At 35.0% G+C, this 48,314-nt stretch carries 48 protein-coding genes; 5 read left to right on the forward strand and 43 right to left on the reverse strand.

Annotation, left to right across the window (positions count from 1 at the left end; all coding sequences use genetic code 11):
* Positions 1–190: 190 nt before the first annotated feature.
* From D8M03_RS10890 to D8M03_RS10910, 5 genes are all read right to left on the reverse strand, one after another.
* Positions 191–898 (reverse strand): ABC transporter ATP-binding protein, encoded by a 708-nt coding sequence (locus tag D8M03_RS10890; protein ID WP_121214807.1) that lies wholly within the window; start codon positions 896–898, stop codon positions 191–193.
* Between the two features lie 17 nt (positions 899–915).
* Positions 916–1,686: an ABC transporter ATP-binding protein gene (locus tag D8M03_RS10895; RefSeq protein WP_121214808.1), complete on the reverse strand. Its 771-nt coding sequence runs from the start codon at positions 1,684–1,686 to the stop codon at positions 916–918.
* Between the two features lie 11 nt (positions 1,687–1,697).
* Entirely contained in the window at positions 1,698–2,993 is a 1,296-nt protein-coding gene (locus tag D8M03_RS10900; RefSeq protein WP_121214809.1) for a branched-chain amino acid ABC transporter permease, read from the reverse strand.
* A gap of 9 nt (positions 2,994–3,002) precedes the next feature.
* Positions 3,003–3,989, reverse strand: a complete 987-nt coding sequence (locus D8M03_RS10905; RefSeq protein WP_121214810.1) for a branched-chain amino acid ABC transporter permease — start codon at positions 3,987–3,989, stop codon at positions 3,003–3,005.
* Between the two features lie 81 nt (positions 3,990–4,070).
* Entirely contained in the window at positions 4,071–5,294 is a 1,224-nt protein-coding gene (locus tag D8M03_RS10910) for a branched-chain amino acid ABC transporter substrate-binding protein (RefSeq protein WP_121214811.1), read from the reverse strand.
* A gap of 285 nt (positions 5,295–5,579) precedes the next feature.
* Between D8M03_RS10910 and D8M03_RS10915 the strand changes: the two genes are divergently transcribed.
* A complete protein-coding gene (locus tag D8M03_RS10915) occupies positions 5,580–5,861 on the forward strand; it encodes a MerR family transcriptional regulator (protein ID WP_121214812.1) in 282 nt (93 codons plus the stop codon).
* A gap of 197 nt (positions 5,862–6,058) precedes the next feature.
* Here the strand turns inward: D8M03_RS10915 and lepB are convergent, their stop codons facing one another.
* The 4 genes from lepB to D8M03_RS10935 form a co-directional block, all read right to left on the reverse strand.
* Positions 6,059–6,628, reverse strand: coding sequence for a signal peptidase I (gene lepB / locus D8M03_RS10920; RefSeq protein ID WP_121214813.1), 570 nt, complete (start codon positions 6,626–6,628; stop codon positions 6,059–6,061).
* Positions 6,629–6,805: 177 nt separating this feature from the next.
* The gene (locus D8M03_RS10925) at positions 6,806–7,594 is read right to left on the reverse strand and encodes an ABC transporter ATP-binding protein (RefSeq protein ID WP_121214814.1); all 789 of its coding nucleotides are present in this window, start codon (positions 7,592–7,594) and stop codon (positions 6,806–6,808) included.
* A gap of 11 nt (positions 7,595–7,605) precedes the next feature.
* Positions 7,606–8,172 carry a GNAT family N-acetyltransferase gene (locus D8M03_RS10930; RefSeq protein ID WP_121214815.1) on the reverse strand — a complete coding sequence of 189 codons (567 nt, stop codon included), beginning with the start codon at positions 8,170–8,172 and terminating at the stop codon, positions 7,606–7,608.
* Between the two features lie 100 nt (positions 8,173–8,272).
* Positions 8,273–10,198 (reverse strand): FUSC family protein, encoded by a 1,926-nt coding sequence (locus D8M03_RS10935; RefSeq protein ID WP_121214816.1) that lies wholly within the window; start codon positions 10,196–10,198, stop codon positions 8,273–8,275.
* A 163-nt stretch (positions 10,199–10,361) separates the two neighbouring features.
* On the opposite strand from D8M03_RS10935, the gene D8M03_RS10940 reads away from it, so the two are divergent.
* Positions 10,362–10,880 (forward strand): methylated-DNA--[protein]-cysteine S-methyltransferase, encoded by a 519-nt coding sequence (locus D8M03_RS10940; RefSeq protein WP_121214817.1) that lies wholly within the window; start codon positions 10,362–10,364, stop codon positions 10,878–10,880.
* 229 nt (positions 10,881–11,109) lie between these two features.
* Here D8M03_RS10940 and D8M03_RS10945 read toward each other — a convergent pair whose 3' ends face one another.
* The 4 genes from D8M03_RS10945 to D8M03_RS10960 are packed head-to-tail and all read right to left on the reverse strand — an operon-like array spanning position 11,110 to position 12,817.
* Entirely contained in the window at positions 11,110–11,574 is a 465-nt protein-coding gene (locus D8M03_RS10945; RefSeq protein ID WP_121214818.1) for a DUF4064 domain-containing protein, read from the reverse strand.
* Positions 11,575–11,598: 24 nt separating this feature from the next.
* A complete protein-coding gene (crcB, locus tag D8M03_RS10950; RefSeq protein WP_121214819.1) occupies positions 11,599–11,943 on the reverse strand; it encodes a fluoride efflux transporter CrcB in 345 nt (114 codons plus the stop codon).
* The gene (locus D8M03_RS10955) at positions 11,940–12,290 is read right to left on the reverse strand and encodes a fluoride efflux transporter FluC (RefSeq protein WP_121214820.1); all 351 of its coding nucleotides are present in this window, start codon (positions 12,288–12,290) and stop codon (positions 11,940–11,942) included. The genes crcB and D8M03_RS10955 overlap by 4 nt, the downstream gene beginning before the upstream one ends.
* 17 nt (positions 12,291–12,307) lie before the next feature.
* Positions 12,308–12,817: a DUF1648 domain-containing protein gene (locus D8M03_RS10960; protein WP_245987552.1), complete on the reverse strand. Its 510-nt coding sequence runs from the start codon at positions 12,815–12,817 to the stop codon at positions 12,308–12,310.
* Between the two features lie 124 nt (positions 12,818–12,941).
* On the opposite strand from D8M03_RS10960, the gene D8M03_RS10965 reads away from it, so the two are divergent.
* Entirely contained in the window at positions 12,942–13,628 is a 687-nt protein-coding gene (locus tag D8M03_RS10965) for a DedA family protein (protein WP_121214822.1), read from the forward strand.
* Positions 13,629–13,659: 31 nt separating this feature from the next.
* Here the strand turns inward: D8M03_RS10965 and D8M03_RS10970 are convergent, their stop codons facing one another.
* The 5 genes from D8M03_RS10970 to mce form a co-directional block, all read right to left on the reverse strand.
* Entirely contained in the window at positions 13,660–14,145 is a 486-nt protein-coding gene (locus D8M03_RS10970; RefSeq protein ID WP_121214823.1) for a chemotaxis protein CheW, read from the reverse strand.
* Positions 14,146–14,167: 22 nt separating this feature from the next.
* On the reverse strand, positions 14,168–15,280 hold the full coding sequence (locus D8M03_RS10975; protein ID WP_121214824.1) for a M20/M25/M40 family metallo-hydrolase: 1,113 nt from the start codon (positions 15,278–15,280) through the stop codon (positions 14,168–14,170).
* A 68-nt stretch (positions 15,281–15,348) separates the two neighbouring features.
* A complete protein-coding gene (locus tag D8M03_RS10980; RefSeq protein ID WP_121214825.1) occupies positions 15,349–16,308 on the reverse strand; it encodes a hypothetical protein in 960 nt (319 codons plus the stop codon).
* 98 nt (positions 16,309–16,406) lie between these two features.
* Positions 16,407–17,954, reverse strand: a complete 1,548-nt coding sequence (locus tag D8M03_RS10985; protein ID WP_121214826.1) for an acyl-CoA carboxylase subunit beta — start codon at positions 17,952–17,954, stop codon at positions 16,407–16,409.
* A 2-nt stretch (positions 17,955–17,956) separates the two neighbouring features.
* Entirely contained in the window at positions 17,957–18,370 is a 414-nt protein-coding gene (mce, locus tag D8M03_RS10990; protein WP_121214827.1) for a methylmalonyl-CoA epimerase, read from the reverse strand.
* 124 nt (positions 18,371–18,494) lie between these two features.
* Here mce and prli42 point away from each other — a divergent pair, with 124 nt between their 5' ends.
* Entirely contained in the window at positions 18,495–18,587 is a 93-nt protein-coding gene (gene prli42, locus D8M03_RS17725) for a stressosome-associated protein Prli42 (protein WP_153062698.1), read from the forward strand.
* Positions 18,588–18,610: 23 nt separating this feature from the next.
* Here the strand turns inward: prli42 and D8M03_RS10995 are convergent, their stop codons facing one another.
* The 10 genes from D8M03_RS10995 to D8M03_RS11040 form a co-directional block, all read right to left on the reverse strand.
* The gene (locus D8M03_RS10995) at positions 18,611–19,588 is read right to left on the reverse strand and encodes an aromatic acid exporter family protein (protein ID WP_121214828.1); all 978 of its coding nucleotides are present in this window, start codon (positions 19,586–19,588) and stop codon (positions 18,611–18,613) included.
* Between the two features lie 92 nt (positions 19,589–19,680).
* Entirely contained in the window at positions 19,681–20,121 is a 441-nt protein-coding gene (locus D8M03_RS11000) for a BrxA/BrxB family bacilliredoxin (protein WP_121214829.1), read from the reverse strand.
* A gap of 75 nt (positions 20,122–20,196) precedes the next feature.
* Positions 20,197–21,276, reverse strand: a complete 1,080-nt coding sequence (meaB, locus tag D8M03_RS11005; RefSeq protein WP_121214830.1) for a methylmalonyl Co-A mutase-associated GTPase MeaB — start codon at positions 21,274–21,276, stop codon at positions 20,197–20,199.
* Positions 21,276–23,426: a methylmalonyl-CoA mutase gene (gene scpA / locus D8M03_RS11010; RefSeq protein WP_121214831.1), complete on the reverse strand. Its 2,151-nt coding sequence runs from the start codon at positions 23,424–23,426 to the stop codon at positions 21,276–21,278. Before scpA ends, meaB begins: the two co-directional genes overlap by 1 nt.
* Positions 23,423–25,117, reverse strand: a complete 1,695-nt coding sequence (locus D8M03_RS11015; protein WP_121214832.1) for a methylmalonyl-CoA mutase family protein — start codon at positions 25,115–25,117, stop codon at positions 23,423–23,425. Before D8M03_RS11015 ends, scpA begins: the two co-directional genes overlap by 4 nt.
* Before the next feature lie 116 nt (positions 25,118–25,233).
* Positions 25,234–26,505, reverse strand: coding sequence for a dihydrolipoamide acetyltransferase family protein (locus tag D8M03_RS11020; protein ID WP_414674157.1), 1,272 nt, complete (start codon positions 26,503–26,505; stop codon positions 25,234–25,236).
* Between the two features lie 42 nt (positions 26,506–26,547).
* On the reverse strand, positions 26,548–27,531 hold the full coding sequence (locus tag D8M03_RS11025; protein ID WP_121214834.1) for an alpha-ketoacid dehydrogenase subunit beta: 984 nt from the start codon (positions 27,529–27,531) through the stop codon (positions 26,548–26,550).
* A complete protein-coding gene (locus tag D8M03_RS11030; RefSeq protein WP_121214835.1) occupies positions 27,531–28,541 on the reverse strand; it encodes a thiamine pyrophosphate-dependent dehydrogenase E1 component subunit alpha in 1,011 nt (336 codons plus the stop codon). The genes D8M03_RS11025 and D8M03_RS11030 overlap by 1 nt, the downstream gene beginning before the upstream one ends.
* 158 nt (positions 28,542–28,699) lie before the next feature.
* The gene (gene lpdA, locus D8M03_RS11035; RefSeq protein WP_121214836.1) at positions 28,700–30,121 is read right to left on the reverse strand and encodes a dihydrolipoyl dehydrogenase; all 1,422 of its coding nucleotides are present in this window, start codon (positions 30,119–30,121) and stop codon (positions 28,700–28,702) included.
* 165 nt (positions 30,122–30,286) lie between these two features.
* Entirely contained in the window at positions 30,287–31,381 is a 1,095-nt protein-coding gene (locus tag D8M03_RS11040) for a Leu/Phe/Val dehydrogenase (protein WP_121214837.1), read from the reverse strand.
* A gap of 264 nt (positions 31,382–31,645) precedes the next feature.
* On the opposite strand from D8M03_RS11040, the gene D8M03_RS11045 reads away from it, so the two are divergent.
* The gene (locus tag D8M03_RS11045; protein ID WP_121214838.1) at positions 31,646–31,885 is read left to right on the forward strand and encodes a DUF2627 domain-containing protein; all 240 of its coding nucleotides are present in this window, start codon (positions 31,646–31,648) and stop codon (positions 31,883–31,885) included.
* Between the two features lie 53 nt (positions 31,886–31,938).
* On the opposite strand, the gene D8M03_RS11050 is transcribed toward D8M03_RS11045, so the two are convergent.
* The 15 genes from D8M03_RS11050 to glpK all read right to left on the reverse strand — a co-directional run bounded on the left by D8M03_RS11050 (position 31,939) and on the right by glpK (position 48,054).
* Positions 31,939–32,661 (reverse strand): glycerophosphodiester phosphodiesterase, encoded by a 723-nt coding sequence (locus D8M03_RS11050; protein WP_121214839.1) that lies wholly within the window; start codon positions 32,659–32,661, stop codon positions 31,939–31,941.
* Positions 32,661–34,229: a FapA family protein gene (locus D8M03_RS11055; RefSeq protein ID WP_121214840.1), complete on the reverse strand. Its 1,569-nt coding sequence runs from the start codon at positions 34,227–34,229 to the stop codon at positions 32,661–32,663. The genes D8M03_RS11050 and D8M03_RS11055 overlap by 1 nt, the downstream gene beginning before the upstream one ends.
* Before the next feature lie 197 nt (positions 34,230–34,426).
* Positions 34,427–34,690 (reverse strand): phage holin, encoded by a 264-nt coding sequence (locus tag D8M03_RS11060; protein ID WP_211330909.1) that lies wholly within the window; start codon positions 34,688–34,690, stop codon positions 34,427–34,429.
* Between the two features lie 403 nt (positions 34,691–35,093).
* Positions 35,094–35,885 (reverse strand): sporulation transcription factor Spo0A, encoded by a 792-nt coding sequence (spo0A, locus tag D8M03_RS11065; protein ID WP_121214841.1) that lies wholly within the window; start codon positions 35,883–35,885, stop codon positions 35,094–35,096.
* A 282-nt stretch (positions 35,886–36,167) separates the two neighbouring features.
* Positions 36,168–37,112, reverse strand: coding sequence for a SpoIVB peptidase S55 domain-containing protein (locus D8M03_RS11070; RefSeq protein ID WP_121214842.1), 945 nt, complete (start codon positions 37,110–37,112; stop codon positions 36,168–36,170).
* Positions 37,113–37,270: 158 nt separating this feature from the next.
* On the reverse strand, positions 37,271–38,971 hold the full coding sequence (gene recN / locus D8M03_RS11075; RefSeq protein WP_121214843.1) for a DNA repair protein RecN: 1,701 nt from the start codon (positions 38,969–38,971) through the stop codon (positions 37,271–37,273).
* 27 nt (positions 38,972–38,998) lie between these two features.
* Complete coding sequence (ahrC, locus tag D8M03_RS11080) at positions 38,999–39,445, reverse strand: transcriptional regulator AhrC/ArgR (protein ID WP_121214844.1); 447 nt, start codon at positions 39,443–39,445, stop codon at positions 38,999–39,001.
* Positions 39,446–39,576: 131 nt separating this feature from the next.
* Positions 39,577–40,395, reverse strand: a complete 819-nt coding sequence (locus D8M03_RS11085; RefSeq protein WP_121214845.1) for a TlyA family RNA methyltransferase — start codon at positions 40,393–40,395, stop codon at positions 39,577–39,579.
* On the reverse strand, positions 40,392–42,296 hold the full coding sequence (gene dxs / locus D8M03_RS11090) for a 1-deoxy-D-xylulose-5-phosphate synthase (protein ID WP_121214846.1): 1,905 nt from the start codon (positions 42,294–42,296) through the stop codon (positions 40,392–40,394). The genes D8M03_RS11085 and dxs overlap by 4 nt, the downstream gene beginning before the upstream one ends.
* 185 nt (positions 42,297–42,481) lie before the next feature.
* Positions 42,482–43,360, reverse strand: coding sequence for a polyprenyl synthetase family protein (locus D8M03_RS11095; RefSeq protein WP_121214847.1), 879 nt, complete (start codon positions 43,358–43,360; stop codon positions 42,482–42,484).
* Positions 43,360–43,599: an exodeoxyribonuclease VII small subunit gene (locus tag D8M03_RS11100; RefSeq protein WP_121214848.1), complete on the reverse strand. Its 240-nt coding sequence runs from the start codon at positions 43,597–43,599 to the stop codon at positions 43,360–43,362. The genes D8M03_RS11095 and D8M03_RS11100 overlap by 1 nt, the downstream gene beginning before the upstream one ends.
* Positions 43,600–43,602: 3 nt before the next feature.
* Complete coding sequence (gene xseA / locus D8M03_RS11105) at positions 43,603–44,949, reverse strand: exodeoxyribonuclease VII large subunit (protein ID WP_121214849.1); 1,347 nt, start codon at positions 44,947–44,949, stop codon at positions 43,603–43,605.
* A 121-nt stretch (positions 44,950–45,070) separates the two neighbouring features.
* Positions 45,071–45,928, reverse strand: coding sequence for a bifunctional methylenetetrahydrofolate dehydrogenase/methenyltetrahydrofolate cyclohydrolase FolD (gene folD, locus D8M03_RS11110; RefSeq protein WP_121214850.1), 858 nt, complete (start codon positions 45,926–45,928; stop codon positions 45,071–45,073).
* A 23-nt stretch (positions 45,929–45,951) separates the two neighbouring features.
* Complete coding sequence (gene nusB / locus D8M03_RS11115) at positions 45,952–46,335, reverse strand: transcription antitermination factor NusB (protein WP_121214851.1); 384 nt, start codon at positions 46,333–46,335, stop codon at positions 45,952–45,954.
* 228 nt (positions 46,336–46,563) lie between these two features.
* Positions 46,564–48,054 (reverse strand): glycerol kinase GlpK, encoded by a 1,491-nt coding sequence (glpK, locus tag D8M03_RS11120; protein WP_121214852.1) that lies wholly within the window; start codon positions 48,052–48,054, stop codon positions 46,564–46,566.
* Positions 48,055–48,314 lie beyond the last annotated feature (260 nt).

Here is a 48,314-nt window from a genome sequence, read left to right on the forward strand (position 1 = left end):
AATGCACAACTCACCTTTTTCTGCTTGTTTCTAGTCAACTCAAGTATAGAAAAATAGGTGATGTTGTGCATTTTGTTTTTCATAAATTGTAGGCAAACCCCAACAATTAATATAGAACCTTATTTTACACATATTTGGGACAGAAAACAAAATAAGACGGTTATCAAAAAGATAACCGTCCACGTTTTCATTAAGCTAAATATGCTTCTTTAATTTCTTCATTTTCAACTAATTCTGACCCTTTGCCACTTAAAACAATTTCACCATTTTGAATTACATATCCTCGATGAGCAATACTTAACGCTTGGTAGGCATTTTGTTCAACTAATAAAATTGTTATGCCGGAAGAATTCAATTGTAAGATAATATCAAAAATCTGTTCTACTATAATTGGGGCTAGTCCCATGGATGGTTCATCTAACATTAAAAGTTCCGGATTCATCATAAGGGCTCGTCCAATAGCAAGCATTTGTTGTTCCCCACCACTCATAGTTCCACCTTTTTGGTTTAACCGTTCCTTTAATTTAGGAAAGTGAGTAAAAACTTGTTCCATTCGCTCTTGAATGACATCTTTCCCTTTCACTGAGAAAGCGCCCATTAACAAGTTTTCTTTAACGGTTAAATTGGAGAAAATTCTTCTCCCTTCTGGTACATGAGCCATCCCCAGTAATGTAGTTTGGTGCGGAGGTTTATTCGTAATTTCTTTTCCTTTATATTGAATTGTCCCTGTTTTAACTTTTGCTAAACCACTAATCGATTTGAGAGTTGTCGATTTTCCAGCACCATTACTTCCAATTAAGGTCACAATCTCCCCTTCATCAACGTGAAGACTGATTCCTCTTAATGCCTGAATTGCTCCGTAGTATGTTTCAATATTGTTTACTTGAAGTACTGTCATTCTCCTTCACTCCCGTCTTAATGAACTGCTGCAGAACCTAAGTAAGCTTCAATTACTTTTGGGTTTGTCCGAATTTCTTCCGGATTTCCTTCAGCAATTTTTTCTCCATGGTCAAGCACAACGATATGTTCTGAAATTTCCATTACGAGTTTCATATCATGTTCGATTAATATCACCGTTACATTAAATTCTTGACCCATTCTCTTAATTACTTCTGTTAATTCTCTTGTTTCCTTTGGATTCATCCCGGCAGCAGGTTCATCAAGTAAAAGTAATTTGGGCTTTGTTGCGAGTGCACGGGCGATTTCCAATTTTCGTTGAGCTCCATAACTCAAATTGTTTGCTTTTTCATTTAGTAAATGATCCAACTCAAAATATTCTAATAATCGATAGGCTTCCTTTTCAGCTGAAGCTTCTTCTTTTTTCGTAAAAGGTAAGTTTAATAGAATACCGAGTAAATTTGTTTTTAAGTGGGTATGCATTCCAACTAACACATTTTCAATAACAGACATTTCGCCAAAAAGTCGTATGTTTTGAAACGTTCGTGAAATCCCCTTTTTTGCTACTTCGTCTGGTTTTAAACCTACGATCGATTTCCCGTCTAATTTTATATCACCAGAAGTAGGTTGATAAACTCCTGTAATCATATTAAAAAAAGTCGTTTTCCCTGCTCCGTTAGGTCCAATAACTGCTGTAATTTTACCTTCTTCAACGGTCATCGTAATATCTTTATTAGCTGTTAATCCGCCAAACTGTTTCGTTAAGCTATTTACTTCTAAAATCGTCATTGTGATCCCCCCTATACTTGAACCTTATCAATTGGAACTGAATCTTTTTCTGTATCATTGTTCAAATGATCTGGACGGTGATCTTTCAATTTTTTCACATCAAAAATTTTGTTTTTTGCTGGAATTAATCCTTTAGGTCGATAAAGGGCAAACACAACAAGTAAAGCTCCAAAAATAAATTTTTGCATTTTTGCTGGGCTCAACGCATCCGGAATGGATAAAGCACCAGATAAACTTAATTGATTTAACCAGTTTGTTAGTTCTGTTAATACTTGTAGATTTAAGATTGTGATAACAGCTGCACCAAGAATAACTCCAGGCACACTTCCCATTCCACCTAATACAACCATTACTAAAATTGTAAATGACTCCATTAATGTAAAACTAGTTGGATCGATAAACGCTTGTTTTGCTGCAAAGACGACTCCCATAATCCCTGAAAATGAAGCCCCAAGTGCAAAAGCTAGCAATTTTGTCTTTACTAATGGAATTCCCATAGCTTGAGCTGCAATTTCATTTTCACGAACCGCTTTCCATGACCTTCCTAGTTTTGAATGCTCCAAACGTAACACTGCAAAAATCGTAAACATTAAAATAAATAACGTGACAAAGTAGAATTGATTTGGAAATGATAGAGTTATTCCAAATATTTCTGGCGGAGTAACAGATGCAATACCCATTGCACCATTCGTAATATTGATTGGACGATCGGCATTATTAAAGATAATTCGGATAATTTCACCAAATCCTAACGTTACAATTGCTAAATAATCTCCCTTAACACGCAACACTGGTACACCAATAAGAACTCCTGCGATAGCCGCCATAATTCCACCAATGATTAAGAATCCCCAGAAACTTTCTCCTCCTAGAGGGAAATTTCCAAAAGGCATAAAATTACTTGCTTGTTTCGTTGCAAAAATACTATAACTATATGCTCCCACTGCGAAGAAAGCAACAAATCCTAAATCTAGTAATCCCGCCATACCAACTACAATGTTTAAACCTAATGCCATTGAAATATAAATGCCAACCATCGTTGCAACTTCCATATACGATTGGAAGGCAGGTCCACCGCTAGATGCGAACGGAATAAGAATAAATAGCAAACCAAGAGCTGTAATCCACTTCGTCACATTCTTTAAAGACATATAATGAAGAATTAATAATGACGAAAGTAAAAGTAAAAACGAAACAACTGATTTTTGAGAAAAATAGAGTGCTGCAGAAGTGACAATGATAAATAATGAAAATAAAATTACTTGCAACCATTTATTTGAAAAATACGATGCTAATTTTGCTTTCATATTCGCCACCTACACTTTCTCTGCAGTAGGTTTCCCAAGTAAACCTTCTGGCTTGAATATTAGTACTAATATAAGAATGGCAAAGGCAAATACATCTTTGTATTCCGCTCCAAATACGCCGCCTGTTAATAGTGATAGATTAGCAGAAGCAAACATTTCCATTAATCCTAATAACATACCACCTAACATGGCACCACGAATATTTCCGATACCACCCAATACCGCAGCGATAAATGCTTTTAATCCTAAAATAAATCCAATATAAGGGTCAATTGTTCCGTATTGTACAGCAAATAGAACACCTGTTGCTCCACCTAATGCTGAACCGATAAAGAATGTAATGGAAATAACTTTATTTACATTAATTGACATCAAGGAAGCAGTTTCACGATCAAGTGCAACGGCCCTCATTGCTGTTCCCCATTTTGTTTTATTAACAAAATAATCTAGTGCAACCATTAGAACAATTGCAACACCTAGTACAATTAGAAAAGAAGTTTTGATTCTAGCATCAAAGAAAATGCTTGAAATAGAAGAAGCTTTTAATGTGATTTGCTCAGAAAAAAGAGATGGTCCTGTAACAATATAGTTTCCGTTAAATAGTTCCGCAATAAAACGTACAACGTCTTGCAAAATAAATGAAATACCAATGGCAGTAATTAATGGGATTAGTCGAGGAGCATTACGTAATGGTCGGTATGCAACCCTTTCCAATCCAACGCCTACTAATCCAGTAATACTTGCTGTTAATACTAAAACAATAATTAATAGAATGAATTGTGGGATTTCAGCAGCCCATCCCATTCCCATAATTAATATAAAGAAGGCTGTACCAATAAATGCACCGGACATAAAAACTTCGCCATGGGCAAAATTGATTAGCTGTAAAATTCCGTATACCATTGTATAGCCAAGAGCAACTACCGCATAAACAGCACCGAGCGTGAGTCCGTCTACTAATACTTGAGGTAAACTCTGTAATACTTCTTGAAGCATATAATCCCTCCCTAATATAATGCATGAATACTCTAGGTATAGAAAAAGTGTTGAGAGCTAATCCCAACACCCTTTCACTCACTATTGGCCTACTTCTCCTACTTGAACTGGAGGGTAGCTAGCTTCTTCAAATTTATAAAGGAAGATTTTCGCGTTCACATTATCACCTTTTTCGTCAAAGGAAACGTCTGTTAGTGCACCTTTATAATCTTTTACAGCTCGAACAGCTTCTGCTACTTTATCTTTTGATGGAAGTTCACCATTATTCGCTTTGATTGCACTTTCCAAACCTGTTAAAAATACACCCATTGAGTCGTATCCATAAACAGAGAAGCCTTCAGGGTCTTTATTAAATTTCGCTTTATAGTCTTCTACGAATTTTTTACCAGATTCTGTTGCTGTGCTATCCCCTGCTACAGATGTAATATACGTATTTTTCACTGCTTCACCTGCAATATCTACTAATCCAGATGAGTCCATACCATCTCCACCCATGAACGGAACATCGATTCCTTTATCACGAGCTTGTTTGATGATAATACCACCTTCAGAATATAGACCACCGAAGAATACTAAGTCCGGTTTTTTATTCAAAATTTGGTTTACTACACCATTAAAGTCTTTCTCACCAATTGTAATACCTTCATAACCTACAATTTCAGCACCTGCTTCTTCAGCCGCAGCAATAAAGGCATCAGCTAAACCTGTACCATAAGCCGTTTTATCTTGAATTACAAAGATTTTCTTTGCACCTAATTCATTAATTGCATAATTAGCACCAGCAGGACCTTGGAAATCATCGCGACCAACGATACGGTTTACTGTTTTTAAGCCGCGCTCAGTAATTTCCACAGCTGTATTTGCTGGAGAAACCATTGCAATGCTATATTTCTCATAAACTTCTGAAGATGGGATTGCTACACCTGAGTTATAGTGACCAATAACACCGTAAATTTGTTCATCGGCACCTATTAAGTTAGCATTAGATACACCTTTTTTCGGGTCACCTTGATCATCATATGGCTCTAGTTGAAGCGTATAGCCCAGTTCTTCAAATTTCGCTTGTTCTTCTTCTAACTTTAATTGAGCACCAAGTTTGATTGCCTCACCAATGATTGCTGATCCACCAGATAATGGGGATTGAGTCGCAATTTTTATAACTTTTGTACCTTCAGCTGGCTCGGTATTCGTTGGTGTCGTAGAAGATGATGAACTACTCGATCCTGAATCTGATGAACATGCTGCTAAAATACCAATCGATAATACACCTGAGAGAAGAACACCAAATGTTTTGTTCAATTTCATAGTAAACCCCCTATTTCTTTTTCTATTTTCTAGTACTAAATTCGCACTAGTTCTATTTAAGTATAGTTTTGGAAGTAATTTAACACATCAAGTTTGTCAGAAGTTCTAACATGATTTTTTTATTTCGACACTTTTATACAAAAATAGTATCTAAAATTAGATTTTGACAATCATTATGTTAAGAAAATTTACATGTTTGCCTATTAATATATTGTCACAGCCTTCAAATAAATGTAAAATGATAGAAAAAGTTATCAGAATCTTTCGAAAAGAAGGTGTTTGCAAATGCCGAACAGCGATTATCGTAGTAAAAAAGTTATATCTATTGGAACGGTAAGTGAATTAACAGGACTTTCTGAAAGACAAATACGCTATTACGAAACGAGAAAACTCATTTTTCCAGAAAGATCAAAAACAGGTATACGAAAATATTCTTTTTTAGACATTGAAAGATTAATCGAAATTGCAAATCACCTAGAGGAAGGAGTATGGACACAAGAGATACGAAAGGAATTAAAACGGAGAGAGCAATTAAATATGCAAGAAGTTTCATCATCCCTTCTTTAAGTAAAATAATAAAATCGCTAAATCAATTATTTTCAAAAAGTAAAAGGACTTAGTTAATCCAAGTAAACTAAGTCCTTTTAAATACCTTATAAGAGATTCTACAATTGCCCCTTAACAAAAAACGGACAGATGATTTGTTGGTAATCACCTGTCACATTAAAGTATGTAATGAAGCATTTTTATTTGTTAGGAAAATTCTAGTTGATTCTTTTTTCCTCAGCACCCCAAAATACTTTTAATTCACGAATCGGATATATTCGAAATTTCGATTCTCCTAATATCGCATCCATTGAAATTAAACCAAAATGGCGGCTATCAGAGCTTCTTAAACGGTTATCTCCTAAAACAAATAGATAATTTTCAGGAACTTTACTCTCACCCGTTAATTCTTCTAAAGTAAAGTTTTCTGTAATTCTTTTTTGAAATGGATTATCCGTGCTTCGATTTACATAAGGTTCTTCATATTCAATCCCATTTATAATCAATATGTCATCCTTCATTTCTACTGTATCACCAGGAAGACCAATTACTCGCTTTATGTAGTATTCATCTTCATAGGGTGCTTTAAAAACGACATGATCAAAACGGTCGATATCACTTATTTTACTAATAATAATTACATCTTGATTTTCGTATGTAGGCATCATTGAGGCACCTTTAACAACAAGGGGAGATACAACAAACTCTCGGCAAAAAAATGCAATGATTATGCCAAAAAATATTGCCACTAACCATGATTGAAATTCACTTTTTGGTCTAGACTGCATATAATTTCCCCCCTCATTTGTACCAATTATTAATATTTTATAATAAAGCGTTAATAAAAAGAAATATTGTCAGAAAATTTTAATGCAAATGTATTCTATTTGTAACAAAAGATATTTTTTCCAACTTTAACAAATTAGTATAAATCTATTATTTCGCCTACTCAAATATGAATCCTGTTATTTTATTTGTTCTTTAGCTTTTAATGCAAGCCATGTTCTATTTTGTTCTACTTGAACTGATACAGGGTGATTGTAAAATTTAGATAAGGTCGCTTCTGTTAATAAATCTTTCGATGGACCTTGAGCAAAAACTTCACCTTTCCTTAATAAAAGCGTATGAGTAAAACATGGCAATATCTCTTCAACATGATGAGTGACATAAATTAAAGTTGGGCAATCTGCTTTAGCCGAAAGTGTATTAATTATTTCTAGTAATTCTTCGCGAGCAAGAAGGTCTAATCCGTTACAAGGTTCGTCTAAAATTAGAATTTTAGGATTTGCCATTAATGCCCTTGCAATTAGTAATCGTTGGCGCTCTCCCTGGGATAAAACACCATATTCTTCATCTTCTAAATGTTCACAACCTAATAATTGCATGAAATTTAACGCTTGTTGAACCTCTTCTTGTTCAACAGCCTGCCATAATCCAATGGAAGCAAACTTTCCACTTAATACTACACTCAAACCTGTCTCATAATCTTTAATTTTATGTTGTAACGAACTACTAACCAACCCAATTTCTTTTCGAACATCCGGAATATAAGATTTACCAAAAACATTTCCTAGTACTTCTACAGTCCCATATTGAGGGAAAATGTAACCATTGATAATATCTAAAATTGTCGTCTTACCAGAACCATTTAATCCAAGAATGGACCAGTGCTGACCTTTTTCAACTTTCCAGCTTACATTTTTTAAAATATCTTTTTGATTTCGATAATAACGTACATTTTGTATTGAGATCATTTTTACACCTACTATTTTAATAATTGTTCAATATATTGTTTCGTCTCTGGCCACTCATCTTTTATGATACTATACATCACCGTATGTCGAATCGTACCATCTTTGCGAACCATATGATTTCGTAAAATTCCTTCCTTCTTGGCACCAATTCGTTCAATTGCCTTTTGAGAACGGAAATTTTCATGATCTGTCTTAATTTGAACTCTATTCCATTCTAAAACTTCAAAACAATAACTTAGTAGTAAATACTTACAATTTGTATTGATTGCAGTTCTCCAATAACTAGGTGTTAACCAAGTGAAGCCAATTTCTCCTCGCTTATGTTTTTTATCAATATCCATTAATTTTGTAGAACCAATAATTTTATTAGTTTGACCATCAATAATGACAAGTGGGATTTCGGTACCAGTTTCTTTTGTTTTTAATGCACTTTCAACATACTTTAAAACATCTTCTTTACCATTCACATTAATAGACATATGCGTCCAAATTTCAGGATATTTTGCTACTTCATAAATCGCATCAACATCTTCTAATTGCATCGGTCTTAGCTTTACAAGACTATTCTCTATCAACATTTTTACTCCCCCTTACTACTAACTATTTTAATACAACATAGTTAATATTTTTTAATTATTTGAAAATAAAATAAAAACATTCATAAAAAAATCCTCTTTCCTATTTAGAAAGAGGACTTGTACTTTTTTTGATTAAATTTTTCTGTAATTGTTCTAACGTTTCTTTTATACCAGGAGCACTATTGACTAAAGGGATGTCGCAAATAGGTATATTTTCTTTTCGCTCTGCGGCATAGGCCATCCCTTCAATTGCTAATAATATTTTCGCTAGTTGTTCTTCTTCTATTTTATGCGTCTTAGATCGAGAACTTTTTTCTAATAAAAATGATATTTCTTGTATTGAATGAATAATTGGCCAGTAATATTCCGAAGCTTTTTTATCCTTTGGAATTTCACCGGTTGCAGCATCATAAACCGTTTTCAGATTCTTAATATTTGTATCCATTTTATTAAACTCAATATTTTTCCCGTATTCTTTATAGATTTTTTTATTAGAAAATACTACATAAAAAACTTGAGCTTGACTTCTTAGTGTTTTCGAAATGAGATGTGGTAATCTACTTGATGCAGATTTTCTGCCTATTACCCAAACTCCAATAAGTCCAATTGCAACGCCAATAAAAACATCAATTAATCGTGTAGTGGCAAAATAGGAAAAAGAATAATCTCCTACAGTACCAGCTTCAGCCATAATTAATGCATTCGGAGTAAAAAATAATGCAGCTAAGCCATAATTTTTTACAATAAACAACTCCGTCACAAAGGTAAATAATGCCACAAAAAGTGCAATAAAATAACCTGATGGATGAAAAGCTAAAATAACACTGGCAAAGAGAATTCCAAAGATTGTACCCAAACTTCTTTGAATGGCGCGATGGAATGTTGCAACTACGGTTATACCTGACATAACCGCTGCACAAGACAACGGTACCCAAAATGAGCGATTAAAATGAAATTCATAGGCAATAAAAGCAGCAATAAAAGTAAAAATTCCGAAACGTAAAGCATTGATTAAAATAATCGAATTTTTATCAAAAGCACCTATTAATACACGTTTTACATTCGGTGTAGCAAAATGTAATTCTTTAATAGTAGTGTTAGAATCGGATAAATACCCTTTTGCATTGGAAAGTTCGTTAATAAGCAATAATGTATGTTCATTCGGTCTGTCTATCTGCGGTAATTGAATAAGTTTCGATGCACTTTCAAGATCCTTTGAATCTAATACTCGTGCAATCATCCTCAATGTTTTTGCTAACTCTTTCGAATGTTGAATGTTGTTTCCTTCTACAATACTTACGTACATTTTATTTGCAATATTATTCAATACATATAGCTGATTATATAATTTTGATTCATGCCAAGATAAATAGGCAGAAGCTAACGTTTGGCTCGTATCTTTTATACTATTCATTACTTGGTGTTGTGCATCATTCATTTTATCAGTGCCTAGTACTTCTAATAGCTGTGCTAAAGCGATATACGTTGATTTTACTGCCCTTTTTTCTGGTCCATGAGGATTAAAAAACCAACCTACCATGGCGATACACCATGATAAAGCACCACTCATTAATACTAAGCCAGCACGTATAAAAGCTTCTTCGGGTGCGATAGGCATACCCGTAGTCATCGCAAATATTAATACAAAAAAGATTGCAGAAGGACCAATAAAACGAAAGGCCCCAAATAGAAAAATGGCTGTGGCACCAATCACCCCCATAGTGATGGCAGAGATAATTGGATAAGGAGCTAAAATTGTTCCTAAAAATACTGCAAGGGTGATCCCAAGTACAACCCATGCTAATTTTTTAGCAAGTTGAGCATATGGAATCGGAAAAACATATAGATAAGTAAACCCACCTAATGCAGCAATTAATCCATATTCTAAATTTCCCAATAAAAGCAACACTAATATTGGTATCCCGGAAGCAAGCCCCGCTAAAAAAGCTTTTAACCAAGGGAAAGGTTTTTTATCGACCAATAATGCTTGTTTAAAAATCGAAGGTGATTTGACTGTTTCGTTCATAAATATCTCCTAAAAACTAATCCATATCTATTCGTTATAAATTGAGCAATAAAACTTGTGATACAATTATTGGTCAAAATATGGTATATGATAACACAAAGTGAGGAAGTCGAAATAAATTCCTCATAATTCATGTTAAAATAGTGATTATGGAGGAATTTATATGACCGAAACAATAATTTACTGGGATTCATTTACATATAAACATTGGAAAGTTAATTTGGCTGCAACAAATAACGGTCTTTGTTTTCTAGGTACACACCATTCTTCCTACGACGAACTAGTAAAATGGTGTAAAAAGCAATTTCCAAATAGCCATATACTCGAAAATAGTAGTCAGCTACTACCCTATGAAGAAGAACTTGTTGAATATTTCGAAGGCAAAAGGAAAAAATTCACCTTTTCCTTTGATATTAGAGGAACATCATTTCAAATGGATGTTTGGGAAGCTTTAAATCAAATTCCTTATGGACAAACGAAATGTTACTCAGATATTGCACATATGATCGGTAATCCAAAAGCAGTTCGAGCTGTTGGAACAGCCATTGGTAAAAACCCATTATCGATAATTATCCCGTGTCATCGTGTCCTTGGTAAAAATGGTACTTTGACAGGATACAGTGGTGGACTTGATGTAAAAGAATTGTTATTGCAGCATGAAGGCATTCCATATAAAAAATAGAATAGGCTAAGACATAAGTAGGTACAAAAATTTAGCTATAAAAATATTAAAGGGAAGAGTCAAGCTGTCGGCATTCGCCTTTTGCTACTACTAGAGCTAGCCACGAGAATGCTTGAGCTATCTCTAGATGCATGTCCACGTAACGGTAATCAGTTTTCATCAAATCAAAAAAGTACTATTTTCCATATAAGGAAAAATAGTACTTTAATTTTGTTCAGGGCCTCTTTAATTATTCGATAATGTATCCATTTTCATCACGAACTTCAATTGGTGTTGAGTTTTTTGGTTTTCTAACAAAACACATAATTGCTGCAATAAGAAGTAGAATACCAGATAAAGAAATAATTCCAGATAATACACATCCTATAATAAATAATATCCCTGCTAATTTCGGATTAGCGTTTACTTTTATTGCTCCGACAATAGCTAAGACAATACTAATAAGTCCTAACACTACAAATACCCAACCAATTGTACTAATAAAATCGATGAATTCCCCCATAAAATTAACACTGTCCGCAATTTCTTGCTCTGTTAATCCAGATTGAGCTAATGAATTTTCGATTTCTATGTTGACTTGTGGATCATTTACAACCATCTTACTACCAACTAACATAAGGATTAAAATACCTACAGAAATAATATTTAACACTACAGAAATAATACTTAATGCTTTTTCACCTGTTCTCTTCATACAGACCACCTTTTAAAATTACTTTTACAAACTCCAACCAACCCAGAAATAAAGCAAGCCGCCTAAAATATTTACCAATACATACAAAAAACTTTTTACTAATTGTTTTTGGTTTACAAGTTTCACAACATCGAAAGAAAAAGTTGAGAAAGTCGTAAATCCACCGAGCATTCCAATAGTAAAAAATGAAAGTGCAATTTTGTTGTCTATCTCCCACACATGTGTTAAGCCAATGAAGAAAGATCCTATTAAATTGACAAGGACCGTTGCCCAATAAGAAGGAGTTGCCATCTTCGTTATTAAAATTTGAACACTATATCGTAATGTAGCACCTAATCCTCCACCAACTGCAACCAGTAGCCAAATCATGTCTCTTTCCTCCGAACTAATAGATAGCCGATAAACGCTGCACTTACACTAGCTAACGTCATCCCAAAGATATATGCAGTACCTCTAAACGACTCTTCTAGTAACATATTAAAAGAAGTCTCAGAAAATGTAGAAAAAGTCGTAAACGTCCCTAACATACCCGTTGTAAAAAACAATTTTAGTTTACTTTCCTTTTTTTCAAAAAATCCATTGAGACAACCTAAAATAAAGCTTCCTAGCACATTTACAATCCATAACATAACCGTTGTACCAACAACAAGTTGAATTTCATACCGAATGATTGCCCCTATCATTCCGCCTAAAAAAACTTGAATAATATTTTGCAAAATCTGTTCTCCATCTTTTATTTAATTTTTTTCTGTTGATAAATCCCGAAAATGATTACGCTGGTAATCACCAATAGAAATATAGGCATAAACCCAACTCCAAGAGATTGAATATCCCCTTTTGAAACTCTTACGATTTGAATAATTAAGTAGGCAAACAACAATAAACAAATATTTTTTACAACATTTAATAATTTTCTACTTTGAAGATAAAACTGTTCAACATTTGTTTCATTCAGTCTCTTAGGGTAATTATGCATATGGGGAGCTTTTTCTAAAAGACTCATTAACACAAATTGAAATGTCCCGATGATTGGTAATATAACTATCTCATACTTTGAGCCCCATCTGTCAACATCACCACTTGCATTAAAATGGCCGGGAATTTGCTCTGGTATAACATTCCAATTAATAAGAACATATAATACAGATAACACAAATAAACCAAAACCAATTATATCACTAATTTTTTCTATTTTTGTTTTTGGGATATGAAGTATTGGACGATACGGTAAATTATTATTCAAAAACATCTCCTCCCTAGTTTACGAATACAATCTTCCTCTATTGAATACGAATACTATAATTTAAAAGTTTCATCATTTGGGTACACTTTACAAAGGATATCTAGTCAGATTGGAGATTGGTACCATGAGTATAGCGAATATACTAGATTTTTTGCATAGTTTGGATACCGAGCTTTTTGAATACATCGAGCAACTAGGGGTTATAATTTATTTAATTTTATTTTTAATTGTCTTTGGAAAAACAGGATTTGTCATTTTAACGTTTCTACCTGGGGATTCTCTTGTTTTTGCCAGTGGAACGATAGCTGCGATGGATCGTTTAAATCTGTTTATTTTATTAATTCTCTTCTTTTCTGCAACATCACTAGCAGATAGTAATAACTACTTCATTGGAAGAATATTAAGTAAATCGTCATTAAATCAAAAATTATTTTTGAAAATTATTCCTCCAACATCTATTGAAAAGGCAAAGGAATTTTTATTAGAATATGACCGAGTTGCCATTACCTTTTCACGATTTATTCCGCTTATGCGAACAATGACGCCATTTATCTGCGGCTTTACAGGTCTGCCATATAAAAACTTTGTGCGTTATAATATAATCGGCGCTTTTATTTGGACATCAATTTGGCTGGGGACGGGCTATGCACTTGGTAATGTATCATGGATTGAAAATAACCTTCTTTTTACATTGTCATGTATTACGATGATTATGTTCATTCCAAGTATTTACGGCTTCTTTATTCAGTTCCGTAAAAAACATATTAATGATGACGAAACAATAAAAGAAGAAGCTAATCGAATCGACTAGCTTCTTTTCTTGTATTAGAATATACCATTATTTAAGCGTTTACGTTTTTTTCATTTTCGAGCATCTTATGTAAATACTCGATAATTTCTCGAATTCCTTCTAATGAATTCACTAATATTTTCGGGTCTACACATGTTATCATACGATTCTCTAGATTTGCTACAGCAGTAAAATAGCGAGTCTTCGAATAATTTACAAGACCTACTTGTTGGATTTCCGATGGTGAAAAATTCAAGATTTCCTTTGCTTCATCTACAACTAGTGCATAGTTTACAATGTCCGTATTTAATACAATCATTCGGCACTGTTCCCCAATACTTTGTCTATTGTATAGAATTCGATTAAAATCAATCACTGGAATTAATTCTTCACGAACTCTAGAGAAGCCTAATAAATAATTTGGTAAATGCGGAATTGGAGTAATACGACCTAATTTCTCTATTGATACGACTTGTTCAACAGGTAACGCATATTCTTCATTTCCACAACGAAATATAACAGTTTTTTCAAACGTCATAACTTCACCTCTCATAAAAGAGTTATTTTGCAGAACATTTTACTATTTCAACTAATAAATCGGCTAATTTTTCTAATTCTTCAATAGGCATTCGTTCATTTGTTGTATGAATTTCTTCATATCCAACAGAAAGGTTTACAGTTGGAATTCCAAAACCTGAGATGACGTTTGCATCACTTCCGCCACCTGATTGACCAAGCATCACTTCTCGGCCAATGTTTTGAACAGCTTGCATTGCGACTTGTACCACTTTATCCTCTTTTGTTACAGAGAAGCCTGGATACATTAATTTTACTGAAACTTGCGCACTGCCACCTAAATCTTTAGACACCTGTTCAAATGTTTCTTTCATATGTGCGATTTGTTGATCAAGTTTTTCTTTCACAATTGAACGAGCTTCAGCTAAGATATAAACTTCATCACAAACGATATTTGTTGCTTTCCCACCTTCGAAACGGCCAATATTTGCTGTCGTATCTTCATCAATTCGACCGAGACTCATTTTTGCAATGGCTTTAGAAGCAAGCGTAATGGCAGAAATCCCTTTCTCTGGCGCCACTCCAGCATGAGCTGTTTTCCCAAAGATTTTTGTTTCAATTTTCGCTTGATATGGTGCTGCAGTTACGATGCCACCTACTTTTCCGTCACTGTCCACAGCAAAACCGTATTTTGCGATAATATGTTCAGGGTTTAATTCCTTTGCACCAGCTAATCCACTTTCTTCACCTGCAGTAATAACGAATTGGATTGTGCCATGTTCAATATTTTGTTCCTTTAATCGACGTGCCATTTCAAATAATGCTGCCATCCCAGCTTTATCATCGGCACCTAAAATTGTTGTTCCATCTGAATAAATATAGCCATCTTCACGAATTTCTGGTTTAATGCCTACTCCAGGTACAACAGTATCCATATGCACTGTGAAGTAAATAGGCTCCACATCTAATGTTCCTTTTAATGTTGCAATTATGTTGCCCGCTGCATGACCGTTACGAGTATGAGCATCGTCTTGAAAAACTTCAAATCCCATTCCCTCTAACTTTTTCACTAAAATAGGTGCAATTACTTCTTCATGCTTTGTTTCTGAATCAATTTGCACCAATTCTAAAAATTCGTTTACTAAACGGCTGTTCATATTGTAAAACTCCCTTATTTGTTAATACTTCCTTATTTTACGCCTCTATATGAAGGAAAACAACCATGTTACATTGCGATTCCCAGAATGTCTTTTTTCTTTTGGTCAATCGTTTCGTATTCACTTTTCACGATTTTCTTCTTCTCCGCTAATTTATTCATCGTATTTCGAACATCAGATAACACTCTTGAGATTTGTTCCTGTGAAGATGATATTTTTGAATGTACAGACCATGCCGAAAAAATATCATCAAAAAAATAATCTGCAAAGCGAACAAAGCCATCTGTATTTACATCGAGATGCCTAGTACTCATCTCTTGAATATCCAATAACTCATTCTTAAATCTTTGTAACGCCATTTGTGCTTTATGAATAGCCGATTCTGATTCATTTAATTTTTCATATTTTAAATGAGTTGCAATTAGTCCACCACCAAGGAAGGTATCCCAAGTTGAATAATTACTAGCAGATTTCAAAGAGTCTAACGCCGAATAGAGTGCATTAATTGCTTGATTACCAGCATCTTCCGCTTCCTCGATTTCCTTCTCTAATCGTTTACAATTATTTTCGTTCTCCTCAAGTTTTGCTAATTCGTCCGCTAATAACGGATGATGATTATTAATCCATTTTCTCTTCTCATTTGTAAGATTTTCATACTCTTTCATCATTGTCTGTTCATCTTTTTGTGCAATGTTATTTTTTATCTTTTCTAAATCGCTTACAAGATCTCTTTTCATTAAAAACGTTTCATTTAATCGAAGCTCGATTGTAGCCGCTTTATCAATTTTATTGGCACGAAGCTCATCTTGTTTTCCTGTCCAATTCCGAAATAAATTAATAAAACTAAAATGTTCTAATTTTTCTAGTTTACCGCGAATCTCTTTTAACTCATCTTCATAATTCTTAATTTCGTCCTCTATTTTTTCTAGCTGAGCAGAAATAACAGTTTTCTGGTTTTTAAGTTTTTCTAAGTTCTTAATTTCTAAAAATATCTCTTCTTGTTTTTTTGTCAATATTTCAAAGTCCATGTTCATTCCCCCTATCTATTCATACGGATGATGTTGGAAAAATGATTCAAAAAAAATAAGAGTTATCCAAATTATTGGACAACTCTTTTTGCAAAGTATTATAGAGGAATATTTCCGTGTTTTTTCTTCGGTCTTGATTCTTCTTTTTTATCTAACATATCTAATGCTTGAATTAATTTAATACGAGTATCACGTGGGTCGATTACATCATCAACCATACCACGAGATGCTGCTACATAAGGATTAGCGAATTTTTCTTTGTATTCTTCAATTTTAGCCGCGCGAGTTGCTTCTGGATCTTCAGATTTTGCAATTTCTCCAGCAAAGATAATGTTTGCTGCACCTGCTGCACCCATAACCGCGATTTCAGCGTTTGGCCAAGCGAATACTAAATCCGCACCAATTGATTTAGAGTTTAATGCAACGTATGCGCCACCGTATGCTTTACGAAGGATAACTGTAATTTTTGGAACAGTTGCTTCAGAGTAAGCATATAAGATTTTCGCTCCGTGACGGATGATTCCACCATGTTCTTGTTTAACACCTGGGAAGAAACCAGATACGTCTTCAAATGTAATGATTGGAATATTGAAAGCATCACATGTACGAATGAAACGAGCCGCTTTATCTGAAGAGTCGATATCTAATCCACCTGCTAATGCTTTTGGTTGGTTACATACTAAACCTACAGATTCCCCACCGATACGTGCAAAACCTACAACGATGTTTTTCGCGAATTCAGCTTGTACTTCCATGAAAGAACCTTCATCGACAACTTGCTCAACTACTTTACGTACATCGTATGCTTTTGTTGGTTCAATTGGAACATAATCGATAATATCTGGACGATAGTCATCGCCTTCAGGTTTTGGATATTTTGGCGCTTTTTCTTTATTACTTTGTGGTAAATAGCTTAATAATCGACGAATTTGTTCAATTGATTCATGTTCAGATGGTGCGCGGAAATGTGCATTACCACTAATTGAGTTATGTACTTTTGAACCGCCTAAACCTTCAGAAGAGATTTTTTCTCCTGTTACAGTCTCAATTACTTTTGGACCAGTGATGAACATTTGTGAAGTTTTATCAACCATTAAAATAAAATCTGTAATCGCTGGAGAGTAAACCGCTCCACCTGCACAAGGTCCCATAATAACTGAAATTTGTGGAATTACACCTGAATAAATTGCATTACGATAGAAAATATGACCGTATCCATCTAATGAAAGTACCCCTTCTTGAATACGAGCACCACCTGAATCGTTAATTCCGATAAATGGTGTACCATTTTTAGCAGCTAAGTCCATTACAGCAGCAATTTTCTTCGCATGCATTTCACCAAGTGCACCGCCAAATACTGTGAAGTCTTGAGCAAATAAATAAACGTTACGTCCATTTACTTTACCAAAACCAGTAACAACACCATCTCCAGGTCCAACTTGTTTGTCCATACCGAAGTCAGTAGTACGGTGTGTAATGAAAGGATTGATCTCTACAAAAGTACCTTCGTCTAATAATAATTCAATACGCTCACGTGCAGTAAGCTTTCCTTTTTCGTGTTGCTTTTCAATACGTGCATCGCCACCACCAAGTTCGATTTCACGCTTTCGGTCATACATTTCATTAATTTTATCGAACATATCCATGATTACTTTTCCCCTTTTCCACTTTTATCGCATAGCTCGTATAGAACTCCGAATGAATCTTTTGGGTGTAGGAATGCAACTTCTGCTCCTCCAGCACCTGGTTTTGGTTCGTCTGATAGAATACGTACACCTTTTTCACGTAACTCTTGCATTCTCTCACGAATTCCTGTTACTCCAAAGGCAACATGCTGAATTCCTTCTCCGCGCTTTTCGATATGGTTATAAATTGCGCTGTCTTCACTTGTTGGTTCCAATAACTCAAACTTTACATTTCCTGCATCTATAAATGCCACTCTCACATTTTGAGATGGAACTTCTTCAATTTTTAATAATTTTAATCCTAGGACTTCTGTATAATATGGAATACGTTCATCTAGGCTTTTCACAGCGATACCAATATGATCCACTTTTTCCATTGTAACACCCCTCCTGTTATAGTACAAATCTATTTTAACGAATTTAAAAACAACTCGCTACATACTTGAGAAAAATTTCAAATTTGATAAACTAAATCTAAGAAAAAAAGGAGAGTACGAGCATATGAGTAATAAAAAATTTCAGAAAATAGTTGTATATTGTATGATAGCCATCATGGTTATTTCAACTTTAGCTTTTGGTCTATCATTCTTCTAAATTCAACTTTATTGCGATTACTACTAGTTGGTAATCGCTTTTTTCTTTTTAATACCTTTAAAGGATTGTTTAATCTCTAAATACTCATCCATTTCTTCAATAAATTGATATAGTGAGGCCATGGCAAGAAATTTTTCATGATTTTCAGGTAATGGCATTTTAGCAAACTCTTGTTTTACTATATCCAATTTGTCTCTAAATTTTTTCGCCGTATTTCCTGAATGGACGTTGATTGATAACTCCTCCATAAAATCTGCAACAAGTTCTGCTTGTTGTACCATAACAGGCAAAGTAGTAATCTTCGGTAACACCCGCTCAATAATTTCTAGCTGCTTTTCACGCATATCAAAATATAAATAATATTGATTTTCTTTTCTGGCTAAATGATTTTCAACATCTTTGAAGGCGAGGGATTTTGCTTTATTTAGCAGATTTACCGCTTCAATAATCTCTTTCCCGTCCCAGGAGGTATCCCCATTGCGCAAATATTTGACAATTTCAGAAAATATAGAACGGTATAATTCCTCAATTTGATTAATGTAATGATCCAATTGTTTTTGATAATCGCCCATATACATATTCACGGCAAGTCCCGTTCCAAAACCAATTGCCATTAAAGATAGCTCATTCCATAATAAATCAACCGTAAAATTACCTTCATTATAAATGTGCATCATTATGACAACACTTGAAACAAATCCGTCTGAAACTCGTAATGAAACAATAGTTGGAATAAAAACTAATAACATTAAACCTAGTACAATGGGATAATAGCCAAACGATTCTAATGCTATAAAGGCAAATATCATGCCGATAATACTTGCAACCACTCTCGTGTAAACGGCATGCACAGATTTCTTTTTAGTCGTTTGTACGCAGAGAATCGTTAAGATCGCTGCTGAACTAAAAAAATGTAAGTCAAAATAAGCTGCTAGGAATAATGCGATTGATGCACCAACAGCAGTTTTTATAGTTCGATAGCCAATTTTAAACTTTTTAATAAAAGTTCCCCCTTAATTGACTGTTACATCGTATATATAAGAAAGAACATGTCCTTAAAGAATAAACTTTAAGGACGTGTCTTTACTAAATGTTAAACTTCTTCACAAAACTCTTCAAAGTTTGCTTGTAGATTAGTAATAACAGACATTGGGTCATGTCCTTCAATTTCATGACGTCCGATATCAGCTACTACTTTCCCATCTTTTAATAGAACAAAAGATGGAGAAGAAGGAATATGATTATCACCAAAGAAATAACGTGCTGCTGCAGTTGCTTCTTTATCTTGACCAGCAAATACTGTAACTAAATGATTTGGTCTTTTATCATAATGAATAGCATTGGCTGCTGCTGGACGAGCAATTCCACCTGCACAACCACATACTGAATTCACCATTACTAATGTAGTACCAGGACGTGCAAATGCTTCTTCCACCTCTTCAGGCGTACGCAGCTGCTCATAACCTGCAGCCTCCATTTCAGCACGTGCTGTTCTTTTAATTTCCTCCATAAACAAATCATAATCCATGTTCATAATTTATCGCTCCTTTCAACTAATCATTTTAACATAAAGACCCTAGTTTATATGATAAAAACACTTCTTTTCTATTTAGGAAAATAACTTTAATACGCCTTGTGTTACTGTAATTTCCCCTTTTAAAATGGCATTTTCTAATGCTTTAACCTGAGTCTTTTTATCGCGATCATTGAAAAATGAGTCGATTAAATGATCAACAATCATGGATTGGAACCATTCACGGGTTTGTTCTAATCTTCTTGTTTCCCAATAGGAAGACTCTTTGATCGTCGTTTCGAACTGACAAATCATCTCCCAAGCTTCTTTTAAACCTGTTTTTTCAAGAGATGATGCAGGAAGTGCTTTACTCATCCAACCAGGTGTTGCAGGTTGTAGGAAGTGTAAAATTTGCATATATTCACGCACCGTTTTTCTAGCTTTTGGAATATTATCACCGTCACTTTTATGAACAATGATTCCATCCGCTAACTCCATGATGCCCTTTTTCATTCCTTGCAGTTCATCACCAGCACCTGTTAACACTAGAAGTAAAAAGAAATCTACCATTCCCCGTACAAAGGTTTCACTTTGGCCAACACCAACTGTTTCAATTAGGATGACATCATAACCAGCTGCTTCACAAATAAGCATCGTTTCACGTGTTTTTTTATGAACCCCACCTAAAGTTCCTGCACTTGGAGAAGGTCGTACAAAGGCGTTTCGATTACGACTTAGTTCTTCCATCCTTGTTTTATCACCTAAAATACTCCCTCCTGAAAGAGATGAGCTTGGGTCAATGGCAAGAACGGCAACTTTTTTCCCCATATTGCAAAGCATTGAACCAAATGCCTCGATAAATGAACTCTTTCCTGCTCCGGGTACTCCCGTAATTCCGATTCGAATACTGTTCCCTGTATACGGTAAGAGTTCTTGCAATAAATTTTGGGCCTGTTCTTTATGCTCAGGATTAGAACTTTCGATTAGTGTGATTGCTTTGGAGAGTGAAGTACGAGCACCTTCTCGCACTTCACCTGCCAATTTTTGAATGTCAATTTGTTCTTGCTTTTTTTTACGAAACTTTTTTGGTGTAACTTTCATTCCGTCATGGCCACCTTCAACACCAGGCTTTACTTCTAGAGCACTCCTCTCTGGCATTGAATTACGTCCATCCATTATTCAGTCACTTCCTCGTAACCTAATCGTTTGTAGATCTCTTCAATAATTTTCATTGCTGAAACTGGGATTACAGTACCTGGACCGAAAATCGCTACTGCTCCAGAATCATATAAATATTCATAATCTTGTGCAGGAATAACTCCACCAACAATAACGATGATGTCTTCACGTCCAAGTTTTTTCAGTTCTTCAACTAGTTCTGGTACTAATGTTTTATGTCCAGCCGCTAAAGAAGACACACCCACACAATGAACATCATTTTCTACAGCCATTTGAGCTGCTTCTTCTGGGGTCATGAATAATGGAGAAATGTCAACGTCGAAACCTAGGTCGGCATAACCAGTAGCAACTACTTTTGCTCCACGGTCGTGTCCATCTTGTCCCATTTTTGCAACAAGAATACGTGGGCGACGTCCTTCATTTTCAAGGAATTCTTCTGTCATTTGTTTTACTTCTTGGATTAGTTCTTCATCAGAGAAGTTTGAAGAGTATACTCCAGAAATAGAACGAATAATTGCTTTATGACGTCCTGATACTTTTTCGATAGCATCAGAAATTTCACCTAGTGATGCACGAGCGCGAGCAGCATCTACAGCAACTGCTAATAAGTTTTCTTCACCTGTTTCAGCTGCAACTGTTAGTCTTGCTAAATGTTTTTGCACTTCTTCTTCATTACGATTTGCTTTTAATGCATCTAAACGCTCGATTTGTTTTTGACGAACAAGCGTGTTATCAATATCTAAGATTTCAATCGGTTCTTCAACATCTAATAGATATTTATTTACACCAACGATAGTTTCTGATTTAGAATCGATTTTTGCTTGGCGTTTTGCTGCAGACTCTTCAACTTTCATTTTTGGTAAGCCTGTTTCGATTGCTTTTGCCATACCGCCTAGTTCTTCGATTTCTTCGATTAATGCCCATGCTTTTTCAGTAAGTTCATCTGTTAATTTTTCAACGTAGTATGAACCACCCCATGGATCGATTACTTTAGTCATTCCTGTTTCTTCTTGTAAGAATAATTGCGTATTACGAGCAATACGTGCTGAGAAGTCTGTTGGTAAAGCAATCGCTTCATCAAGTGCGTTTGTATGAAGTGATTGAGTATGACCCATTGCAGCAGCGTTTGCTTCAATTAACGTACGTGTAACGTTATTGAATGGATCTTGCTCTGTTAAAGACCATCCAGATGTTTGTGAGTGAGTACGTAACGCTAATGATTTAGGATTTTTCGGGTTAAATGTACTCATCATTTGTGCCCAAATACGGCGTGCAGCACGCATTTTTGCAACTTCCATATAATAATTCATTCCGATTGCCCAGAAGAATGATAAACGTGGAGCAAAGGAATCAATATCAATACCTGCTTTTAAACCAGTACGTACATATTCAAGACCATCAGCTAATGTATAAGCTAACTCGATATCGTTTGTCGCACCAGCTTCTTGAATATGGTAACCAGAAATTGAGATTGAGTTAAATTTCGGCATAAATTTACTTGTATATTCAAAAATATCTGCAATGATTTTCATAGACATTTCTGGTGGGTAAATGTATGTGTTACGAACCATATATTCTTTTAAAATATCGTTTTGAATTGTACCTGCAAGCTTTTCAGGTGTTACCCCTTGTTCTTCTGCAGCAACAATGTAAAATGCCATAATCGGTAATACTGCACCGTTCATTGTCATAGATACTGACATTTGATCAAGTGGGATACCATCAAATAAGATTTTCATATCTTCAATTGAGTCGATTGCAACCCCAGCTTTACCAACATCCCCTTTTACACGAGGATGGTCTGAGTCATAACCACGGTGAGTCGCTAAGTCAAATGCTACAGATAACCCTTTTTGACCCATCGCTAAGTTACGGCGATAAAAAGCATTTGATTCTTCAGCAGTCGAGAAACCTGCATATTGACGAACTGTCCAAGGACGAGCAACATACATCGTTGGGTAAGGTCCACGTGTATTTGGTGCAATCCCTGATACGTCATTTAAATGTTTCACATGCTGAATATCTTCTTTATTATAAAATTCTTTTACTTCAATACCTTCATTTGTCATGAATGTTTGAGTAGGTGTAAGTTTTTCGTCTAATAATACTTGTTCAATATTAACTGATTTAAAGTTTGGTGTTGTCATTGTTGTGCCCCCTTCACACTTTCAAGTACCTCGTTTAACTTTTTAACGATATTTTGACCTGCAAAAATAAAGCCGTTTAGTCCGTTTTCTAACCATGCTGATTCTTCGTCTTTATATTTACCTGCAGCATCTAAAATTAAGTTTTCAGGTTTAACTGAAAGTAGTGTTGGCACAAGTTCTTTTGTATCCTCATCTTTTGCAGCTACAATCACATAATCGTAATTTGCATTTTGTAGCCATTCTTTCGCAGCATCAACAGTTAGAATTTCTCCTGATTGTTCTGGAGACACACCTGCTGTAGCAAAGAATCCTGAAACAAAGTCTGCACGCGGTTTGAAATCTTTTAATTTTCCGAAAGTTAAAATTGCAATTTTAGGTTGTGTAGCACTATATTTTTCACGTAACTGTTCAAATGGAATTGCTAAACGTTTTATCGATGCGAATGCTGCGTTAGTTTCCGCTGGTAATTCATCAACTGGATTAGCATAGATGTTTGTACCGATTAACGATTGTTTACGTGTTTGTACAGCTTTTAATCGATCGTTATATACTTTTTCAAGACTTTCTTGTAATTTGCCAGATTCAACATAAGCATCAAATCCACCGTTTTCTTGGATCTCTAAGAATAATGCCCAAGCTTTTTCTACAAATTCTGCAGTTAAAGTCTCAAGGAAGTACGAACCGCCTGCTGGATCTAATACATTCTCAACTTGTGACTCTTCTTTTATCACTAATAATACGTTTCGTGCAATACGGATTGATTTATCAGTAGGTTTTGATAGAACATCATGTGGATGTACTGTAAAGAAATCTGCCCCACCGATTAGTCCAGAGAATGCTTCATTTCCTGCACGTAGTAAGTTTACATAAACATCTAATTTTGAGTAACTACGTAATGAGTTTTCTGCCACAACAGGAATAGCAACTGGATTATTAACGCCATATGCAGCAGCAAATGCTTTCCATAATACTTTAAACGCACGAAGCTTAGCAACTTCCGCAAAGAATTGTGTATCAATCGCAAAGTTTACAAAGAAGTTTTTCGAAAATTGTTCGAAATCACCGTCTTTAATTTCCTTTGCAGCGATTGCTAATGCGATAGCTAGTTCTTGTACTGCATTTGCACCTTCATAATGATATGTAACAGTATTCGCGCTAACTGTACGAACATTTTCAAAGCCATCTAATTCGATTGGTGACTCTGAAATAATAAATCCTTGTACTTTTTCTTTATTTTCAATTTTATTAAAAACTTGTAAAAGGGAGTCGTTTTTATTTTGAATAATAAATTTGAATGGGTTTTGGACTAAATATGTCGCTAATTTTTCTAAGTTTGTATCGTTCCATTCGAAATTTGTACGAGCATCAATTGTTAAACAATTATTTCCTCGTTCAATGCTATCTTCTAGATTCGAGAAAAATTGTTCTGATGTGTCACCGTAAATTTGCTGAGCAGCTTGTAAGCCCTCTGAACTTTTAAGTGAACGAATTGTTGCAATTTGCTTTTCTAACTCATCACCAATTTTGTCTACTAATGTTTCTTGTGTGTAAAGTGGAGATAGAGTTACATCTTCTGCAAGTTTTGTGAAAAGAGATTCAAAAGGTTTCCCCTTTAGAGCCTTTATTGCTTCTTCTTTCCATTGTTCATAACTTGCTGTCTGAAATTGAATATCTTTCATTTTAATTGACATAAGTTCGCTATTCAGCTTCCCCCTTTAAAAAATATAATATTATTCTACATTACAAAGCCTTCGCAATAAAGCAAAAAAATAAACGGAAGCCTGATATTTAAGGCTTCCGCTACGATTTAAAAAATCGAATTCGCATTATAATTTGTTTTTTCGACGATATCTTTCACTTTATTTAGAAATTTCCCACAAATCAATCCATCTAAAATTCTGTGATCTAAAGATAAACATAAATTTACCATATCACGTGCTGCAAACATGTTATCATGCATGATTACCGGTCTTTTTACAATTGATTCCACTTGTACAATAGCAGCTTGAGGATAATTGATTATTCCCATAGATTGTACAGATCCAAATGAACCCGTATTGTTCACCGTGAAAGTACCACCTTGCATATGTTCAGGTCGAAGTTTCCCAGAACGCACAAGGGTTGACAATTCATGAATCTCTTTCGCTATACCTTTCACCGTTTTGTCATCTGCATTTTTTATGACAGGAACAAATAACGCATCATCTGTTGCCACAGCTATGGAAATATTTATATCCTTTTTTTGTATAATTTTATCGCCAGCCCATACAGAATTCATTTGAGGAAACTCTTTTAAGGCCTGTGCAATTGCTTTTACGAAAAAGGCAAAATATGTTAAATTATAACCTTCACGTTTTTTAAATTCATCTTTTATTTTATTGCGATATGCAACAAGTTCTGTTACATCCGCTTCTATCATCATCCATGCATGAGGTACTTCTTGTTTACTTCGAACCATATTATTTGCAATGGCACGACGAATGGATGTAACAGGAATTTCTATGTCTTGAGAAGATGAAATTGGCGAAATCTTCGTCTCTTGTAAATTATCAGTTTGTTTGTCCACTTTAGATTGTTGTGGAACTTCTTGTGGCACTACATTAGTAGCTACTTTTTGCTGTTTTGTTGAGTGTCCAGCTTCGAGATAGTTCAATACATCTTTTCGTGTAATACGACCTTCTAAACCAGTTCCTTTAATTACTTGAAGATCAATATTATGTTCTTGTGCGAGTTTTAAGACAGCTGGGGAGTAGCGCTTCTTTTGAGGTGATGCATTCGTAGGTTTCTTCATACTACCCGCATTTAAAATTGCTGCACTTATGTTCGATGTTACTTGTTTCTGCTCTTCTTGTTTTGCTTCTTCCACTTCTATCGTACACACGACTGCTCCAACTGGAAGTGTTTCTCCCTCATTTGCTATCAGTTCAGTAATAACACCAGAAAAGGAAGAAGGTATTTCTGCATTTACTTTATCTGTTACAACTTCAGCTAGTGGGTCATATTTATTTACTTTATCCCCTGGTTTCACAAGCCATCTTTCTATCGTGCCTTCTGTAACACTTTCTCCTAACTGAGGCATTAATATTTGTTGATTTGCCACCTAAAATACCCCCTACTTGAGCTAGAATGCTGCTAAATCTCTCATTGCTACTTCTATTTTTTCAGGATTAATCATGAAATATTTTTCCATTGTCGGAGCATAAGGCATTGCAGGCACATCTGGACCAGCAAGGCGCTGAATTGGTGCATCCAGTTCAAACAAACAATGTTCTGCAATAATGGCCGCTACTTCACTCATGATACTTCCTTCTTTATTATCCTCAGTAATTAACAACACTTTTCCCGTTTTACTAGCTGCTTCAATAATCGATTCTTTATCTAGTGGATAGATAGTACGTAGATCTAGAATATGTGCTTCAATTCCATCCATTGCTAATCGTTCTGCAGCTTGGAGGGCAAAATGTACTGCAAGACCATATGTTATTACAGTAATATCATCACCCTGCCGTTTAACATCTGCCTTTCCTATCGGTACGATATAATCTTCAGTCGGAACTTCCCCTTTGATTAATCGGTAAGCACGTTTGTGTTCAAAGAATAAAACAGGATCCTCGTCTCGTATTGCAGCTTTTAATAAGCCCTTCGCATCATATGGAGTGGAAGGTATAACGATTTTTAGCCCTGGAGTTCCTGCAAATAGCGCTTCAACCGATTGCGAATGATAAAGGGCGCCATGGATTCCACCACCAAAGGGAGCACGGACAACAATTGGACAGCTCCAATCATTATTTGAACGATAGCGTATTTTAGCTGCTTCAGAGACAATTTGATTTACTGCTGGCATAATAAAATCTGCAAATTGCATTTCTGCAATTGGGCGCATTCCTACCATTGCAGCACCAATTGCCACACCTGCAATCGCACTTTCCGCTAAAGGAGTATCAAGGACACGATATTCTCCAAATTGGTCATAAAGCCCTTGTGTTGCTTTGAATACCCCACCTTTACGCCCAACATCTTCTCCAAGAACGAATACACCTTCATCTCGTTCCATTTCTTCCTTCATCGCTAGATTAATCGCTTCAATATAAGAGATTACTGCCATTACCTTTCATCTCCTTCCCAGTATACGTACTTCCTCGCATGCTCTGGAGCTGCATAAGGGGCATTTTCTGCGTAATCTGTTGCTTCATTTACAATTTGCATAACACGTTCATTCATAGTTGCTAGCAACTCATCTGTTGCAACCTTCACATTCTTTAAATAGTTTTCAAATAAAATAATCGGATCATTTGCTTTCCCTTCTGCGATATCTTCAGCAGAACGATATTGTCTGTCATCATCATCAGAAGAATGTGCTGTTAAACGGTAAGTAACCGTTTCAATTAAACTTGGACCCCCACCAGTTCTTGCACGATCAGCTGCTTCTTTTACAACTTTATACACTTCTAATGGATTTTTACCATCAACTGTAACCCCTACCATGCCATAACCAATCGCTCGATCTGATACTTTTGCACAGCCTAATTGGCGTTCAACAGGTACTGAAATTGCATATTGATTATTTTCTACCATGATGATGACAGGCAATTTATGGACACCTGCAAAGTTTGCTCCTTCATGAAAATCACCTTGATTTGTAGAGCCTTCGCCAAGAGTTACAAAGGAAATATAGTCTTTATTTTGCATTTTCCCAGCCAATGCAACACCTACTGCATGCGGAACTTGTGTAGCCACAGGAGATGAGCCTGAAAGAATTCGATTTTTCTTTTGACCAAAGTGTCCAGGCATTTGTCTGCCACCGGAGTTCGGATCTTCTGCTTTTGCAAATGCAGATAACATTAATTCTTTTGGTGTCATGCCAAAATGAAGTACAACTCCCATATCTCGATAATATGGAGCAATGTAATCTTTTGTATTATCGAGGGCAAATGCAGCCCCTACCTGAGCCGCTTCTTGTCCCTGGCAAGAAATTACAAATGGAATTTTCCCTGCACGGTTTAATAGCCACATTCTTTCATCAAGTCTTCTTGCCATTAACATTGTTTCATACATTTTTAACACTTCATCATCTGACAATCCTAATTGTTGGTGATGTAATCTCTCATTTGTCATTTATTCATCCCCTTTCAAAGCAATAACGATTACTTTGCTTGCAAGACTAAAAAATTATGAAATGATGTAAAATCTTAAATGCATTCTTTCAATGATTCCGTAATAAATTACCCTTGTACTATTAATATCTATTAATCATCTATACTGAATTATGATATTTAAAAGTGAATTGCTCTTCCGTCAACTGCTAGTGCCGCTTCCCCAATTACTTCACTTAAAGACGGATGAGGATGAATCGTTTCACTAATTTCCCATGGTGTTGCATCTAGCAACATAGCTAATGCTGACTCTGAAATCATATCGGTTACATGCGGTCCTACCATATGCACACCAAGAATATCATTCGTCTCTTTATTCCCAATAATTTTAACGAAACCTTCAGATTGTCCATACACTAAAGCTTTTCCAACAGCTTTAAATGGAAATTTGCCGATTTTTACAGCATGTCCTAATTGAATTGCTTCCGTTTCTGTTAAACCAACACTTGCCACTTCAGGATAACTATAAATACAACGAGCCACATTTTTATAGTTAATACTTTTTACTGTTCCATGAACAATATGTTCAATTGCTGCTAGCCCCTCATGGGAAGCAATATGGGCCAGTTGCATTCCTCCAATAACATCCCCGATTGCGTATATATGTTTTTCCTTTGTTTGAAAGTTTTCATTAACTTTAATAAAACCGGAATCACTTTCAATTTCTGTATTCTCTAATCCAATATTTTGGATATTACCAGTTCTTCCAACAGCGATTAATACTTTTTCTGTATGGAATGTCGTTTCTTTATCCTCTATGTTTGCAATAATTTCAACGGTGTTATCTTCTTTAGATGTGCAACTTTGTAGTTTTGCATTTGTTTGGATTGTAATACCTCGATTTTTTAATAACTTCTCTACTTCTTTAGCAATCTCTAAATCTTCTGTTGGTAAGATAGAATTCCCATATTCGAGAACGGTTACTTCTACACCAAAGTCATTTAACATGGATGCCCATTCAATTCCGATTACTCCCCCACCTACAATTGTCATGGACTTCGGTAATTGCTCCATTTGTAATGCATGATCTGAAAATAAAATATGTTTTCCATCAACATCAATTCCATCTAAACTTCGAGGTTTTGATCCAGTTGCGATGATTACATTTTTGGGAATAATCATTTCATTGTCAGAACCATCATTCATCTCAACGGAAATCGTACCGGGCATTGGTGAAAAAATTGAAGGACCTAGTATTCTACCTGTCCCATAAAAAACATCGATTTTCCCCTTTTTCATTAAACCTTTTACACCCTGATGCAATGTATCAACAATGGTTTGTTTGCGTTTCTGTACCGCAGAGAAGTTTAATGTTACCCCTTGAATTTCAATACCATAGTTTTGAGCATTTTGTGATTGTCTATATACTTCCGCACTACGTAACAATGCTTTACTTGGAATACACCCTTTATGAAGGCAAGTCCCACCAAGATTTTCTTTCTCTACAATGGCAGTTTTTAAACCTAATTGGGATGCGCGGATTGCTGCTACATAGCCACCCGTTCCACCACCTAAAATGACAACATCGTACTCACGAGCCAAACATACCCCTCCTAGCAAGTAGGGGCTGAGTTAAAATGACTTTAAACTCAGCCTTGTTTAGTAATAAATTTCAACTTTAGAATAGTGCTCCTACAGTGGTCACAATTTATTTGCAACGAAAGCAAGAGCGACAGTCCAAAAGTAATTACTTTTAGACAGCCCTTTTTATCTTCCATTCAATATGTTTTTTTCGTTTCGTAAAAATTGTTTTCTAGATTTTGATACTCGGGCAATACGTTCTTCTGCTAATCGATTTGCCGCTAAGTAAGTAGGGATACCTTCTTGTTTTGAGATTTCGAAAATTTTTGAAATGCTATCATAAATCGTTTCTACGCGTTTCATCGCACGTTCACGATTATAACCGTATAATTCATCCGCTACGTTTATAACACCACCAGCATTGATAACATAATCAGGTGCATACGCAATGCCAAGTTCATGGATAATCTGACCGTGTTTTGAATCCTTTAACTGGTTATTCGCAGAACCTGCAATAACTTTTGCTTTTAGTTGTGGAATAGTTTCGTCATTTATAATTGCACCTAATGCACAAGGTGAGAAAATATCAACATCTTGTTTGTAAATATCATCTGGATCTACCGCTACCGCATTAAAATCTTTCACAACTCGTTCTACTGCTTTTTTATTAATATCTGTTACAACGAGTTTTGCACCTTCTTTATGGAGATATTCACATAATGTATATGCAACGTTTCCTAGCCCCTGAACTGCAACTGTACGCCCTTCTAGATGATCAACTCCAAATGCCTCTTTCGCTGCTGCTTTCATTCCAAGGTAAACGCCATAAGCAGTTACAGGTGAAGGGTTACCTGATGAGCCAAATGTAGGAGAAATACCTGTTACATAGTCCGTTTCTTCATGAATAAGGTCCATATCTGTTACTGTTGTTCCTACATCTTCTGCTGTAATATAACGACCATTTAAGCCTTGAATAAAGCGGCCCAATGCTCTAAACATTTCTTCGTTTTTATCCTTGAAAGGGTCACCAATAATGACCGTTTTTCCTCCGCCAAGATTTAACCCTGCTGCCGCATTTTTATATGTCATTCCCCTTGCTAGTCTAAGAGCGTCTTCAATTGCTTGATCCTCTGTTGCGTACGTCCACATTCTTGCTCCACCTAATGCTGGCCCAAGTGTTGTGTCATGTATCGCAATAATTGCTTTTAAACCAGATGCTTTGTCCTGACAGAATACTAGTTGTTCATAATCATACTTTTCCATATAATTAAAAATTTCCATGATGCAGTCCCCTTTCATAAGAAAGCGTTTTCTTTCTGTAAATTAAAAAGAATTAGCTAAAAAAATCATTAATTCCCTAACAATTCACTAGCTTATTTTTACAATACTTTCTATTTCGAGAATAAGCAACTATAAAAGATTAAATTATTGTATTAGCAATATTCTGATTATTAACATTATTCTATCTTATGTATTTTTTTATCGTTTCTTGACTTTCTTTAGGACAATTGTAAAATGAAAGTAGTTGTTAGGAGGGTACATAGAATGGCAAGAATGCTAGCTTTTATCGTATTGCTCATCCCTGCAGTTATGGCTGGGGCAGGAATAAAATTTATGAGAGATACTTTATTTGGAAAACTAATTTCACCTTTCCCTTGGTTATGGTTACAATTTATAATTGGCATTATTTTCTTTTTAATTGGTCTTGGTTTTTTTGCAGGTTTTTTATTACACCGCGATCGAAAAAACGGAAAGGTTGCTCCAAAATTTCAGAAACAGAAATAAAAAACAGACGTTCAAATGAAAGGTTTTTAATCCCCTACTTTTTGAACGTCTGTTTATTTTTTACTGACTTTTTTTGCGACTTTATTAGGATAATCTGTAATCCACCCAATAACTGCAGGATGGGGGTCAGATAAAAATGGTTCTATACCCACTACACTATAAAATCGTATCCGTTTATTCGCCTTTTTACATAATTCCAATAAGTCATGTTTATAGTATCTTTTATGAGCATGAATAGCGTCATAGTGAATGTTTGGACTTAATTCATTCCAATTAAATTTTTTTGTAATGATGAATGCCGTTTCAAAATCAGGTCGTTGCATTTTTACATTTTTGATTAATTCTTCATGAAAGGAAGAAAAATGACTACCTTTTGGCAGCTGAATTCGCCTCAAAAACTGGTTTAACACTTCGACATTATTTATCAGTGTTTCTTTTAATTCGATATTTAGAGGCATTTGATTTTCCATTGCCCAATGAACAACCTCTTCTAAAGTAGGAATTCGCTCCTTCGATAATCTTCTATAAAAATGTTTTCCTAACGGGTATGATTGGAGTTCATCATAAGTACATTCATTTATTTTTTTCCTTTTTCCAGTCAATCTGAATAAGTCAATATCATGGAAAACGACAAGAACAGAGTCTTTTGTACATTGAACATCAAGTTCTATCCCATCTGCACCCATTTTCTTTGCTTTTTCAAAAGCTTTAAATGTATTTTCTAACGCATAACCGGATGCACCGCGATGGGCAAAAATGGATATGTTCCTTGTCATTAAACATTCAACTCTCCATATTCTAAAAGGAATGTACCTTGCGTTGTTTTGTTAAGCAAGGATGATTTTGAACCAATTTGAATATATGTCCCTGGATAGGCTTCTTTTTTAACTACAATTTCTTCTTTTCCGACATTTTTTAAATCGTGCATTAATTCTTTTATTTCACGATCTAGTTGTTTTGCATATTCTTTCTTTTTTTCAATTTCTTGTTTGATTTGGTTTAGTCCTGCAGCTTGCTGTCGATTAAGGTTTTGTTTATATTCACCAATCAGGTTAATTTTCGTAGTTAATTGAACGATTTCCTCTTGTGTTGCTTTTAATAAAGATGCCTTTTCTTGAATCAATTCATAGGCTTTATGTTTACTTAAACTTTCAATTATAAGTTCAGTTCTTCGTTCCAGATGATTACCGGCAATTGCAGTAACAATTGTATTTTTAGCAACGGCTTTTCCGCCAATGATTTTACCTTTCCGTTCATCAAGCAATACAGAATTACCAACTAAATATGAGCCTAAAGAATAGAAACCAATAACAATATCCTTTTTGGCGAAAAGTTTAGCATCATTAACATGCTTTACAAAAATACTACCTCCAGCTTCTACCTCTGTTTCCCCAACACCGAAGATGCCACCTTTAATAAAGACATCACCTTCTAATGATTGGATTAGTTTCGCTCCAGTTATCCCTTCTTCACCCTCTATTGAAATATCACCTGTAGCAACAACAGAGAAACCATTCATTACCGTACCTCTAATTGTAACAGAACCATCAAATTTAATATTCCCTGTTTCAACCCCAACATCACCATCAATAGGTAAATGGCGATTGACTGAAATAAGACCTTGTCTTTCTTCTAGTACACCTCGAGTAGTCGCATATAATACGATTTTGCCATTTTCCTCTACTTCTTTTGCCGAGTTTTTATCATATTTTAACTGAGTGTCTTTACCGAAAGGAGCAGGTACAGCTTCACCATAAACGTTTATTCCATCGATTCCTGGTTTAGCTGGGATTTTTTCACCTAACCAATCTCCTTTTTGAATTTCGAAGATAAAATTAAGATCAAAATAATTTGCCTTACCATCTTCTTGAATCACAGGTTTTCGATCAGGTATTTCTAAATATTTTATTATCGCATCTTCACCGGGAATAGGTGCTGTGCCTTGAGCAATTAAACTTGCCTTTCCTGGTACTAACTTATTCAGATCAATTTCAGTTATTCCATGAACAATTTTATTTTCTATAAGGGTATTTTTAATTTGGGCAATAAGTTCGTCCTTTTTTTCACGAATTGTTTCTAATGTTTCGTATACGATAATCGAAGCCGACATTTTGTCTTTAGAAACTTCAACTTCTATACTTGGAAGCCAAACTCCAATTTCAAACTGGTCATCGATTGTATCTAATGCACTCTTTAACAATGCAAAGTTTGTAAGTCGAATACGTGGGTATGTTCTTAATATTTCATCAAGTCTTTTTAGTGGAAATCCTTTTCTAGTTGTTCTGAGGAAAATTTTACCATTATCCTCAATAATCATTAGATAGTCATTATTATATACAATCACCCAAATCCCTCCCTTTAACTAGTATATCGAACGATTGGTGTTTTGTTTAGAGACCTTTCTCACATTCCATTATGTTTTTTCCAATTTTTTAGCAATAGATGAAAGTTTGCCTAAAATAATTTTAGCGTAAGTATAAATACTACCACTAAGAGTGAGTGGCAGTAAATTATCCTTACGCTAAATCATTTATAAAATACTTATTCTTCTTCTTTCTTCCTTGGTTTTTTATAGGTCAGTGCTTGATCACTATCCTTCACACCGGATGTGGTTGGGTCAATAATAACCCCAAGCATTGCTAAAACAAGTAATACCGTTTCTACCGTTTGCTCTATTTGCGAACTAATTAGTGTAATATCCACGCCAAATATATCAGCTACTTGATTAGCTAATAATAACAACGCCGAAACAATCGCTATCCAAAACTGTCTATGTCTTAGTCTAACTTTCCAGTTGATTTTCATAATTTCACCCCCAAACATAACTTGCTTCTTACTATAATATTCGAGAGTAAATTACTTGAAATAAATAGAATGCCTAACAATATTACTGTTCTAATTTTGAAATTTGTTAGATGCGCTCATTGTGATGAACTCAGAACAGGTAGTTATTTGTTTAATTTTCACGATTCATGGTCATAGTGATAGCATAATAGGTTATTTTACTAGTTTTACATTGGTAGATTTTTGAGTAAAAATGAAGAAAATTAAACTAATTATTGCAGAAAAAGAAAAAGACACCTTCCTTTATTGGTATGAGTATACCAATAAATGAAAATGTCTTTTAAAATAAGTATTTATAAGTTCAAAAGGAATTTTCTCGATTATCGATTTTCATGATACCTTCAAAAGTAAATTTTAGTTACTATCAGGAAGCTACCAATTCAATGCGAATTTTATCAGCAATCATTGCAATGAACTCAGAGTTAGTTGGCTTTGATTTTAAATGGTGTACTGTGTATCCAAACATTTGAGAAATCGATTCGTAGTTGCCGCGGTTCCACGCTACTTCAATAGCATGACGAATTGCACGTTCAACACGTGAAGGCGTTGTACTGAACTTCTTTGCAATTTCTGGGTATAAAATTTTTGTAACCGAACCAAGTAGCTCAATATCGTAGTAAACCATCTGGATTGCTTCTCTCAAATATGAATAGCCCTTAATATGAGCAGGAACACCGATTTCTTTAATAATGCTTGTAATTGTAGTGTCAAGTTGTCTTTGATTTACTTTAGCTTGTCCTTCAGGTTGAAGGATGCTTTGTTTTTTTACATTTTCTGATTTTTGACCAGCACAATGTAAGATTTTTTGTACGAGTTGATCAAATTCAAATGGCTTTAACATGAAGTAAGAAGCCCCATAAGTTACTGCTTGTTTCATGACATCCTCTTGTCCAAAGGCAGTTAGCATAATGACTTGCGTTTTAGCCAATCTTTCGTCACTATACATCGCTTCAAGAACTCCTAATCCATCTAAATGAGGCATGATGATATCTAAAAGTAATACGTCTGGTTGAAATTCTTCTAACATTTTGATACATAGTTTACCATTTGATGCAGTTGCAACAATCTCAATATTTGGATGATTTTCGAAGTATTGTTCCATCGTTCTTACTAAATCTCTGTTATCATCGGCAATAGCCACTTTAACTTTCGGCAAATAAATTCCTCCTTTGATTGGAATTACTATTTTCTACTAAATTTTAGGGCTTCTACGCAATTTATGCCATAGATTTCTTATACTTGACAATTGTATTTTCGACATATCTTAGAGAAAACCTTTCAAAATTTTTAAAATAATGAGAATGTACGATACTTTCATGGTGAATCGACAAAATTCTATATGTATTAAACAATTTACACACATCCGACACATTTAATTTTAATAAAAAAACTAAGAAAAGACTATACTTTTATTTAAAGTATAGTCTTTTCTTCCCTATTAAGGTTGTTTCTTTAACATTTCATTTACGGTAATTGCTGCACCTTTTGTTGGTTGTTCGACAAACATATGCGTTACTGCCCCAACAAATTGTCCTTTTTGTATAATTGGACTACCGCTCATTCCTTGAAGAATTCCGCCTGTTTTCTCCAATAATTTTTTATCTGTCACAATAAATTGAAGGAAATTATCTTCAATTTTTATAATATCTATGTCGAAAGCTTCAACTTGCGACCCTTCAATGGCTGTATAAAGTTGCGCTTTACCTAATTCAATATCTTCAACATGCATAATATCAATTGGTTTACGCAAACTTTGTTTTAAATTGCTTTCCCAATTGCCAAAAATACCATATGAATCGTTAGACTTAATACTCCCTAAACGAATATCATTTTTTTCAATTACTGAAATCTTGTAGCCTGGATTTCCTGGGCTACTTTTCTTAATTTGTTCAATGGAGGCTAAATATATTGATCCATTCGTAAATTCAGGTGGTGCATTAAGTACACTATCAATTATTTGATGCCCTAATGCTCCGTACTGCTTTGATTCCGGATCTATAAAGGTTAATGTACCTATACCATCTGTTTCATCTTTGAGGAACGGCAAAATATTATTCGCCTGTTCATTCGTCAAAGAAATTTCTCGTTGATCTGATTTTTGTTTTACCGAAATTGTTAAATCTTTGGCATCTAACCGTTGTTTTAACTTCTCTACGGAAGAAACTTGTTCACCGTTTACTTTTGTAATAACGTCACCTTTTTTTAGCCATTGACCATTCGGTAGTAAAACATCATGTGCAACGTATACAAATGGCAATTGCAGCTGTATTCCGATTGATTCACCCATCGGTATTAATTTTTTCGCGGATGCATATGCACTTGGCGAGAAAATTAATACACTAAGTAAAATCAACGTCAACAGATTACGCAAATGGCATCTCATAGTCCACCTCCTTTAAGATTTGTACATTTACTATGTGTCAGTTGTACAACATTAATGAGAGGTAAATATTTGTCGTGTTACATCCTTTTTAAAAAAGCAGCCTCATTAGCGAGACTGCTTTTAAATTAAATTACGGGATTAAGCAAATACAAAATTACTTACACCATGCTTTTCATTTCTTGTTTTCGTATGCTAGCAAGATCCAACAATTCAGAGGCATGTTGTAACGTCAACTCTGTAATTTCAGCACCACTCATCATTCGACTTACTTCTTGAATCCGATTTTCTACATCAATATTTGATACAGATGTGTATGTTCGATTTTGATCAACATGTTTTCTTATTAAGTAATGTTGATCTGCCATCGCCGCAACTTGCGGTAAATGGGATATACATAGTACTTGGGAGTGAATTGAAATTGCAGCGATTTTTTCTGCAATTGCTTGAGCTACACGACCGCTTACCCCAGTATCCACTTCATCAAATATGATTGAAGTAACTCCATTTGAAGAAGAGAAAATAGTCTTTAACGCGAGCATAATTCGAGATAATTCTCCACCTGATGCAATCTTCGGTAATGATTTCGGTGGTTCACCAACATTTGTTGATATATAGAATGATACATAGTCTTTCCCATTCGTATCAAAACTATGTAGATTTTCGAAATTAACAATAAATTTGGCTTTTTCCATATGTAAATCACGTAACTGCTCCATTATGGCATCACTTAATTTTATTGCACAGCGTTTTCTTATGTCAGAAAGTTTTACTGCAATACTTTCTAATTCACTTTCCATCTCTTGTAATTTTTTTTCGTTATTTTGAATAGCCTCATCATGATTTTGCAGTTGGAATAATTCTTCTTTAATTTTTTCAAAATAAATTAAGATTTCTTCAACAGTAGACCCATATTTACGTTTCATTGTCTGATATTGAGCTAATCGTTGTTCTACTTCATTTAATCGTTCTGGATCAAATTCTAACTCATCCAAGATATTTTTAACTTGATAAGCAGCATCCTGTAGAGCGTAAAATGCATTTGAAACTGCGTCTTGTGATTCTTGGAATTGCTCATCTAATGAAACGATATCTGTAAGTGCAGTCATTGCATCACCTACATAATCGAGGCCTTTTTGTTCACCAGAGATGGCTTCATACGCAACATTTGCCCGTTCAAAAATTTTGTGGAAATTTAATAATCGACGGCGTTCTTCTAGCAATGCTTCTTCTTCATTTATTTTAAGGTTTGCATCTTCAAGCTCTTTTATTTGAAACTGATATAAATCAATCCGTTGTGCAATCCGTTGCTCATCTAAATTTAATGACTGTATTTCTCTTTTAAATTGACGATAAGCTTCGTACTTTTCCACATATTTCTCTTTTATTTTATTAATGTCTTGACTTGCAAAATAATCTAGTAAATTGATATGTTGCTTTTCGTCCATTAACTCTTGACTTTCATGTTGACCATGAATATCAATTAATGTACCACCAATTTCTCTTAAGATGGATAATGGAACAAGTTTACCGTTTATACGACAGACACTTTTTCCATTATCACTGATATCTCGGCGTAGTATAATCGTTCCTTCTTCACTTTCTAGACCTGCATCGATAAGTTTTTCAAATATGGGATGATTTTCATTCGTTATATTAAATAAACCCGTAAGTTCAGCTTTTTTTGCACCATGACGTACAAACTCGTAAGAAGCTCGTCCACCTGCAAGTAAATTAACTGCATCAATAATAATGGATTTACCTGCTCCTGTTTCACCAGTTAAAACAGTTAAACCATCAGAAAAGTTAATCGTTAACTCATCAATAATTGCAAAGTTACGAATACTAAGCTCTCTTAACAAAAAGTCCACCTCAAATTTTTGTAAATCTTATAGTAAATCTAAAATACGTTCTTTCACGTTTTCTCGATCTTCTTCCCTACGACAAATAATTAAAATTGTATCGTCTCCTGATAATGTACCCAAAATTTCTGGCCATTCTAATAAATCTATTAAAACCGCAATTGCATTACCATTACCCGGTAATGATTTTAACATTAAAAAATGCGATACACCATCAATACTAACAAATGCGTCTGATAATGCACGTTGGAGTTTTTGAAGCGGGTTAAAGCGTTGGTCTGCAGGTAAGCTATATTTATAGCGGCCATCTGGTAGTGGAACTTTTACTAAATGTAATTCTTTAATGTCTCTCGATACTGTAGCTTGTGTTACGTTATACCCTGTTTCTTTTAAAGCATCTACTAATTCATCTTGTGTTTCAATTTCATTATTTGTAATAATTTCTCGGATTCGCATATGACGTTGACCCTTCATTCCGTTCACCTCTTATGAATATTTATGTATAATTATACTATCATCACAATTTAAAAACTACAAGAAAAATGGGCAACTCGATTACGAGTTACCCATTATTTCATCATAATTTATACATAATTTTATTAATTTTATTTTTTCAGTTCATCGTGTGCTGCTTGAACAACTTCTTTAAATTGAGTAAATGGTTCGATCGTGTTATCAATTGGGTTCACCAAATGGAATAAAAACTCAATATTTCCTTCCCCACCTGTTATCGGTGAAAAAGAAGCATCTTTTACAATAAAGCCGTTTTTTGTAGCCATAGATGCAGTGTCCTCTAACACTTCTAAATGAACTTTAGGATCTTTTACGATTCCTTTTTTCCCTACATTTTCACGACCTGCTTCAAATTGTGGTTTGACAAGTGCTATAACATCCCCGCCTGGAATTAGAATCGTTTTTAACACGGGTAAAATTAACGATAAAGAAATAAATGACACGTCAATTGTTGCAAATTCTGGTAACCCTTTTCCAAAATCCTCTGGTTTGGAATAACGAAAGTTCGTTTTTTCCATAACAGTGACACGTTCATCATTGCGAATTTTCCATGCTAGTTGATTTGAACCAACATCCAGGGCATAACAATGTTTCGCTCCATTTTGTAATGCACAATCGGTAAATCCACCTGTAGAGGAACCGATGTCTAACATTAATTTACCTTCTACCGTGATGTCGAATACTTCCAAAGCCTTTTCAAGCTTTAGACCACCACGACTTACATATTTTAATTGAGAACCTTTTACTTGAAGAGGAGCATCGACAAGAATTTTTTCTCCAGCTTTGTCGATTCGTGTTTCGTTTGAAAAAACTAATCCAGCCATTATTGATCGTTTCGCCTTTTCACGAGTCTCACATAGCCCTCTCTCTACTAGTAAAATGTCGACACGTTCTTTTATTTGCTTTGTCATACTTGCTTCGTTCCTATTGTAGAATTACTTTTTACTAACTTTTGAATACGAAGAACTGCTTCTTCTTTTGTTAGATTAATTTCATCAAGTAATAAATCTACGCTTCCTTGTTCAATAAATTGATCTGGTATACCCATTCTTTCAATTTCTACATCATAATAGTGGTTTTCACTTGCAAACTCTAATACAGCGCTTCCAAAACCACCTTGAAGAACCGCCTCTTCAATAGTTAGAATTGGCATATTTTTTACCATTAGCTCATGTAGCATATCAGAATCTAATGGTTTGATAAATCGAGCATTAATGACTTTCACATTAATTCCTTGTTTTGTTAGTTCATCAGCAGCGGCCATTGCCATTGGAATCGTTGTTCCAAATGTTAAAATAGCGGCATCTTGACCATCTTTTAAAACTTCCCAACTACCGATAGGAATTGTTTTTAATTCATCATCAAGTGGTACTCCAATTCCATTACCACGAGGATAACGGAGTGCAATTGGACCATCGTTATATTCGAGCGCCGTTTTTACCATATGTTGACCTTCATTTTCGTCTTTTGGCATCATAAGGACGATATTTGGAATGTGGCGTAAAAAGGCAATATCAAACACACCTTGATGCGTTTCACCATCAGCACCAACTAAACCAGAACGATCTATTCCAATAAATACATTTAAATTTGGACGCGCAATGTCATGTAAGACTTGGTCATATGCACGTTGTAAAAATGTAGAATAAATTGCTAAGTAAGGTTTCATTCCTTGAGTTGCTAAACCTGCTGCCATTGTCGTTGCATGTTGTTCGGCGATTCCAACATCAAAGAATCGATCAGGGAAATCTCGTTGGATCCCTTCCATTTTAGAACCGACTGGCATTGCTGGTGTTATTGCAACGATACGACGATCATTCTTCATTAATTTACGAACAGATTCGGATATTAAGCTACTCCATGCTGGACCTTGTACATTTCCTTTAACGAATGCCCCAGTCTCCATTTTATATGGACCTGTTCCATGCCATGTGCCAACAGTATCTTCCTCAGCCGGTTTGTAGCCTTTTCCTTTCTTCGTTATAACATGAACGATTACTGGACCAGTCGCTTTTTTCGCATGTTCTAACGTTTTTTCTAACGCTTCGAAATCATGTCCATCAATAGGTCCTAAATATTTAAAGCCCATTTCTTCAAAGAATACACCTGATACAACTAAATATTTCAAACTGTCTTTCACTCGTTCAGCAGTACTTGCTACTTTTCCGCCTAATACTGGAATTTTTTTCATCAGTGATTCTAGTTCTTCTTTTGCTTTAGAGTATTCTTTTGCAGTACGAAGGCGACCTAAAATATTATGGAGGGCACCTACGTTAGGAGCAATTGACATTTCATTGTCGTTTAATATAACAATCATATTCGTTTTTTCATGGCCAATGTGATTTAACGCTTCAAGTGCCATGCCACCTGTTAACGCGCCATCACCAATAATCGGTACGACATAATTGCGTTCTTTTTTAATATCTCGAGCAATTGCCATACCCATTGCAGCAGATAACGAAGTCGAACTATGACCAGTTTCCCATTCATCATGTTCACTTTCCATTCTTTTCGGGAAACCGCTTAACCCTTTAAATTGACGTAACGTATCAAATTGACTTGCTCGTCCAGTTAGGATTTTGTGCACATACGCTTGATGCCCTACATCCCATAAAAATTTATCCTTTGGGCTATTGAAAGCTTTATGCAAAGCAATTGTCAACTCGACAACGCCAAGATTTGGACCAATATGCCCCCCTGTGATTGAACATTTTTCAATAAGAAAAGAGCGAATATCTCTTGCTAGAATTTCCAACTCTCTTTTATTCATATTTTTCAAAAAGGATGGACTAGTTATTTTGGTTAAATCCATCTCTCACACACCTTTTCATCTAAGTATTAAATAAAGTGAACCATAATTAATTAGTTTTCGAAGTGCAATGAAATGCAATATTAAAATATACATGTTTAACTTATTGCTTTTAATAAAAGTCCATTTATAAAATGATTTTACTATTATAACAGTGCAAACTATAATTCAAAAGTTTTTGAACCGATTTAGTTATGTCTTTTTACGATATATTGTGCAAATTCTTCTAAGATTGCTGTATTTTTATCAATTTTTCTAAGAGCTGTAATTGCGTAATCATAGTGTTCTTCTAATTTTTGTTTAGCACCTTCTAAAGTCAGTAGAGCTGGATAAGTACTCTTATGACTTTCAACGTCTTTTCCTGCTGTTTTACCTAACTCTTCAGTTGTACCAACGATATCTAATATATCATCTTGGATTTGGAATGCTAAACCAATATGATGTGCATATTCAACTAGTGCCGATCTTTCTTCTGTCGTTGCATCAGATAGGATTGCTCCGGACTCTATACTAAAACGTAATAGAGCACCTGTTTTATTGATATGAACATTTTCTAGTTCAGGTAGGCTTAAACTTCGGTTTTCACCATCGATATCTAGTACTTGTCCACCTACCATCCCTTCTGCACCAGCAGCAACACTTAATAAATTGATTAGTTCGATCTTCTTCTCAGAAGAGACATTTTCCATCCTAGCTAAAACACCAAAACTTAATGTATTTAACGCATCTCCAGCAAGGGTTGCGAGTGCATCTCCAAATATTACATGGTTTGTTGGTTTGCCACGACGCATGTCATCATTATCCATGCTAGGAAGATCATCGTGAATAAGTGAATATGTATGAATCATTTCCACTGCCGCACCAACTACATATGCTTCATTTTTTTTATTATGAAACAAATCACAAACAGCTAATACAAAAAGTGGACGAATTCTTTTTCCACCAGCTTCTAAAGAATATAACATTGATTCTTTCAGTTGAGCTGGAGCTTTAATTGTTCTAACTAATTCATAAAGCACTTCATCTAGCTTCGGTAAATTCTCATCAATAAATTGTTTTAAATTCATTAGTTGTTGTCCACTCCATTATTTATTGGTTCAAAGTTTTGCTTTTCACCATTTTCATTCACTATAGATATTAACTGTTTTTCAGCATTTTGCAATTTGTCATGGCAAAAATGAGATAATTCCATTCCTTTTTTATATAAATCAATTGCTTCCTCTAATTGCACATCACCTTGTTCAAGTTTACGGACAATTTCCTCAAGTTCTTGCATAGCATCAGCAAATTTTTGTTCATTTCCCATGGATTACTCTCCCTTATCCATTATTTTTGTAATGGTAGCTTGCGCTTCACCATCATGATAGTGTATTGAGATTTCTTCACCTTTTTCAATTTGTGATATAGATTTAATCACTTTATTATTCTTGTAAGAAACACTATATCCTCTAGACATAATTGCCAAAGGATTTAATGCTTCTAAAGTGCGAATAGCAGAGAGGTAGGAATCTTTTTTCTTATTTAGAACTGTCATTATCGATCTTGTTAAACTATTTGTCGTTTGTTCTAATTGTTTACTGTAAAATTGTATATCATTTTTAGGTGAATGTAATTTAATTGCTGTATCTAATTTTTGTAATTCAGCTGATTTCTTCATTAAAAATAGTTGTGACGCTCTCCCAAGTTGGATGTCCATTTGGATTAGTCTTTCAGTAAAAGGACGATATAGTCGCTCTGGTGTTGCTAATGGGTATGCTTTTTGAAGCTTTGTTAACCGACTACGTTCGTAGGCTAATTTTGAACTAACCATTTGGTGTAATTGCGACCGATTTTGTAAAATTCGCTGAACTAATTCATGTTGGTTTGGTACAGCTAATTCTGCTGCTGCAGTCGGTGTTGGAGCACGTAAATCTGCAACAAAATCTGCAATTGTTGTATCTGTTTCATGTCCTACCGCGCTAATTATCGGTATTCTACTCTCGAATATAGCTCTTGCAACAATTTCTTCATTAAATGCCCATAAATCTTCAATGGACCCACCACCACGACCTACTATTAAGACGTCACAGAGCTTTTGTTTGTTCGCTAACTGTATATTTTGCACAATATTTGGTGCAGCGTTTTCCCCTTGAACAATTGTAGGATATATAACGATTTCTGCTAAGGGATAGCGACGTGTAATGGTTGTGCAAATATCACGAATGGCTGCTCCTGTAGTAGCTGTTAACACACCCACCGTTTTAGGAAATTTAGGTATTGGCTGTTTGAAATTCGGATTAAATAAACCTTCCTTGTTTAATCGTTCTTTTAGTTGATTAAAAGCTACGAATAGTCCACCTACTCCATCAGGTTCCATAGAATGTGCATAAAGTTGATAAACACCAGAAGCTTCATAGACACTCACTTCGCCACGAATAAATACTTGCATACCTTCTTCAGGTCTAAATTTTAACTTACTTGCATTCATACGGAACATCGCAGCTGTGATTCGGGCAGTATCATCTTTTAGTGTGAAATAAATGTGGCCTGAAGTATGGATTTTAACATTACTCAGTTCACCTTTAACATAAACTTCTCTTAGATGAGGATCTGCGTCAAATTTTCTTTTTATATATTTAGTTAGTGCTTTTACAGTTAAATATGAAGATGATGTCATAGGAACGACTCCTTCATCTTGAATTGCCGTGTTATAGAACACATTAAAAAATTTTATCCAATATAAAAGCTGTTTCTCTATAGAAAAACAGCTCTATCTTTATATATTACATGTTTTCTTGTTATTTGTCCTGTGACAATTGCTTTTCCGCTGATTGTACTGTGTTATAAAGTAACATCGTAATAGTCATTGGACCTACTCCACCTGGAACCGGAGTAATGTGTGAAGCAATTTGCTCAATCTCAGCAAAGTTAACATCACCAGTTAACTTGTTGTTCTCATCACGATTGATTCCTACATCGATAACTACGGCACCTGGTTTAACATGTTCTTTTGTGATAAAGTTTGGTCGACCAACTGCAGCTATTAAAATATCAGCTTGTTTCGTAATGGATGGTAAATCTGGTGTTTTTGAATGAGTATATGTAACAGTCGCATCTTTTTGAAGCAATAGTTGTCCCATTGGTTTACCTACAATATGGCTTCTTCCAACTACAACTGCATGTTTGCCTGCAATTTCAATTCCAGAGTACTCTAGTAATTTAATAACACCAAATGGAGTACATGGTAAGAATGTTTCTTGACCTAACATCATTTTTCCAACGCTTACAGGTGAGAATCCATCCACATCTTTTTCTGGAGAAATTGTTGCAATTACATTATCTTCGTTAATATGTTTTGGTAAAGGTAATTGAACTAAAATACCGTGAATGTCATCACGATTGTTTAAGATGTTAATTTGTTCTAGTAGTTCCTCTTCAGTCACTTCAGCAGGTAATTTAATTAATTCAGAAAAAATTCCGATTGCTTCACATGATTTTTGTTTGTTACGTACATAAGTTTGAGAAGCAGGGTTATCACCAACTAATATAACCGCTAGACCAGGAGTTAAGCCTTGTTCTTTTAATTCCTTAACTCGATTTTCTACAGATTTTCTAATTTCCTGCCCAATTTCTTTCCCATTAATAATACTAGTCATTTTTGCTACGTCCTTTCATTCAACTATTGTTGTGTAAATTTAGATAGAACCCCGTTTACAAACTTGCTAGATTTTTCATCACCAAACGTTTTGCAAAGCTCAATTGCTTCATTTAATACAACGCGACTTGGTGCATCTTCCATATATAGTAATTCAAAGACCGCTAAACGCAGTACTGTTCTCTCAATTTTAGGTAGACGGTTTAAAGACCAATTCTCTAAGTTCTTTTCAAGTGCTTCGTCAATCTCTTGTAGATGTTCTGTCACACCGTGAACTAATTGTTCAAAGAATGTATCAGATTCTTCTTCATTTAAAATGTGTCCAATTGCTTCTTGTAAAGTAAGATCTGTGTTATCTAACTGAAACAAAACTTGCACCGCTTTTTCTCGCGCGTCATGTCGCTTCATTGTGTAAAACTCCTTCATTTTTAACATTAAGTTCTATTATACCTATTGTTAGCAAAAATTACATTAATAAATCAATTATTCCCTATTCTCGTTACGAAAACGATTATTACTCGATAAATTTGAGAAGTACTTGTGGTTTATGTAGTACGATAAGTCATTATATCTTCATCATACAATTGGTCCTCAAAATTAAGAAGGCTTCCCCACTTCCTGGTAGAAGCCATCTTGTTACTTAAAGACTTGAGCAGCACTCACTGCCTTTTTCCAACCTTCATATAATTTTTCTCGTTTTTGTTGTTCCATACTAGGTTCAAATTTTTGTTCAAGGTTCCACTGTTTAGAGATGGTTTCTTTATCTTTCCAAAATCCAACCGCTAACCCTGCTAAGTATGCGGCACCTAGAGCAGTTGTTTCATTGATGGCCGGACGCTCTACAGGAACATCTAAGAGATCTGCTTGAAATTGCATTAATAAATTATTTTTAACAACTCCCCCGTCCACTCGTAAACCTTTAAGGGTGATGTTTGAATCTGCTTCCATTGCACTAAGAACATCTTTTGTTTGATAAGCTAAAGATTCTAATGTAGCTCGAATAAAATGTTCTTTAGTTGTACCTCGCGTTAATCCAAAGACAGCACCACGCACGTCACTATCCCAATATGGCGTCCCTAGTCCTACAAAGGCAGGAACCACATAGACACCTTCAGAACTAGTTACTTTTGCTGCATAACGTTCACTTTCGGAAGAATTTCTAAACATTCGAAGTCCATCACGTAACCATTGAATGGCTGAACCTGCTACGAAAATACTTCCTTCCAAAGCATATTCAACTTTTCCATCAATCCCCCATGCAATCGTTGTTAAAAGACCTTGATTGGAATGAATTGCTTTCTCTCCTGTATTCATTAACATAAAGCAACCAGTGCCGTATGTATTTTTCACCATTCCTTCTTCAAAACATGCTTGGCCAAATAGTGCAGCTTGTTGGTCTCCAGCTATTCCCGAAATCGGCACTTCTACTCCAAAGAAATGTTTCTTTGATACATTTCCATAAACTTCTGATGAGGGTCGAACTTCTGGAAGCATTGATTTTGGGATATTTAAAATATTCAATAGTTCTTCATCCCATTTTAATTCGAAAATATTGTACATTAAAGTTCTCGACGCGTTTGAATAATCGGTTACATGCACCTTACCCTCCGTTAGCTTCCAAATAATCCATGTATCGATCGTACCGAATAACAACTCGCCTCGCTCAGCTTTTTCTCTTGCACCTTCAACATTATCAAGAATCCATTTTACTTTCGTTCCGGAAAAATATGCATCAATAATTAATCCCGTTTTTTCTTTAAATAAATCACTATGTCCTTCATCTATAAGTTGATTACAAATATCCGCAGTTTGTCTAGATTGCCATACGATGGCATTATATATTGGTTCACCTGTTGTTTTATCCCATACAACTGTTGTTTCCCGTTGATTTGTAATACCGATTCCTGCAATCTGTTCAGGATGGATATTTTTTTCCGTCAGCACAGTCGCAATCACTGATAAAATTGAACTCCAAATTTCATTGGCATTATGTTCAACCCAACCAGACCGAGGAAAATATTGTTTAAATTCTCTTTGCGATACATGTTCAATCGTTCCTTCTTTATTGAATAAAATCGCCCGTGAACTTGTCGTACCTTGATCTAAAGACAAAATATATTTTTCCATACCCTAACCCCCTCCTTCAAATCCGTATTGTCAAAACTTATATATATAAATCGCTAATAATCGTTGGTTTTATAGTCTTTTACGCAAAAAAACTTGCCACCCCCTGGATTTTGGTGTTAGTTGAGGTTACCACACACAAAACTACCCAAAAAGGAAGTGACAAGTTTGTACCCTCAATTATTAGCGTATTTAATCGAATTTATCAAGTACCAAGAACAAATAATTAAAATATTAATGGTGATAATATTTGGTAAGGCTGT

The organism is Ureibacillus endophyticus (genome assembly GCF_003628435.1).
GTDB lineage: Bacteria > Bacillota > Bacilli > Bacillales_A > Planococcaceae > Ureibacillus > Ureibacillus endophyticus.

Excerpts from the sequence above, each read along its gene's own strand:
- D8M03_RS10890 (WP_121214807.1), bottom strand. The coding sequence starts at position 898 with ATGACAGTACTTCAAGTAAACAATATTGAAACATACTACGGAGCAATT.
- D8M03_RS10895 (WP_121214808.1), bottom strand. The coding sequence starts at position 1,686 with ATGACGATTTTAGAAGTAAATAGCTTAACGAAACAGTTTGGCGGATTA.
- D8M03_RS10900 (WP_121214809.1), bottom strand. The coding sequence starts at position 2,993 with ATGAAAGCAAAATTAGCATCGTATTTTTCAAATAAATGGTTGCAAGTA.
- D8M03_RS10905 (WP_121214810.1), bottom strand. The coding sequence starts at position 3,989 with ATGCTTCAAGAAGTATTACAGAGTTTACCTCAAGTATTAGTAGACGGA.
- D8M03_RS10910 (WP_121214811.1), bottom strand. The coding sequence starts at position 5,294 with ATGAAATTGAACAAAACATTTGGTGTTCTTCTCTCAGGTGTATTATCG.
- D8M03_RS10915 (WP_121214812.1), top strand. The coding sequence starts at position 5,580 with ATGCCGAACAGCGATTATCGTAGTAAAAAAGTTATATCTATTGGAACG.
- lepB (WP_121214813.1), bottom strand. The coding sequence starts at position 6,628 with ATGCAGTCTAGACCAAAAAGTGAATTTCAATCATGGTTAGTGGCAATA.
- D8M03_RS10925 (WP_121214814.1), bottom strand. The coding sequence starts at position 7,594 with ATGATCTCAATACAAAATGTACGTTATTATCGAAATCAAAAAGATATT.
- D8M03_RS10930 (WP_121214815.1), bottom strand. The coding sequence starts at position 8,172 with ATGTTGATAGAGAATAGTCTTGTAAAGCTAAGACCGATGCAATTAGAA.
- D8M03_RS10935 (WP_121214816.1), bottom strand. The coding sequence starts at position 10,198 with ATGAACGAAACAGTCAAATCACCTTCGATTTTTAAACAAGCATTATTG.
- D8M03_RS10940 (WP_121214817.1), top strand. The coding sequence starts at position 10,362 with ATGACCGAAACAATAATTTACTGGGATTCATTTACATATAAACATTGG.
- D8M03_RS10945 (WP_121214818.1), bottom strand. The coding sequence starts at position 11,574 with ATGAAGAGAACAGGTGAAAAAGCATTAAGTATTATTTCTGTAGTGTTA.
- crcB (WP_121214819.1), bottom strand. The coding sequence starts at position 11,943 with ATGATTTGGCTACTGGTTGCAGTTGGTGGAGGATTAGGTGCTACATTA.
- D8M03_RS10965 (WP_121214822.1), top strand. The coding sequence starts at position 12,942 with ATGAGTATAGCGAATATACTAGATTTTTTGCATAGTTTGGATACCGAG.
- D8M03_RS10970 (WP_121214823.1), bottom strand. The coding sequence starts at position 14,145 with ATGACGTTTGAAAAAACTGTTATATTTCGTTGTGGAAATGAAGAATAT.
- D8M03_RS10975 (WP_121214824.1), bottom strand. The coding sequence starts at position 15,280 with ATGAACAGCCGTTTAGTAAACGAATTTTTAGAATTGGTGCAAATTGAT.
- D8M03_RS10980 (WP_121214825.1), bottom strand. The coding sequence starts at position 16,308 with ATGGACTTTGAAATATTGACAAAAAAACAAGAAGAGATATTTTTAGAA.
- D8M03_RS10985 (WP_121214826.1), bottom strand. The coding sequence starts at position 17,954 with ATGGATATGTTCGATAAAATTAATGAAATGTATGACCGAAAGCGTGAA.
- mce (WP_121214827.1), bottom strand. The coding sequence starts at position 18,370 with ATGGAAAAAGTGGATCATATTGGTATCGCTGTGAAAAGCCTAGATGAA.
- prli42 (WP_153062698.1), top strand. The coding sequence starts at position 18,495 with ATGAGTAATAAAAAATTTCAGAAAATAGTTGTATATTGTATGATAGCC.
- D8M03_RS11000 (WP_121214829.1), bottom strand. The coding sequence starts at position 20,121 with ATGAACATGGATTATGATTTGTTTATGGAGGAAATTAAAAGAACAGCA.
- meaB (WP_121214830.1), bottom strand. The coding sequence starts at position 21,276 with ATGGATGGACGTAATTCAATGCCAGAGAGGAGTGCTCTAGAAGTAAAG.
- scpA (WP_121214831.1), bottom strand. The coding sequence starts at position 23,426 with ATGACAACACCAAACTTTAAATCAGTTAATATTGAACAAGTATTATTA.
- D8M03_RS11015 (WP_121214832.1), bottom strand. The coding sequence starts at position 25,117 with ATGTCAATTAAAATGAAAGATATTCAATTTCAGACAGCAAGTTATGAA.
- D8M03_RS11020 (WP_414674157.1), bottom strand. The coding sequence starts at position 26,505 with ATGCCTCAGTTAGGAGAAAGTGTTACAGAAGGCACGATAGAAAGATGG.
- D8M03_RS11025 (WP_121214834.1), bottom strand. The coding sequence starts at position 27,531 with ATGGCAGTAATCTCTTATATTGAAGCGATTAATCTAGCGATGAAGGAA.
- D8M03_RS11030 (WP_121214835.1), bottom strand. The coding sequence starts at position 28,541 with ATGACAAATGAGAGATTACATCACCAACAATTAGGATTGTCAGATGAT.
- D8M03_RS11040 (WP_121214837.1), bottom strand. The coding sequence starts at position 31,381 with ATGGAAATTTTTAATTATATGGAAAAGTATGATTATGAACAACTAGTA.
- D8M03_RS11045 (WP_121214838.1), top strand. The coding sequence starts at position 31,646 with ATGGCAAGAATGCTAGCTTTTATCGTATTGCTCATCCCTGCAGTTATG.
- D8M03_RS11050 (WP_121214839.1), bottom strand. The coding sequence starts at position 32,661 with ATGACAAGGAACATATCCATTTTTGCCCATCGCGGTGCATCCGGTTAT.
- D8M03_RS11060 (WP_211330909.1), bottom strand. The coding sequence starts at position 34,690 with ATGAAAATCAACTGGAAAGTTAGACTAAGACATAGACAGTTTTGGATA.
- D8M03_RS11070 (WP_121214842.1), bottom strand. The coding sequence starts at position 37,112 with ATGAGATGCCATTTGCGTAATCTGTTGACGTTGATTTTACTTAGTGTA.
- ahrC (WP_121214844.1), bottom strand. The coding sequence starts at position 39,445 with ATGAAGGGTCAACGTCATATGCGAATCCGAGAAATTATTACAAATAAT.
- D8M03_RS11085 (WP_121214845.1), bottom strand. The coding sequence starts at position 40,395 with ATGACAAAGCAAATAAAAGAACGTGTCGACATTTTACTAGTAGAGAGA.
- dxs (WP_121214846.1), bottom strand. The coding sequence starts at position 42,296 with ATGGATTTAACCAAAATAACTAGTCCATCCTTTTTGAAAAATATGAAT.
- D8M03_RS11095 (WP_121214847.1), bottom strand. The coding sequence starts at position 43,360 with ATGAATTTAAAACAATTTATTGATGAGAATTTACCGAAGCTAGATGAA.
- D8M03_RS11100 (WP_121214848.1), bottom strand. The coding sequence starts at position 43,599 with ATGGGAAATGAACAAAAATTTGCTGATGCTATGCAAGAACTTGAGGAA.
- xseA (WP_121214849.1), bottom strand. The coding sequence starts at position 44,949 with ATGACATCATCTTCATATTTAACTGTAAAAGCACTAACTAAATATATA.
- folD (WP_121214850.1), bottom strand. The coding sequence starts at position 45,928 with ATGACTAGTATTATTAATGGGAAAGAAATTGGGCAGGAAATTAGAAAA.
- nusB (WP_121214851.1), bottom strand. The coding sequence starts at position 46,335 with ATGAAGCGACATGACGCGCGAGAAAAAGCGGTGCAAGTTTTGTTTCAG.
- glpK (WP_121214852.1), bottom strand. The coding sequence starts at position 48,054 with ATGGAAAAATATATTTTGTCTTTAGATCAAGGTACGACAAGTTCACGG.